The organism is Bradyrhizobium shewense (genome assembly GCF_900094605.1).
GTDB lineage: Bacteria > Pseudomonadota > Alphaproteobacteria > Rhizobiales > Xanthobacteraceae > Bradyrhizobium > Bradyrhizobium shewense.
In genome coordinates, this window is the sequence record NZ_FMAI01000041.1 from 1 (window position 1) to 42643 (window position 42643).

29 protein-coding genes and 4 pseudogenes are annotated in these 42643 nt (G+C 58.1%); 17 read left to right on the forward strand and 16 right to left on the reverse strand.

Going from position 1 to position 42643, the window contains the following annotated elements; all coding sequences use genetic code 11:
• Positions 1-576: 576 nt before the first annotated feature.
• Positions 577-903: a hypothetical protein gene (locus tag GA0061098_RS45745; RefSeq protein WP_208610730.1), complete on the forward strand. Its 327-nt coding sequence runs from the start codon at positions 577-579 to the stop codon at positions 901-903.
• A 468-nt stretch (positions 904-1371) separates the two neighbouring features.
• Here GA0061098_RS45745 and GA0061098_RS39530 read toward each other — a convergent pair whose 3' ends face one another.
• The 9 genes from GA0061098_RS39530 to GA0061098_RS39570 form a co-directional block, all read right to left on the reverse strand.
• A complete protein-coding gene (locus tag GA0061098_RS39530) occupies positions 1372-2193 on the reverse strand; it encodes an enoyl-CoA hydratase-related protein (protein WP_091966953.1) in 822 nt (273 codons plus the stop codon).
• 109 nt (positions 2194-2302) lie between these two features.
• On the reverse strand, positions 2303-3073 hold the full coding sequence (locus GA0061098_RS39535) for a cupin domain-containing protein (protein WP_165637908.1): 771 nt from the start codon (positions 3071-3073) through the stop codon (positions 2303-2305).
• Positions 3074-3331: 258 nt separating this feature from the next.
• Positions 3332-4465, reverse strand: a complete 1134-nt coding sequence (locus GA0061098_RS39540; protein WP_129591066.1) for an ABC transporter substrate-binding protein — start codon at positions 4463-4465, stop codon at positions 3332-3334.
• 192 nt (positions 4466-4657) lie between these two features.
• Positions 4658-6205, reverse strand: coding sequence for an acetolactate synthase large subunit (locus GA0061098_RS39545; RefSeq protein WP_091966958.1), 1548 nt, complete (start codon positions 6203-6205; stop codon positions 4658-4660).
• A gap of 154 nt (positions 6206-6359) precedes the next feature.
• Positions 6360-7445, reverse strand: coding sequence for an ABC transporter ATP-binding protein (locus tag GA0061098_RS39550; RefSeq protein WP_245323908.1), 1086 nt, complete (start codon positions 7443-7445; stop codon positions 6360-6362).
• A 61-nt stretch (positions 7446-7506) separates the two neighbouring features.
• Positions 7507-9261: an ABC transporter permease subunit gene (locus GA0061098_RS39555; protein WP_091966960.1), complete on the reverse strand. Its 1755-nt coding sequence runs from the start codon at positions 9259-9261 to the stop codon at positions 7507-7509.
• On the reverse strand, positions 9246-10373 hold the full coding sequence (locus tag GA0061098_RS39560) for an ABC transporter substrate-binding protein (RefSeq protein ID WP_165637909.1): 1128 nt from the start codon (positions 10371-10373) through the stop codon (positions 9246-9248). Before GA0061098_RS39560 ends, GA0061098_RS39555 begins: the two co-directional genes overlap by 16 nt.
• A gap of 477 nt (positions 10374-10850) precedes the next feature.
• On the reverse strand, positions 10851-12248 hold the full coding sequence (locus GA0061098_RS39565; RefSeq protein WP_091966964.1) for an aminotransferase: 1398 nt from the start codon (positions 12246-12248) through the stop codon (positions 10851-10853).
• 10 nt (positions 12249-12258) lie between these two features.
• Entirely contained in the window at positions 12259-13773 is a 1515-nt protein-coding gene (locus GA0061098_RS39570; protein WP_091966996.1) for an NAD-dependent succinate-semialdehyde dehydrogenase, read from the reverse strand.
• A 151-nt stretch (positions 13774-13924) separates the two neighbouring features.
• On the opposite strand from GA0061098_RS39570, the gene GA0061098_RS39575 reads away from it, so the two are divergent.
• From GA0061098_RS39575 to GA0061098_RS39635, 13 genes and pseudogenes are all read left to right on the forward strand, one after another.
• Positions 13925-14401: an Lrp/AsnC family transcriptional regulator gene (locus GA0061098_RS39575; RefSeq protein WP_091966966.1), complete on the forward strand. Its 477-nt coding sequence runs from the start codon at positions 13925-13927 to the stop codon at positions 14399-14401.
• 470 nt (positions 14402-14871) lie between these two features.
• A complete protein-coding gene (locus GA0061098_RS39580; protein WP_091966968.1) occupies positions 14872-16524 on the forward strand; it encodes an MFS transporter in 1653 nt (550 codons plus the stop codon).
• Between the two features lie 7 nt (positions 16525-16531).
• A pseudogene (locus GA0061098_RS46610) lies at positions 16532-16744 on the forward strand (NUDIX hydrolase); the annotation flags it as partial.
• Positions 16745-17147: 403 nt separating this feature from the next.
• Entirely contained in the window at positions 17148-17624 is a 477-nt protein-coding gene (locus tag GA0061098_RS39590; protein WP_091966972.1) for an Lrp/AsnC family transcriptional regulator, read from the forward strand.
• 565 nt (positions 17625-18189) lie between these two features.
• Positions 18190-19683: pseudogene (locus GA0061098_RS39595) on the forward strand (NAD-dependent succinate-semialdehyde dehydrogenase).
• An 809-nt stretch (positions 19684-20492) separates the two neighbouring features.
• A complete protein-coding gene (locus GA0061098_RS39600) occupies positions 20493-21428 on the forward strand; it encodes a cyclase family protein (RefSeq protein WP_091966974.1) in 936 nt (311 codons plus the stop codon).
• A 455-nt stretch (positions 21429-21883) separates the two neighbouring features.
• On the forward strand, positions 21884-23152 hold the full coding sequence (locus GA0061098_RS39605) for an MFS transporter (protein ID WP_091966976.1): 1269 nt from the start codon (positions 21884-21886) through the stop codon (positions 23150-23152).
• A 194-nt stretch (positions 23153-23346) separates the two neighbouring features.
• Positions 23347-23857, forward strand: a pseudogene (locus tag GA0061098_RS39610) (IS66 family transposase); the annotation flags it as partial.
• Between the two features lie 236 nt (positions 23858-24093).
• Positions 24094-24300 (forward strand): hypothetical protein, encoded by a 207-nt coding sequence (locus GA0061098_RS46615; protein ID WP_245323912.1) that lies wholly within the window; start codon positions 24094-24096, stop codon positions 24298-24300.
• 45 nt (positions 24301-24345) lie between these two features.
• Complete coding sequence (tnpB, locus tag GA0061098_RS39620; protein WP_091966978.1) at positions 24346-24699, forward strand: IS66 family insertion sequence element accessory protein TnpB; 354 nt, start codon at positions 24346-24348, stop codon at positions 24697-24699.
• Between the two features lie 69 nt (positions 24700-24768).
• On the forward strand, positions 24769-25053 hold the full coding sequence (locus GA0061098_RS39625) for an IS66 family transposase (protein ID WP_245323911.1): 285 nt from the start codon (positions 24769-24771) through the stop codon (positions 25051-25053).
• Positions 25010-25312: pseudogene (locus GA0061098_RS39630) on the forward strand (transposase domain-containing protein); the annotation flags it as partial. The gene GA0061098_RS39625 and the pseudogene GA0061098_RS39630, both read left to right, overlap by 44 nt.
• A gap of 643 nt (positions 25313-25955) precedes the next feature.
• Positions 25956-27119, forward strand: a complete 1164-nt coding sequence (locus tag GA0061098_RS39635; protein ID WP_091966980.1) for a TlpA disulfide reductase family protein — start codon at positions 25956-25958, stop codon at positions 27117-27119.
• A gap of 913 nt (positions 27120-28032) precedes the next feature.
• On the opposite strand, the gene pimD is transcribed toward GA0061098_RS39635, so the two are convergent.
• From pimD to GA0061098_RS44410, 7 genes are all read right to left on the reverse strand, one after another.
• Positions 28033-29175, reverse strand: a complete 1143-nt coding sequence (gene pimD / locus GA0061098_RS39640; RefSeq protein WP_091966982.1) for a pimeloyl-CoA dehydrogenase small subunit — start codon at positions 29173-29175, stop codon at positions 28033-28035.
• A gap of 68 nt (positions 29176-29243) precedes the next feature.
• Positions 29244-30431, reverse strand: a complete 1188-nt coding sequence (gene pimC, locus GA0061098_RS39645) for a pimeloyl-CoA dehydrogenase large subunit (RefSeq protein WP_091966984.1) — start codon at positions 30429-30431, stop codon at positions 29244-29246.
• Positions 30432-31506: 1075 nt separating this feature from the next.
• On the reverse strand, positions 31507-32640 hold the full coding sequence (locus GA0061098_RS39650) for a mandelate racemase/muconate lactonizing enzyme family protein (protein ID WP_091966986.1): 1134 nt from the start codon (positions 32638-32640) through the stop codon (positions 31507-31509).
• Positions 32641-33374: 734 nt separating this feature from the next.
• Complete coding sequence (locus tag GA0061098_RS39655; protein WP_165637911.1) at positions 33375-34223, reverse strand: acyl-CoA thioesterase; 849 nt, start codon at positions 34221-34223, stop codon at positions 33375-33377.
• Positions 34224-34844: 621 nt separating this feature from the next.
• Positions 34845-35015, reverse strand: a complete 171-nt coding sequence (locus GA0061098_RS45465) for a hypothetical protein (protein ID WP_165637910.1) — start codon at positions 35013-35015, stop codon at positions 34845-34847.
• A gap of 1804 nt (positions 35016-36819) precedes the next feature.
• Positions 36820-38613: an ABC transporter ATP-binding protein gene (locus tag GA0061098_RS39660; RefSeq protein WP_091966990.1), complete on the reverse strand. Its 1794-nt coding sequence runs from the start codon at positions 38611-38613 to the stop codon at positions 36820-36822.
• Positions 38610-39041, reverse strand: a complete 432-nt coding sequence (locus tag GA0061098_RS44410; RefSeq protein ID WP_129591067.1) for a hypothetical protein — start codon at positions 39039-39041, stop codon at positions 38610-38612. Before GA0061098_RS44410 ends, GA0061098_RS39660 begins: the two co-directional genes overlap by 4 nt.
• Positions 39042-40056: 1015 nt before the next feature.
• Between GA0061098_RS44410 and GA0061098_RS39665 the strand changes: the two genes are divergently transcribed.
• The 3 genes from GA0061098_RS39665 to GA0061098_RS39670 all read left to right on the forward strand — a co-directional run.
• Positions 40057-41451: an FAD-binding oxidoreductase gene (locus GA0061098_RS39665; protein WP_091966992.1), complete on the forward strand. Its 1395-nt coding sequence runs from the start codon at positions 40057-40059 to the stop codon at positions 41449-41451.
• Positions 41452-41588: 137 nt separating this feature from the next.
• The gene (locus GA0061098_RS44415) at positions 41589-41954 is read left to right on the forward strand and encodes a hypothetical protein (protein WP_129591068.1); all 366 of its coding nucleotides are present in this window, start codon (positions 41589-41591) and stop codon (positions 41952-41954) included.
• 468 nt (positions 41955-42422) lie between these two features.
• The coding region (locus tag GA0061098_RS39670) for a transposase (protein ID WP_129591069.1) at positions 42423-42643 on the forward strand (221 nt) is incomplete at its 3' end.

A 42643-nucleotide genomic window follows, 5' to 3' on the forward strand; every position in this document is an offset into this window, starting at 1 on the left:
TCATTCACAACGCCCACCGCATCGAGCTTAAGGGCGACAGCCTGCGTCGTCGGGCCGACGATAGGACAGCAGCGTGACCACCGCGCGCCCGATCGCCCCACCGGCCCACAGGTCCCTCCCGCGCGCGCCGCTGCGCCGCTCGTGGGGGCACTCCGCGCCGCGCGCGGGGCCCTCCCATGGACCGCTGGACCGATCTCCGAACCCTCCCGCCCGTCTTGACCAGGAAGACCATTTCCAGCAGACATAAACACGTCAGTCGTGTTCGCCTCTGCAAGTGATCACCATCGTCTGGAATGAGTGATCGCGATCGCCTGGAACGACTGATCACCATCCGTGGAATACGCACTGACTCAAAGATGTGGGTAATCGTAAGCCTCCAGTCAGCACCCAACGAAAGACATTGGATTGCCCTTGCTATCCTGGACTTCGATCCGGTGGAGACCTTTGACCGCGACCTCGTCCATTATCGTTGCAACGGTATGATCGCCATCGCCTGCGAGGCGATTGACACAGGTCCTAACCAAGAAATGCGTAATTTGACGGCCGTCAGTCCAAGCGGCAGACCATCAAGCTCGAGTGATCAGGCTGCCGCAAACCGTGTGCTTCTTCTTTCTGTTCTTTGTCGCTCCTCTTTCATCAGCGTGGATCACTGTCAAAGTCAAAGCTGGATACCGCGCCCGGGATGAGCGCGTGGCGCCGAAGAACAGAAAGAAAATCGAGTGGAAGCTGATTACAGATCTGCCTTTTGGCTCCCGCACCGACGCCATTGAGAAGCTCGAATGGTATGCTTTGAGATCGAAGATCGAGGTATTCCACAAGATCCTCAAACCAGGCTGCAAAGCTGAGGAGTCGAAGCTTAGGCCCCCGCGTCTGACCAGTCTGATCTCGCTCTTTGGATCCTGAGTTGGGTGCTTAACCGTTCCGTTCCAGACGCGCTGGCGACCCTCTCGTTGACCGCGACCGAAATCGGCGTGCTCGATCGCCTCGTCAACGACAAACCCAAAGCGAGACAGAAGACGCTTTCACACTATGTCATCAAGATCGCCCGGCTCGGCGGATATCTCGCCCGTGCCAGCGATCCTCCTTCCGGCAATACGGTCAGGCGCGGGCTGTCTCACCGACATCGCGTTAGGCGCCTTGGTCGGAGCAGAATCTGTGGACAATTGAAAGCTTCGCCGGATGCTTACGTGATTGCCCACGCCAACTTACAACAGCGTCGGCTCGCACATGCAGGGCGGAAAAAGCGACTGACGGGCCCTCCGACTCGACTAAGCACTCCCCTGAAGTCGACGCCTATCCTCTCTTCGGGCATCGATCGCTTCGGAAAGCCGAACGAAATAGGTCCTGTGTGCACTCAGAGCAAAGGCGCTTTCATGTGCTGTTGAAATTCGGCTTCCGCTTTTCCGCGAGAGCACAAACGCCCTCTTGATGATCTGCAGACAACTCTGTTCTAATCAGGTTTTTTGCTTCGAAGTCCATCGATTCCTGAAATTTTGCCGTTAGGGCGTGATCTAGGTTGTCCTTCATGAGCCCGTACGCAAACGTCGGCCCCTCCGCAAGCAAGGCGGCAAGCGCAAGGGAATTGTCCTGCAACTCTCCGGCAGGCACAACACGATTGACTAGCCCAATCTTCTCCGCCCGCTGCATGTCTATGCGCTCTGAAAGAAACATGAGCTCACACGCGCGGGATATGCCGACAAGGCGCGTCAGGAGCCACGCGATTCCGCAATCCCCAGAAAGAGCGACCCGCGCATAAGCCGTTATGAAAACAGCGGACCCCGCCGCGATCCGAAGATCGCATGCTAGGGCGAGCGCCAGGCCCGCTCCGGCTGCTGCACCCGGAATGGCTGCTATGGTAGGCTTACGCACGGCGATTAAAGCGCCCCAGACCATTTGTTGACTTGCGCGCAAATCGGCCACGCGGTCCTCGAAAGTCAGATCCGCCATGGCGGTCTTGGCCATATTCTTGACGTCGCCGCCAGCGCAGAACGCACCACCTGCGCCGGTAAGAAGAATCGAGCCAATTTCCGGATCTTTGTCGAACTGTCTTAGCAACTTTCCCAATGCGGAGCTCAAGTTCTTTGACAGAGCATTGCGGGACTCTGGCCTGTTGAGCGTGAGCACAGCAACACGGCCACGCGTCTCGGCTAACAATTCATCGGTACCAGAGTCAACTTTCGTTTTCTGAGGCATATGGTCCCGTCCTGACATAAAGAAGATCGCACCAGGTGACGCTGGCCGGCGTGAGCGTTTGGCGCAACCCTTCATGTGCATGGTTGATATTTCGGGTTGCTGGAGGTGCCTATCGGACCGATGCCGGCCAATAGGACGGCCGGGGCCTTTGGCTTCGTGAACGCCAATTGATCGGATAAGGGGCGCAAAAGTTGATTGCTCGATCCCCTTGATATTTCAGCTTAGTGCCCTCCGGCAGCCAGATAATATCGCCGAGCTTTGCCTCTAATACCTTGTTATAGTTTTCGCCCGTAACAACCCTCATGTTGCCACCGAGGGCGACAGAAGCCTGATCATATTTTGTTGTCCAATCCACAGAGGCGCCATCGAAAGTCGCAACAGTAGCGCCAAGTGTCTTGCTGATGGCTGGACCGATCAAGCTACATGTAGATGAATAACCGCCCTCGTGAACTCGCATTTGGTAATAAACCATGTCTCCCGCCACAAAGTGCATCACTTCAGTTGACGGTGACTCATCAGTCACAGGCCCGCGCGTCTCCCAGTCGACAGGGTATCTTCCGTAAAACACCTTCGCTTTTTCACCCTCGTACTTTAAACTTGTGCCTTTCGGTAGCCAAATTACGTCGCCGAAGCTCGCTTCGATCACGCGGCTATAATTCTCCTCGGTTCGAATTCGGAACAATCCGTCCAGCACGACAACGACTTCATCGTAGTTGATCTTTCGCTCAATAGAACAACCTTCGTAGGTAGCGATTCCCGCGCAAATCGACTTGCTAATCTCTGGTCCAATAACTTGACATTGAGATGCATACCCACCTGCCTCGGGATGAATTTGTGAAAAGACCATATCCTTGCTTTTTATTACGAGCGGTTCGGCCATCATCTTTCTCCTTTCGTGATCTGCTTTCGAAGCAGCCTTCTCATGCGGTCTTTGACTGATTGCGGATAGATGTTTGATTTTTATCGCGAGATGATTGTTGAACGAAGCCGGAGCTCAGAGATGCCGCTAACGATTCTCTGCCCCAAACCTTTGACAATTCACCTGAAGCAGGGCGGCAGTTGTGCGTGGACCACGTCTGGACCTGACGGATGGCGGAGTTCCGCCAGGAATCAGCCCGGCCGCTAATCGCTATGGAATTCATGCTGCGCGCCATGCCAGCCAACGCTCCTGGACGTGCTCTGCATTGGTCTTTCCGTCCGAGCGCTTCTGGACCAGCCAATCCGTATCCTCGGGAATGATCTTGGCAGCATTCTCCGGATTAATGCTGAGGAGCGGAATCAACCCGGCTGGCAAATGCTTGAGCTGATTTGTATTGGGCCCCGGATAACCGGTACCCTGCGTCCAGCCGGCGGCAATTTCCGCGCGATTCAAGAAGGCGAAGAACTTTTGCGCATTCGTTGTGTTCGCCCCCCCCTTCAAAATCACGGCGTAGCTACGGGTCAGCCAAGCCCCATCCCAAATACCTTTGATCGGCGCGCCTCCTCGGATCGCGGCGGTCAGACGGCCGTCGAAGGTGCTGGTCATCGCGTATTCACCATTGATCAGGAGTTGAGGCGCCTCCCCACCGGCCGTCCACCACTTCACAACGTGCGGTTTGATTTCATTAAGCTTTTCAAATGCGCGATCGATCTTTTCGTCGGTGAGCGGCCACACATCTTTGTGTGCTATGCCCGTAGAGAGGAGCGCATGCGGGATAGTATGCTTACCGAGGGGAGCCTCGAGTCCGCGCGGGCCCGGGAACTTTTTGTGGTCCCAGAAGTCCACCCAGTTTTGCGGGCCGCCCTTGGGAAATGCACGTTCATCGTAAGCAAGTACTCCAGCGGTTTGATGAATCACAACTGCGTCCTCAAGACGAGCGTGCTGGGGAGTGCCCTCGAGCGACTCTTGATCCCAGAGACTATAATCGATTGGCACGAACATCCCAGCTTCGTGCATTGCTGGATAGCTCTGCGGCACCAGATAGCCAATGTCCCAATCAACGCGACCCGCCTGGTGCATCGCCCTGATCTGGGGCTCGGCGAAATCGGCAACCACATCTACGACTCTGATTCCTGTTGCCTTTGTGAAAGGCTCATAGACATATCGCCGAACGCTTTCGGTGAAAGAGCCACCATAGCTGTAAACAACGACTTCGCCACTGCCAGCCAGCTTTTCGTCCGCCCAAGCCTTAGTGGCCTTGGCGACAAATGGGACGCTTAAGCCCATCGTGGTGGACTGAAGTAGCGAGCGGCGGCTCAGGCCGCGAAATGAATATGTATCCTGTTTGGTCACGACGTTCTCCCTCCTTATGTCATTTATTCCGCCAGCGACGGCGGCTGCGATCAACCTCTGGGCGGCGAGGGCTGCGAAACACTTTTGCTGTTGTGCAGCAGCTTACTCTTGCTCGCCATCGAATTGATCTCTCACATTCAAAGAACTTCGTTTGAACCCGACTGATCCTCACCTGGCATTACCCAGATTCGCTTAAGCGATCTGTACCTCGACCAAATAAGGTCCGGGCGTCGCAAGTCCGCGCGCCACCTCGATATTGAAGTCATCCATCGTGGTCACCCGGGCCGCCGCCACACCCATACTTTTTGCCAATCCGGTAAAATCGATGTCAGGTCGGCTGAGATCGAGCATATCCAAAGCCTTGCGCCCGACATTTTGCGCGCCCACCTTGGTCAGTTCATCTCTGAGGCAAGCGTATGATCTGTTATTGAACAACACCGTCGTAATGTTGAGGCCCTCACGCACCTGGGTCCACAATGATTGGATGGCGTACATCGCGCTGCCATCCGCCTGCAGGTTGAGCACAGGTCTATTCGGGCAGGCAATCGCAGCGCCTGTGGCCATGGGCATGCCAAGTCCAATCGATCCGCCCATGTTCTGGAGCCAAGTATGTGGCTGCGAATTCCAGGTCGCAGCGAAAAAGCCCGCGCCAGTCGAGATCGATTCATCGACCACGATCGCGTTTTCGGGAATCAACGCGCCGAGTGACTGCGAGAGGCTGGCGCCGGTAATTGCCCCAATGGCTAACGACGGCGGCACCAGGTTCGCGGCCTGACTCGGAACTGATTGAGCATCCAATTCGTCCGCAAGTTTCTCGAGCGCATCCAATGCGTCTTCTTCACCACGCGCAAGCGTCAAAAAGTCGGTGTCCTCGGAAGCCATCAAGCTTGGCTTGTCGGGGTAGGCAAAGAAGGCCACCGGGATGCGGCTACCCACCAGGACAAGATGCTTAAGTCCCGCAAGTGTCGCACGCGCCTGGTCGACTGGGTACGGAAGGCGATCGACCGGAACGCGGCCGGCGCCACGCTCAATCCGGCCAACAAATGTTTGCGCCATGATTTTCGCGCCTGTTTTGGCACATATGCGCCCTGCCAGATCAAGGCCGCGCTGCCGGAGCGCAAGTCCCCCCAGCAGGACCATCGCGGGCTCGCCGGAATGGAGTGCCTTGGCAACATCCTTGATGCGATCCTGCGAAACCCGTACTCTTTTGGGTACTTCGGCCACAGCAGCGGGGCCACCGCCTTCATTCCAGGCGGTATCGGCCGGAAGAATGAGGGTTGCGACCTGACCGGGTGCGGTGCGCGCCGCCGCGATGGCCGCGGCGCCATCAGCCGCAACACGCGTTGCATTAGGAGAGGTACGGACCCAGCCAGAAAACGGCTTCGCTGCACCTTCAATATCTGACGTGAGCGGTGCATCATAGTTGAGATGGTAGGTTGCGTGATCTCCCACGATATTTACGATCGGGCTGGACGCCTTGGTGGCGTTATGCAGATTGGCGAGGCCATTCGCCAAGCCTGGGCCAAGGTGTAAAAGAGTGGCGGCCGGCTTTTCGGCCATACGTGCATAACCGTCCGCAGCGCCGGTAGCTATTCCCTCGAAGAGCACGAGCACGCAGCGCATACCATCGACGCGGTCGAGGGCCGCTACAAAGTGCATCTCGGAGGTGCCTGGATTTGCAAAGCAGGTATCCACGCCTCCGGCAACGAGCGTACGAACCAGACTTTCAGCGCCGTTCATTGGATAGGTTCCTCGTGTTACTTACATCGCGCCGCCGCGAATCACATCGTTAGATCGCGGGCAGAGCGATAAAAAGAGACGGCTGCGAAAGCCCCGCGGGGCGGGCGCCAGATTGCAAACCAGGACCAAGGTTCGATGCGGCTAATCGGGCGAGTTAATCTGTCAGGATTGTTGCGTCGTTCGCAACCCAAGAGGCTACGCAGGGATCGCCCACCTCCATGGAATGGTCCGATACGTTCAGCACCTTCGATAGCAGTTGCAATCCCGTTTCGCTCCGGAATTCCAGGATCGTCGCATCGCCAACGAACGTCATGCCGCTGATGCGCCCCTGAATTCCGCCGGATGAACCAGCGCTCGCTTCCAGACGCAAATGTTCTGGGCGCACGCACAGAGTCGCATCCCTATCCGCATCCTGCCACGGCGGAGAGGGCAGGCTTTCGCCCGCAGGACCGTGCACGATGCCGGACTTGAGCTTAACAGGGATGAGATTGACCTCACCAACGAAGCCCGCCACGAACAAATCGGCCGGCCTGCGATAAATGTCCTTCGGCGCCGAGACTTGGCGGATCCGGCCCTCGTGCATCACCGCGACACGGTCGGACATAGCAAGCGCCTCATCCTGGTCGTGCGTGACGTAGATCATCGTCTTGCCGACCTCCTTGTGTAACGTCTTGATCTCGTTCCTGAGATGCTCGCGCAGCTTCTTGTCTAGCGCGCCCAAGGGTTCGTCGAGCAGAAGAACTGGCGGATCGAAAACCAGTGCCCGCGCGATCGCCACTCGCTGCTGCTGACCGCCGGACATTTGGTGGGGGTAGCGGGAGGCCAAGGCACCGAGATGCACCTGATCGAGGATGCGATGCACCCTGGTTTCGATCTCCGCCTTTGCCATACGCCGCATCCGAAGCGGATACGCAACGTTCTCCGCGACTGTCATGTGCGGAAAGAGTGCATAGTTCTGGAATATCACGCCAAGTTCTCGACGATGAGGCGGCAGACGCGTGATATCCTTCTCGCCCAACAGAACCCGACCGCTGTCCGGCATCTCGAAGCCGGCGATCATCATCAGGGTCGTTGTCTTTCCCGATCCGCTGGGCCCCAACAAGGAGATGAACTCTCCAGGGGATACGGAAAGACTGACATCGTCAACGGCCATCGCGCTGCCGTAACGCTTCTGCAAGTTATGCAGCGTAATGCCTGCGGTTGTCACGTCAGTTCCGTTCACGGTCGCTTTCATCAACATTTCAGCTCCCTAGGGAATTCGTCATTGGTTTTCGTTTGACCTTCCGACCCAGCCAGGGCCGTCAGGTCTTTTTTTGCCGTCTCAGCAGGGTACCGACGACGATCACGATCGTCGCAAACAGCATCTGCAGCGTGGCTACGGCAGCAATGGTGGGACTGATGTCCTGCCGGATTCCTTCCCACATGCGCATCGGCAAGGTCGTGATCTTTCCGATGCCAAGGAACAGCACGTAGACAACGTCGTCGAACGAGGCCAGGAACGCAAAGAAACTAGCAACAATGAGCGCCGGTAGGACTAGCGGCGCGACGATTGTGCGCATGGTGGCCCAGGGCCCGGCACCAAGGCTGCGGGCCGCACGTTCGTAGCTCGGATTAAGGTCGCGCAAATTGGCAACCACAATCACCACCACGTAGGGGATGGCGTGAACCGCGTGACCAAGTGCCAGGCCGAACTCGGTGCCCTGCAGACCCCACCGCGCCAGCAAGAAATAGGTCGCGACGGCCACGATAACAGTCGGCATAATAATCGGTGACAGCAAGAGAGCGATCATAGCTCCACGACCTGGCATGGCGCCGCGCGACAGACCGAAGGCAAGCATGGCGCCCAGCGCAGTTGCCATGGCAACCGCCATCAACGCAATGCGGATGCTAGTGAAGGTCGCGCGCACCCACAGCGTGTCGAAAAGAAAGGCTTCGTAGTTGCGCAGCGAGTAACCTGGCAACGGAAAGACAAAGTAGGACGAGGCGCTGAACGACAAATACGCAACGATCAGTACCGGCAGCAGGAGAAGTACAGCCAGACAGCTTGCCAGGATCGGGACACTTCGACCTCTCATCGAAGGAAGCCAGCGATCAAGAGCGTTTGCCGCGGAGCCGATCCGCATTAACATTTTGGCGCCCAACTGGCGGCGAGTAACGCTTAACCCAAGCTTGCCGTCGGAGAATCCCAGCAGCTGCTCAATGGGGAAGAAGCGCGAGCCAATCCACAATAAGCTCAGGACGGCGAGCAGGAGGACAACGGAAAGCGCAGCGCCGAAATTCCAATTGAGTTGCTCCAGGATCTGCGAGCTGATCGCCATGGTGATCATGACGTCTGACAGCCCACCCATCAACGCAGGTGTGATGTAGAAACCGAGACAATAGATGAAGACGAGCAGAATCCCGGCAATCAGGCCCGGTAGGCTGAGCGGTAGAAAGATGGTGAGGAAGGCGGCGAGCGGGCTCGCTCCATTCGCCTTCGCAGCGCGCATAAGTTTTGGATCAATGCTAGACATGACCGTGTACATCGGCAGGATCATCATCGGCATCACAATGTGGGTCATGCCGAGGATCACACCGAATCGGTTGTAGAGCAGCGGGATGGGTTGGGACACCCAGCCGAGCTCCAGCAGGAACTGGTTAACGACGCCATTGCGCCCAAGAAGAACAATCCAGGCGAAGGTCCGTGCCAAAGTGCTGGTGAAATAGGGCAGCACGACCCCGATGAGCAAAAAGGTGCGCAACACCATTCCGCCCGTCGTGAGCGCGTAGGCGATGGGATAGCTAAGCACGAAGGCGAGCGCAGTCACTGTCACGCTGATCTCCAGCGTGTTACGCATCACGGTCAGATAGACAGGGGTGTCGCCGATGCGCGAAAAATTCGCGAGAGTCCAATTTGGCATCCCGAACGCAAGCAACAGAAGCCCCGTGAGCGGCACGACAAAGAGCACCACGAGGAAGACGCTTCCAGGCAGCAATAGCCAGGCCCAGGGCGTGGGCCAAGGTCGCGAGGATTGCGCTCGACCTTTGATTGCCATTGAACTCATTGTGCCCGCCATGCCAGCCAGCGCTCCTGGAGATAATCTACATTGGTCTTGCCGTCAGGGCGCTTGGCGGCGAGCCAAGCATCATCCTGAGCCACGAGCTGGGATGCATTGTCCTCGGTAATGCTGAGAAGCGGAACGAGATCTGCCGGCAGATGTTGGAGCTGATTCACATTGGGCCCTGTAAGGTTTGTGCCCATCGTGAATGCTGCGGCATTCTGAGCCCGGTTCAGGAATGCAACCAGCTTTTGTGCGTTTCCGCTGTTAGGAGCCCCTTTGAGCACGGTCCAATAGACATAGACCAGATTTCCACCGCTCCACACCATGCGGATAGGCGCTCCCTGGCGAATGGCCGATACCGCACGACCATCGTAGCAGCTCGTCATCACGAACTCCCGATTGATCAACGCTTGAACAGGCTCGCCTCCCGCCGTCCACCATTTCGCGACATTCGGCTTGATTTCCGAGAGCTTCTTAAGAGCCCTCTCGACCTTGTCATCGGTCAGTGGCCAACGATCCGAATTTGGCACACCGTCAGCTGCGAGTGCCAAGACCATATGCCTAGCGACACTGCTGAGGCCGCGCGGCCCCGGGAAAGCCTTGACGTTCCAAAAATCGGCCCAGTTTTGCGGCCCTCCCTTCGGGAAGGAACGTTCATCATAAGCGAGCAACGTCGTCGAACGGAATGCAACCACCGCGTCGCTGAGGCGAGCACTTTGCGGTGCCCCCTTGAGTGCTTCATCATCCCACAAACCGTAGTCAATGGGCTGAAACAAACCAGCATCATGCATCGTCGGGTAATTCTGCCCGTCAATCAAGGCGACATCCCAATCGACGCGCCCGGCGCGGGTCATCGCCCTCACTTGAGGTTCGGCAATGTCAGCGGTCACGTCGACCACAGCAATGCCCGTCGCCTTTGTGAAGGGCTCATAAACGTACTTTCTCACCGCCTGCGTGTAGGATCCGCCGTAGCTGAAGACGACAACTTCCCCGCTGCCAGCAAGCCTTTCCTGCGCCCAGGCTGCAGTAGCCCTCGCAACGAACGGCACGCTCAGTAAAGCCGCAGCCGACTCGACGAATGAGCGCCGGGTCAGGCCACGATGTAAACCGCCAACACGATCCTTCATTATCATGGCACTCCTACTCTAACTGACACAGCCCTACATCGTTTGCCGAAACCATTTACACCGTCAAAGGCCATAATGACGCGCAAAAACGGCAAGTAAGCGTCGCATCGCGAGGAAAAACCGCAACTAGCGGCTTTACCTGTCTACAATTTCACCATCCAATGGGATACTATCGTAGAGCCCTACATGCACTCCACGCCCGTCTCTTAACCAAGACGTTTGCGATGCTGCTGTTAGGCGGCAACTCCGCTATCAGGCGACGCCGGCGCAGCCGCAAACCGCGGTACGCGATGATCGCTCCCCAAAAACCCGGCAAGCACGACCATCACGATGCCGAAGCTACCCGGGGCGTACTATTGAGCGGTTCGGCAGCCCGTCCTTCGCGACGTCAGCCCTCTCCTTCCAGCTGTAACAAACCTGACGAAGATCAGCGAATTGGAGCGACGGTCGATTTGAGATCGGAATACAGGAACCGGTTTAAATTGCCGATTCCTTCGTAAGCTCGTCCATCACCTGCTTTGTCGCGCGATAGGCGAGTTCAACGATTTCATCCACCTCGTGTTCGGAAACGACGAGAGGCGGAGCAAAACCTAGAATGTCGCCATGCGGCATTGCTCGCGCGATAAGTCCCCTATCGCGCGCCGCCTTGGAGATGCGGGCGCCCACCTTGAGCTGCGGATCAAAACGTCGTTTCGTCTGGCGATCAGCGACGAACTCTACGGCACCGAGTAGGCCTACGCCTCTTACTTCCCCGACAATCTCCAGCTGTGCAAACCGCTCCTTGAGCCGCTTCAAGAAATGCGCGCCCACGGTTCTCGCCCGTTCACTTAGTTGCTCCTTCTCCACAATATCGAGGACCGCGTTAGCAGCTGCGGCCGCGATCGGATGGCCGGAATAAGTATAGCCGTGGGAGAATGCGCCGACACGATCCGCCGCTTCTTCCATGACTGCATAGACCCTCTCGCCAACGATTGCCGCCGAGAGTGGCATGTAACCGGAGGTCAGCCCCTTGGCCACTGTTACAAGGTCGGGCTCCATTCCATAAAGAGTGCTGCCGAACTTAGCGCCGGTGCGACCGAATCCACAAATCACTTCATCTGCGATCAAAAGAACGTCGTAGCGTCGCAGCACCGCTTGAATTTCACGCCAATAACCGTCGGGCGGCGGCGTGATCCCTCCTGTACCCAGCACCGGCTCAGCAATAAAGGCGCCGATCGTTTCCGGCCCCTCACGCACGATCATCTCTTCTAGCTCAGCCGCACGTCGACGAGAGAAAGCCTCTTCCGTTTCACCTAGCTCGGCACCCCAGTAGTGGTGGGGTGCGCCTGTGTGCAAGATACCCGGAAAGGGCAGGTCCATATGATCATGGTAGAACGACATACCGGTCATCGAGCCGGAAACGACTGAGCAGCCATGGTAACCGCGCTCGCGCGAGATAATCTTCTTCTTTTTGGGCTGACCGCGCAAGTTATTGTAATACCAGACAAGCTTAGCCTGGGTCTCGTTGGCATCTGATCCGGATAGCCCGTAGAAGACTTTGCTTGGTTTGCCAGGCGCCATTCGCACGAGGCGATCCGACAGAATAGCCAGCTCGTCGGTCGTGTGGGCAGCATATGTATGGTAGTAGGCCAATTTGTAGGCCTGCCGCGCAATCGCCTCGGCCACCTCGGTCCGGCCGTACCCAATATTGACGCAGTAAAGACCAGCAAAGCCATCGATGTAGCTATGTCCCTTGGCGTCTTCGATGCGAATACCCTTCCCGCCGGTGACGATTGTCGGATCACCAATTTTGCCGGCGGCAAACTCCTTAAGCTGGGTGAAGGGGTGCAGAACAGTCGCGCGATCTTTTTCGGCGATCGTCTTGATATCGTTCATACCATTTCTCCTAATCCACCAGATCGCCGAAGCAAACGTATTTCAGTTCCATGTATTCCTGAATGCCATGTCGCGAACCTTCGCGACCGAGGCCGGATTGCTTCCAACCTCCAAACGGAATTGGCGGCCCAGTGAATGACGCCGTATTGATGCCGACCATTCCGTACTCGATGTTCTCGGAAAGTCGTAGCGCTCGTCGCAAGCTGTCGGTGTAGACGTAGGCGGCCAAGCCCATTTCACTGCAATTGGCTCGGGCCAGGACCTCCTCCTCGGTGTCGAACGGAAGTACTGCAGCCACCGGGCCGAATGTCTCCTCGCTCGAAATGAGCATGTCGTCAGTGACATCGCTCAGCAATGCTGGACAGACGAAGTTCTGCCCGAAGGCGTGGTCTTGCTTCCCGGAAATAACCCGCGCCCCTTTTGCCACCGCGTCATTGATGTGAGCCCTGCACTTTTCGGCCACGGACGATTTCGTCATCGGACCGATATCAGTCGCAGTCTCAAGGCCATGACCAACTCTGAGCCGCGTGATTGCCGCAGAAAACTTCTCGACAAAGGCATTATAAATGCCCCTCTGTACGTAGATTCGATTAGCCGCCAAGCAGTCCTGCCCCGACGTGGCAAACTTTGCGGCCATCGTACCTTTGACGGCCTTATCGAGATCGACATCATCAAAGATAATAAAGGGGGCATGCCCTCCGAGCTCGAGAGAGACCTTCTTTACCGTCTGCGCCGCTCCCTCCAGTAGCAAACGACCAACTTCTGTAGACCCCGTGAACGAAAGGGCTCGCACCCTTGCATCCCGCAACAGCGGCTTTGAGAGCTCGATTGGATTGCCGACGAGCACTTGAAACACACCGGGCGGAACTCCAGCCTCTTCAGCCAACCTCGCCAGGGCAAGTGCCGAGAGCGGCGTCTCGGGCGCAGGCTTCACGATAACCGGGCAGCCAGCCGCCATGGCGGCCCCGGCCTTTCGCGTAATCATGGCGACAGGAAAATTCCAAGGAGTGATTGCCGCCGCAACACCAACGGGCTGCATTCTTACCTGAAGCACACTTCCAGGCTTGTGGCTTGGGATCGTCTCACCATAAGCGCGCTCTCCCTCTGCGGCAAACCACTGGAAAAATCCCGCACCATATCCAATTTCAGACCTTGCTTCCGCGAGCGGCTTACCCTGCTCGCAAGTTAGGAGGACGGCAAGTTCCTCCGCATGGGCGAGCATTAACGAGGCCCAAGTCCTCAGAATTTCGCCCCGCCCCTCTGGCAGCAGCTCTCGCCATTGAGCAAAAGATCGCTGCGCTGCGTCGATCGCAAGATTCATATCTGCGGCGCTGCAACGAGCAACTTCGGCGATCACTTCGCCAGTTGCCGGATCGACGACAACGTCTTTTTGGTCACCCCCAATCCAGCGCCCATCGATCAGAGCTGTCCCCGCGACAAAATCTCGACGGCGCAGACTTTCGAGATGCCCTTTAGCTAGTCCGACTAGAGGCGGACTTTTGGGCCGGGCAGCTTGGAAAACCATTTCGAAGTCCTTGGCGGTCATCTTGTTGAAATTCTGCTGACAATCAGGATACTAATGTCAGAGACAGATTTGCGTCGCTTTTAACCGTCGCCTGGACGCTTTCCTGCAGGACCTTGCCACTTTGCAGCGGAATTCACCTGGAGCCCGACTTATGCAATACGACCGAACAGACGCCCGCATCCTGGAGATTGTGCAGAAGAACAATCGCCTGACATCTGAGATCATCGGCGAACTTGCTGGGCTTTCTGCTACTGCATGCCAACGACGCTTGAAGAGGCTCCGCTGTGACGGCATCATCGAGGCCGACGTCTCGATTGTGTCGGCAAAGGCGGTGGGAAGGCCTATTCAGATGCTCGTACTCGTAAGTCTCGAGCGTGAGCGCGCAGACATCATCGACAGGTTCAAGAAGGCGATTAAGTCGTCGGCTGAGGTCGTCAACGGATTCTACGTCACTGGGGACGCTGACTTCGTCCTTTATCTTACGGCGCGGACCATGGAAGACTACGAACAGTTCACCCGACGTTTCTTCTACGAGAATCCTGACATCAAAGGGTTCAAGACAATGGTCGTCATGGATCGCGTAAAGGCTGGTTTTGCGATCCCGGTAGAGGCCCCTCACGAGGATTGAAGTTGCTATCTTTGCACCGTTGTTCTAAGGCTTTGCGCTTTTTTTCATCGCTCATCCGGGCATAACGCGAGAAACGAGCACAAGCGCTCTTGTAAGATCTGGTGATGCTAATTCGCCCTGAGGTAGAGGAGCGTCGTTGCTCCAACACCGGCATTGCAGCCCAGTGAACCGATGCCGCGGACGTTTGAGAGCAAACGCGAAGTCGTGATGACAGGATCGAATATGAGTGCATTGCGGGAGCAATGTTCAAGCTGTCAGAGATTTCCAATCAGAGCGCGACAAATTATTCCTAGATCTGGATATTATGCTTATGGGTTGGGACAGAAGCAGCGAACTCAAAAACGGAATGGGCACGCAACACGAGTTTCGGATGTTGAGGGCGGGCCAGAACCGCTCGTCCAATCTGACTTCAGCGTTCCGCGGCAAATACTCAGCTCTGTCAGGTTGCTGCGCACGGTCTGTGAATCCAAATGACGACTCCTTCCGATCTCCAGACTCCCAGCGCCGATGGAATTACTGCGCCGCTGCGTTACCCCACTTTCCGGCGGATTTGGCTGGCGAGCCTGCTATCGAACCTCGGTATACTTATCCAAGGCGTCGGCGCGGCTTGGGCCATGACAGAGATGACGTCGTCAGCCGATAAAGTCGCGCTGGTGCAGACAGCCTTGTTGCTTCCTGTCATGTTGATCGCTATGCCGGCCGGCGCCATCGCCGACATGTATGATCGTCGAATTGTGACACTGATTGCGCTCTCGATCACGCTCTGCGGCGCGACAGCGTTGACTGCTCTCGATTGGTCGGGCCTTACCACACCGAATCTGCTGCTAGTGCTTTGCTTTGTGGTCGGCGGCGGCATGGCATTGATGGGACCAGCCTGGAGTTCCTCGGTCAGCGAGCAGGTTCCGGCGAAGATGCTGCCAGCGGCGATTGCCTTGAATGGCATTAGCTACAACATCGCGCGTAGCTTCGGGCCCGCGGTCGGAGGAATTGTTGTTGCGACAGCAGGCGCGGGCGCGGCCTTTGCAATCAACGCATTCCTCTATCTACCTCTGACAGTGGCGCTGTTCCTCTGGAAACGTGTCGCGGAGCCGTCGCGGCTGCCGCGCGAAAACCTGAGCCGCGCCATTGTCTCAGGCGTGCGCTACATCGCCAATTCGCCTTCGATCAAGATCGTGGTAGCTCGCACCATGATAACCGGCCTCGTCGGAAGCGGACTCCAAGCGTTAATGCCGATCGTCGCTCGCGACCTGTTGCACGGGGGCGCTCAAATTTACGGCGTCATGCTAGGTGCTTTCGGGTTGGGCGCAGTAGTCGGGGCTCTTAACATCAGCGAGATGCGCAGGCGTATGAGCGGCGAGGCTGCAGTTCGTGCTTGCACACTGTCGATGAGCGGCGCGATCGCGGCGGTCGCGCTCAGTCACAATGCGATCTTGACAGCCGCCGCGCTGGTTTTGGCGGGCGCCGTATGGACGATAGTGTGGACGCTGTTCAACATTGGCGTGCAGCTCTCCGCCCCGCGCTGGGTTGCGGGCCGCTCGCTTGCGGCTTGGCAAGCTTCGTTCTCCGGAGGCCTTGCAATTGGCAGTTGGGGCTGGGGCCGTCTCACCGATGTTGTCGGTGTCGATATCACACTGCTCATCTCGGCCGCACTGATGCTGCTTTTACCGCTTCTTGGGCGCTGGCTGTGCATGCCGCCTATCACCGAGCGCGGAGAGGACGCCGAGATGCTTGCCGATCCCAAGGTGCGACTTCCGTTGACCTACCGCAGCGGCCCACTGGTGGTTGAGCTCGAATATCGCGTGGCCTCGGAAAATGCGCGAGCCTTCCACAACGTCATGCAGGATGTGCAACTCTACCGGCAACGCAACGGCGCCTATGGTTGGTCAATCGCCCGTGATATCGCCGACCCCGAGCTATGGACCGAGCGCTATCACTGCCCGACATGGCTCGATTATTTGCGCCAACGCAACCGCTGGACTCAGTCGGAGCGTGCGTTAGATGAGCAGGCGACGGCTTTCCATATCGGGCCGGAGCCCGTTCGTATTCGACGCATGCTGGAGCGCCCGTTCGGATCGGTACGCTGGAAGGAGGATGTGCCCGATCGCGCCGCGAGCGCGCTCTAGCTGCTGCCCGCAGGAGGTCACGTCCATCCACGACATTGCGCTTCATACGATTGAGCGGGAGGACGCTTTCCACTTCGTCGCCATTCCCGAGCGACGCATGATCCGCTTTCCTTATCGGGGGAGCCTGATCCACGCGCCGACAGCTGCCCTAGTCTATCAATTCTTGCGGCGCGTAACTCGCACCCGCGATTTGGCACAACCAGTCGTCGCTTGGAAGTAAACGGTGCTTTAAGCTGTCATCTGGCATGCCAGCTCTATCCGAACGTGCCGCGCTAAGAGGCTCCCTTAAGCTTGCCGAGGGCCAAACCGTCGAGGCATGTGGCGAAGACCCCGGAGGCGGTGAAGGTGTTGCTCGTAGGCGCTCGATTTTCTCGAGAGCAACGTGATCGAGCTGCGAGCGGGGGGCCGCCCACTGAGAGCCCCGACGCACGAACGCAATCGCAAGGAGTGAACCGGTCTCATCTATTACATCGCGCCGGCATTAGTTGAGGTCGCCAACGGCTCATCGCGATCACGTTCCCGTCACTTGTTGAAAGCATCCCTGAATCTGGATAGTCTCGGGCTATTTCCTGCGCTGCGAAGCGTTTTCGCGGTGAAATTCACCTCAAGGTTGGGGTCCGGTTATGCAGTACGATCGGATAGATGCCCGCATCCTCGAGATCGTGCAGAAAAACAACCGAGTAACTTCCGAGGAGGTCGGCGAACTGGCCGGCCTTTCTGCCACCGCGTGTCAGCGCCGACTGAAGAGGCTTCGTTCTGAAGGCATCATCGAGGCCGACATTTCGATCGTTTCGCCGAAGGCGGTAGGCAGACGTATTCAAATGCTTGTGCTTGTGAGCCTGGAGCGAGAGCGCGCAGATATAATCGACAAATTCAAGAAGGCCGTTAAATCATCAGTTGAAGTCGTCAACGGTTTCTACGTCACCGGCGATGCGGACTTTGTCCTTTACGTTACCGCTCGCACCATGGAGGATTACGAGGAGTTCACCAGGAGATTCTTCTACGTGAACCCCGATATAAAGGGATTCAAGACGATGGTCGTGTTAGATCGGATAAAGGCGGGCTTTGCCGTACCGATCGAGTCTCCCTCCGAGGACTGACAGAGGTTTCAGGTTTTAGCAAAGCGAGCCGCCTCACGATCGTGGTTGCTACCGCGATTACCCATATAGACTTCCGCTGAATGTGTTGTCCGCTAGATCGCCGAGCCAGATGTTTCTCTGCCGCCCGTTGACGAGGCGCTGACCATTTTCGATTGATTTCGAAATCCTGAAGCCGACTCGGCAAGGGGGGACACGCGAACAGAGCGAGCGGTGTGCTCGATGTACCTCGATAAACAGCACACAAGTTCAAACAATCTCGCGAGAAAAGCTTCAAAGTCGCAGTTGCTGCGAGTTTGGCGAGATTCTCGCATAAAAACTGCAGGATACGCTGGCGAACGCCGCCAATCCTCAAGCAAAAATGAGTATGCGATGTTTGCTTGCACGAGTTGACGACGTTTCGTGCAGGATTGGGGTTGCCATCGAGTTCATCTACTCACAGCGCTCCTATTGGTGCCCTTCGGGGCGTTTCCTCCCTGACTCGGCCGCGCGGTGTCTCGCGCGGCCCTTTTCCGCTATCGGCGGAAGTCCGGGTCGCTCGGATTCGATAGCCGCCAGGAGTAACGGGATGACCCCGACCGCCGCCGCACGAGCTAAGCAAGGTCCCTCCATGCTGCCCGACCGTCTGAAGGACCCGGCGCTTCTGCGGGAGGCCTGCTACATTGACGGCGCCTGGGTCGGCCCGCCCAGCTTTTCGGTGAATAATCCGGCGACCGGCATGGAGCTCGCCAAGGTGCCGCAGCTCTCCGCCGACGACTGCACGAGAGCCGTGGAAGCTGCTGAACGTGCGTTCCCCACATGGGCTAAGCACACAGCCAAGCAACGCTCCAACATTCTGCGCAAATGGTACGAACTGATCGTCGCCAATCGCGAGGATCTCGCGCTAATCCTGACCTCGGAGCAGGGCAAGCCGCTCTCCGAGGCGCTTGGCGAGGTCGATATCGGTGGCGCCTATGTCGAGTTCTTTGCCGAAGAGGCGCGCCGCATCTATGGCGAAACGATACCCTCGCCGCGCCTGGATGCAAGATTGCTTGCGATAAAACAGCCGATTGGCGTCTGCGGCGCAATCACGCCGTGGAATTTTCCCAACTCGATGATCACCCGCAAGGTCTCGCCGGCGCTCGCCGCAGGCTGCACCGTGGTGCTAAAGCCGGCCAGCGAAACGCCACTCTCGACACTGGCGCTTGTCGGGCTCGCTGAGAAGGCCGGTGTGCCCAAGGGTGTCTTCAACGTCATCACCGGAGATTCGCGGTCGATCGGCAAGGTCTTCTGCGAACACCCGGCCGTGCGTTTCGTCGGCTTCACCGGGTCGACCGAGGTCGGAAAAATTCTCTATCGCCAAGCCTCCGTCGGCGTGAAGAAGCTCGGCCTCGAACTCGGCGGAAACGCGCCTTTCGTGGTGTTTGACGACGCTGACATCGAGGCCGCGGTCGAAGGCGCCATGGTCTCGAAATACCGCAACATGGGCCAGACCTGCGTCTGCGCTAACCGCATCTACGCACAGGCAGGAATCTACGACGAATTCGTGCAGAAGCTGTCCAAGGAGGTTGCGGCGATGAAGATCGGCGACGGGACAGAACAAGGCGTGGTACAGGGGGCCGCTGATCAACATGGAGGCGGTCGACAAGATCGAGCGGCATATCGCGGACGCTGTTAAGCGCGGCGCCAAGGTCGTGACCGGCGGCAAGCGACATGCGCTGGGACGCTCGTTTTTCGAGCCGACCGTGCTCGCCGACGTCACGCCGGACTCGTTGGTGTCACAGGAGGAGACATTCGGTCCGCTTGCGCCGGTAATCCGCTTCAAGGACGAGGCCGACGTGATCGCGATGTGCAACGCTTCGCCCTTCGGTCTCGCCTCCTATTTGTACTCCCGCATCTGGGCCGCGTCTGGCGCGTGGCGGAGGCACTGGAGTCGGGCATGGTCGGCGTCAACACCGGCCTGATCACCACCGAAGTCGCGCCATTCGGCGGCGTCAAGGAAAGCGGCCTTGGCCGCGAAGGTTCCCGCCACGGCATGGAAGAATATGTCGAGATCAAATATGTGATGATGGCGGGGCTTTGACCGAAGGGATCTATCGGCGGTCGAGCCCGAGCCTTGCGATGACCATGTTTGGGCTTTCGGGGTCAGAGTTCCTGACGGCCTCCTTTAAATGGGAATTCCCGGAAGCCTTACCTACTTTCTCCTGGTGAACGGGTCCGCTTTGTCGGCCATACCACCTAGGATCTTTGCGTGTCTCTCACGAGTTTCTCCTCCTCTCCCCGCTGTCATGAATATCGTCAGAACCAATCATCGGGAACGAGCGAGGATGTCACGTTGGTGCCGGCAATATGATATCGTCGATCAGCCGAGTTGAGCCGGCTAAGCAGCGACGCAGAGTGCGGCCGTAGTCCGCAAAGGGCTTTCACAGGTTCAAGGTTCGCGTAAATTGACCAGGTCCAGTACTTCAGATGATCGACAGCTGCCAAATGCTGCTTTGCGATCGGGAGCAACTGGCCTACATCTCGCTTTCCTGAGTGACACTGTTCAGCTGCAGCGAATGGGCAGCGGCTGACGGCGAGAGCCCGCTGACGCTGTTGCGTTTCCATGTCCTAAACGGCGCGCACCCGATCGATCAATTGCTGAGCACATGATGAGGCGGGGTACACTTGTGGAAAGCTGCGCATCGACGCGATCGGGCGCAGAAATTCGTCAGGACGCCGGTCGATTTAAGCGGCCAGAATTGCTCGCGAATCGGTAACTTTCTCATGCAGAAGAAGCGCTTCGCGACGACACAATAGTTTGGCCAACCAAGAATGCCAAGCCAGCGAAGAGGCATCCATCGAACAGGGCCGAGGCGGCCCAACATTTTGCGACTAAACAAGGAGCCGGCCATGCGGCCCGTCAATTTTGACTATCTTGCCGACAAGCTGCGCAACTGGGGACGATGGGGCGAAGCCGATCAGCGCGGCACGCTTAACCACATCGGGCCAGAAACACTGAAGAACGCAGCCGCCGAGGTGCTCGTTGGCAAGCTCTTTAATCTCGGTTTGCGGTTCGACCGGAACGGGCCTCAGCTGGCACGCAAGCGGTTCAACCCGATGGTCTACGCGACCGACCTTTTCACCCCGATGAGTCCCGCCGCGCCGGACGTCTGCTACTCCGATGACGTCATCCACATGCCCTTGCAATGTTCAACGCAATGGGACGCGCTCGGCCATGTTCACTATGACGGCCATCTTTATAATGGCTGCAACGCGCGCGAATGCCTCACCGAAAACGGCGCGCTAAAGATGGGCATCAACCATCTGGCGGCCCCTGGCATTGTTTCGCGCGGGGTGCTCCTAGACATCGCACGGCTAAAGGGTGTCGAGCGGCTGCCGCTCGACTACGCGATCACGGTCGACGATCTGAACGCCGCCTGCCAGAAGGAGAGCGTGAGCGTCGGAGCCGGTGACATTCTTTTGGTGCGCACTGGCCATATGCTGTGGTTCACCGCAGACGGAGACCGCGACACCTTTATGGGAATGCAGCCAGGCTTAAGCTATACCTGCGCCGAGTGGGCTCACGACAAATCGCTGGCCGCCGTCGCCGCCGACAACATGGCTGTCGAGATCCTGGATCCAGAGGGGCTGGCATCGGAGATGCCCCTCGCCTTCCACATGCTGGCGCTGCGAGACATGGGCATGCCGCTGGGCGAGATGTTCAATCTAGAGGCGCTGGCCACCGACTGCGCCGCCGACGGACGGTACAGCTTCCTGCTTGCAGCTCCACCTCTGGAGGTTACCGGCGGCTTTGGCTCGCCCGTGAACCCGCACGCGCTGAAATAGGCTGCCCTTAAGAGTGATGGTTACGCGTCGGCTTTCGAAGATGCACCGCTTAGACATTCGCGTTCGAAACACGACTTTAATCGCACCTTTGTAGGCAGCACCTCATGGCTCGTCGTTTCGCGCGCGCCATGTTGCAAATTTTGCAGGACCGCAATGCAGAACAAAGAAGTAATCAAGTGAGATTCTACCGAAAAAAATAGCAGTGATTAGAAGGTAAGCATGGGCAATGGGCACCGGTACCGTGGAATGTAGCGTTGCCGATCTGCGGCAAGAAGACTTTCACCTGAATTTACGTTCAAGACGCCGAAGTTCGGCAAGCACGGACGATCAACACGAAATTTCGGCCGCGGAACTCGCATAAGCTGCGTTTCGATGGCTTGCTTTCCCTTTTGACAGACGTGGGACGCCGGCCGGACAAATACTTTCGCAACAAGCGGGGTTAGCAAGAACGCCACATGTCTGATAAGCCCAGGCTTTCGCGCCGCGCCTTCGCTATCATCTTCTGTCTTTCGATAACTACCGCGATTGGCAACACTGGCTTGCAGTCAGTGCTTCCGTCGATCGGCCGCTCGATTGGCATCGCGGACTGGATGGTGGCGGCCATTTTCTCGCTCTCCTCCCTATTGTGGGCTGTGACCTCACCGTTCTGGGCTCGTCAATCTGATCTGCGTGGTCGTAAGCCCCTCATGATCATCGGCCTTGCTGGATTTGCGGTTTCCATGGTGCTCTGCGGCCTGGTGGTAAGCGCCGGCCTGGCCCACTTGACAACTCCCACGATCGTCTTCGGATTTTTCCTCGTCTGTCGCGCGATCTATGGGCTCTTCGGCTCGGCCACCGGCCCAGCGAATCAAACCTATATCGCGGAGCGCACCTGCCCTGCCGACCGCACGCGTTGGATATCCAGCATCGCTGGGGCTTCTAGCCTTGGCACCGTGGTTGGCCCAGTGCTGGCGCCACTTTTCATCATCGAAAGCTTTGGATACGCAGGGCCGCTGTACGCGTTTGCCCTGATCGCCACGACAATGCTGATTATTGTCGCCCGCTATTTAGATGAGGCCCCGATCTTGGCGACGAAGCCACCGCTCCGGAGTGATAAGACGGCGCGTGGACCGCCGTGGCTCCGCTCCAACTTTGTCCCCTTCATCGCTTACGGCTTCCTGCTGTTCGTTTGCCAGAATGCGCTGGCACAGACGTTGGGTTTTCTTATCATCGACAAAACGAGCAAAGAGCGACCTGAGCTCCCATCCCCGGACTTGCTGCGCATGGCGCAAGGCCATATCGAGATTGCGATGGTCTGCGGGGCTCTCGCCAGTTTGCTTGCGCTCTGGGCCCTCATCCCCATTTTCCGCATGACACCGAAAACCCTGCTGCGGTGGGGTGCCGGACTGGCCTCTCTCGGCAGCGTCTCGGTCGCCCTCTCGCCAGATTATGCCATCGCCATCCTGGGCTATGCCTTGGCGAGCCTCGGCTTCTCCTTGGCCCGACCGGGCTTCATCGTCGGCGCGTCCCTTTCCGTTCCGATGAAAGAGCAGGCTCGTGTGGCCGGAGCTATTGGGGCGATCAGTGGTGTTAATGTGCTCTTCGCGCCGTTCGCGGTGAGCCTTTATGAGGTTTTCCCTCCCGGTCCGTTTCTCCTCGAATCCGTTGTGCTGGCCGGCCTGCTTGCCTATGCTTGTCTCAGTCCAGCGCTACGCAACGTGGGAAGCCGCGTCAGCGCCGAGTAGATCAACGACAAACCTGCGCTCTAGCACCGCGCCTTTTTGAGCTTTCACGACCCGGTAGGCGATGGCTGCAAGGGCGCCGCTGCAGTTCGTTCCTCTTCGCGTTCGGTGCCTCGGAAAGCTCGTTGTTTGCGCGCGAGCCATAGACGACCACAATCGGATACTGGCGATCGCTAGCACTTCGATTGAATAGCAAGGGCGAACTGCACCGGATCGGCGAGGATAAAAGCGAGCGGCTCGACTGGTGTTGGCGCAGTTCCGCGTTGTCGTCACTCGGCGTCCCAAATATGCCTGCCGAGCTTGTGAGGTCGTCATGCAGGCGGAGGCTCCGGCCGGCTGATCGAGGGCGGCCTGCCGACCGAAGCCGTCGCCCAGGTTCTGGTGTCGAAATATGCCGATCATCTGCCGCTGTACCGGCAGGCCCAGATCTATGCCCGCCAAGGCATCCATCTCGACCGGTCAACGCTCGCGGACTGGGTCGGGCACGAGGCCTTCAATCTGCGCCCGCTGCATGAGCGCCTTCTCGCGGCGCTTCGCGCAAGGTCCAAGCTGTTTGCTGACGAGACGACGGTGCCGGTGCTCGATCCCGGTCGAGGGCGCACCAAGACCGGCCAGCTCTGGGCCTATGCAGCCGATGACAGGCCCTGGGGCGGTCTCGATCCACCCGGAATCCCCTACGTCTACGTACCCGACCGCAAAGCCGAGCGGCTGTTTGTAAGCGCTTAGCCGGAACCCTTGCTTCGGGATCTGGAAGCTGTGCGAAGAAGCCTACGACTTGGACGGAGGTTTGAGATGGGATCGGACAGCAAAAAGGACGTCCATTTAGACGGCCCATCGGCGGGGTCGGTGAGCCGGTTGGAAGTTCTTGAAGGACGTCGGGGCGCCGTGTGCGTTCGGAAGCTGAGAGAGCTCGGATCGTCGAGAGTCTGTTGCCAGGTGCTCAGGTGGCCGAGGGGGCGCGCAAGCACGGAGCGACGCGCTGGCAGATCTACGATTGGCGACGGCGGTTTCGACAACGAGGCGTGTTGCCGCGGTGCGAGGCGGTTTCGCGCCGCTGGTCGTGGAAGGTGCGTTGGAGGAGCGTCACGTTCCGGCGATCAAGCTTGAGATCGCGATCGGTGATGTCCTACTGCGGACGGATACGGCCATAGATGGCGAGCAGCTGTCCGGGTAATCCGTGCGGTGCGAGCGTCACGATGATCGCGGCCGGTGCAGATCTGAAGATTTACGTTGCAACGCGGCCGATCGAATTCCGCTGTGGCCACGATGGGCTTGCGGCGAAGGTGCAGGAGATGCTTCGTCTCGATCCGTTCAGCGGGGCCGCCTTCGTGTTCCGATCGAAACGAGCGGCCCGGATCAAGATTTTGGTGTGGGACCGAACGGGTCTGGTGTTGGTTCACAAGCACCTCGAAGGTTGCAAGTTCGTTTGGCCAACGATCGCGGACGGCGTGGTGCGGATGTCGCCAGCGATGTTCGCGGCCTTGTTCGAGGGGCTGGATTGGAGGTTGGTCCGGCCGGAAGAAGCACGGCGCCCGCAGGTCGCTGGATAACTGCGGCAGAATGACTCGGCAGCTATTTTGAGCGTGGCACGCGCGGCGGCGATGTGCTCGAAATAGCACATGAGCATCGCGGCGCTGCGCGACGAAAACGAACCGCAAACGCAGGCGGCCTTGAGCGAGCATCAGGGGGCGCTGGCCGCGTCGGAGGAAGCGCGGCGTCGGCTGGAGATCATTCTTGGCGAATTGCGACGCGAGAAGTTCGGCGCGAAGTCCGAGAAGCTGCGGCCAGATCAGTATCACTTGCCCCCGGAAGACTTGGAGATCGCGCAAGGCATCCTGGACGCGGCGCAGGAAGCTCAATCATTGGCAGGGGCTGACCCGCTTCCTCGAAGACGGACGTCTTGAGCTCGACACCAACCCGGTCGAGAACTCCATCCGGCCAGTCTGCTTGACAAGGAAAAATGCTCTCTCCGCCGGTCATGAAATCGGGGCAGAAAACTGGGCCTTGCTGGCGTCGATCGTCGCTACCTGCAAGCTCAACGGCGTCAACCCGGCTGCCTACATCACTGAAACACTCGAGGCGATCATCGACGGCCATCCCCATAGCAGGATCGAAGACCTCATGCCGTGGCGATTCCGCAAAACGTCAAGCCAGCCTCAATAGGGCCCCGGCTGAGCGCGTACGGCTGTTTAGCCACCTAGCCGGCTTCAAGGGCGTCCTGCAGTGCCCCGCGAATGGTTCCATCGTCATCGACCAGAACTGCTGTCCCGGGTCCACGAGCTTCGACTCATTGAGTCCGACTAAATCGCCGCTCGCCTCTATCCTGTCCGCTAGGGGACAAAGATTACCAAGTTTCCGTTCGGCGGCTCACAAGATCAAATCAGTTTTCCGGCGGCGCGAAGTGCGCAATTCTTGTTCAAATTCCGACAACGGCACAAAGCCCGTCGGGCTCAAAACACTGGTCGCCGTGCCGGTGAGCTATTCATGCGCAATTTGGCACTTAGTGCACGCAGACGGTGCTGGCACGGACGTTGCTATTCGGGTCAGCAACTGAAAGTGCTGAGCGCACCAAACGCGAGACCAGCGATGCTCTCCTTCCTTGAACCGATGTGGCCCGCTTGTGAGAGGAAGAGCTTTTTGCTTGTGACTTTTGTGTCGTCGCCCTTAGCGCCGCGACACCGACATTCGCTGCGGATCTCGCTCCCGGCAGCGCGTCTACACCAAGGCAGCCCCACTCGCGGTCGCGATCAGAGATCAGCTAACGCGAAACGTCGCGCAGCCTCTGACGATAACTTTGGAGAGTAACATGGCGCTGGGCTTAGAGTCCCCTGCTCCTCCGATCACGGTGGAGAACTGGCTGCGTGGCGAGCCCCTCACGAGCTTCCAGCCGGGAAAAGTGTACATCGTCGAATTTTGGGCAACTTGGTGCAGACCCTGTGTCGCAGCCATGCCCCATCTGATGGAGCTGCAAGATAAATATAAAGACAGCGGAGTTGAGGTCGTCGGAGTCGCAGCTTGTGAACAAGCTCGAACGACGGACGAGGCCCGAACCAACTTGGACGCATGGTTGACCGAAAAGTTTCCGAACCTCAACTACCGGGTCGGATTCGACTACACAGGGAAAATGAACAAGCTTTGGATGGATCCCAGCCTTTCTGTCGGGATTCCCACCTCGTTCGTCGTCGACCGTGACGGCCACATCGCCTTTATCGGTTTTCCGACGCAACTCGATGGCGTTCTGCCGAAAATTCTTAACGGCGGCTGGCGCACCAGCGATGAAGCTAGAAACGCCGAAAAAGAGCGGATCGCCGAAGGCGAAAAAGAGGCGCGCAAGCGAGCGTTGACCGAGCCGATCTTCGCCAAACTTAAGCCAGCGATGAAGGCGCAGGACTGGGCGAAGGCGCTTTCGGCGCTCGAAGAGGCCGTCGCGGTGATGCCGGACGACGTCAACTTCCGCGTGCTCCGTGCGGATCTGTTGCTTCACAAAGTGCACGACTTGCAGACCGGCTTGCCGGTCATGAGCCAATTGGTTCGCGATGCAATAGACAAGAAATCCGAGCTGTGGATGGCCGGGGCGATGCGCCAGCTCTTCGATCCGGCGAATGACAACTCGCACTTCCCGCCTGCCGAGCGCTTTGCAATGGGTAAGGAGTTGTCCGAACACATCCTGGCACTGAATCCTCCGCAACGCGGCCAGGCCCCTAAGTTCCTGTCCTATCCGGCGGTCGCTCAGTACTATTACGAGAGCGGCAACAAGGATCGTGCGATCGAGTTGGTCGAGGTGGCGCTGAAGTCGCTGGACGGTCCTGAGCCTATCCCCAACGAACTGAAACAGCACGTTATGTCGCTGTTGGTCCAAGCGCTCGCCAACTACAAGGGTGAGAAGGCTTGCTACGGAGCTCTTTGTGCGACTCCGCAACCCGGAGTTCCGCAAACTACCAAAGTGCAAGCGCCGGAGGAGAAAAGATGAAAAAGAGAGTGACCCCGATCCCGCCCGGGCGAGGTGTGTGGGTTCCAGGATGACCGTCCCGTCAAAACAAAACACCCACATCCAAAAATGTGGGTACTCTCTCTCAGACTCTCCTCGGCCACCCTAATGTCCAGGCCCACGATGCGGCGAGATCAACAACAATGGTCGCTGCAAGGAAGTGTTTACCGCTGGCGAAGCTGAGTAGGGAGGAGAACGAACCCCGCAGTGAACACGCCGACGGCAAGATACGCCACTGCGTCCAATAAACCGAAAGTAACTATTAAGCGCAACGAGGATGGCATAAGCGGCAACTGCGAGAGCAAAATCAGGCATACCGCCAAATGTCGGCCTGGGGGCGAGGTGGCCAGCTTTGCTAGTCCAAAGGCGGCCACTGAAGTTAGCGGCGTGTGGTAGGGACAGTGCTTTCTGATGGGGCCTTCCAGCCCGTCGGATTTGGGCGATGTTGGGGCGATCTTGTTGAGCCGGCAGGATCGCTTTTTGAAACTCAGCCCTGCTGCGTGCACAAACGTTCCCACCGCCCGCAGATCTGTCTTGATCCCGCGCGTCACCAACTCCCGCGTCAGCTTTTGCAGGTTGATGGCCCCAAGCGAACACGCTGGCGCAGTCAGTTGGCATTGGCACCGGACAGAACCGCCTTCTTGGTGACCACCGATCTAGACGGACAGACCGCGTCTCGTCTCCCGCCTCAAATTCTTTCACTTCGTTACATAGGAGGGGCTGATCCGAAGCGCCTCTGCAATCGAACGAAGTGTCTCCCCTGCGTCAGTCAGTGTCTGAGCGCGTTCACGAGTGTCTTACGAATAGGGTCGCATCATCCATGATGGCCCTCATTCTCCAGAATGGAGTTCGAAGTGGAATCGGTGACATGCCCTAGCTTCCAAAGTGCCACAAATCATGCCAACACGCCCGTCTCACTCACCCGACGAAGGTGGTAATCAGCATCACCAAACGTGTGCTCGATCATGGTCAGCCTCTTAAAATAGTGGCCAATCTTAGCCGCCATAGTCATCCCGATCCCGCCATGAAGCTGGATCGACTGCTGACCGATGAATTTTCCGCTCCTGCCGATCTGCACTTTAGCCGCGGCGACGGCTTTTGCACGCTCGGCAGCATTATCGATATCCGCGGCCATGGTGGCGTACATCGACATGGAGCGCGCCTGTTCGAGCACCACAAACATGTCGGCGGCGCGGTGCTGCAGACTCTGGAACGAGCCGATTGGCACTCCAAACTGCTTTCGCGTCTTCATATAATCGACTGTCGCCTTCAGCGATTCGTCCATCAGGCCGACCGCTTCCGCGCAAAGCGCGGCGCGGGCATCGTCAGCCACCCGCTCGACCAGCGGCAACGCGTTCTCGGGATCGCCGATCGCAGCTGCTCTGGCCACCTCGACACTTGTGAAGCTCACGTCGGCGGCATGCAGCCCATCTTGGGTCAGGTAGCTCTTTTTGGAGATGCCTCGCGCGTCGGCAGGCACCAGAAGCACCGCGATACCGCTGCTATCGCGTTGAGCACCTTTGGTGCGCACGGTGACAATCAAGGTGTCGGCGTTCTCGCCATTGAGAACAACAAATTTTTCGCCGTCAATCACCCATCCATCGCCGCTCTTCTTCGCGAAGGTAGTCACGTCATTCAGATCATAGCGAGAGTTCTTTTCAAGTTGCGCGAATCCAAAGGTCTTGCTGCCGTCAATGATCCCAGGCAGGTGAGCTGCCTTCTGCACGTTCGAACCGCCATGGCGCAGGAAGCCGCCGCCGATCACAACGGTGGCGAGATAAGGCTCGACCACAAGCGCTCGGCCGAACGCTTCCATCAAGATCATAGTCTCCACGCCGCCGCCACCAAACCCGCCGTCGGCTTCGGCAAAAGGGAGTCCGAGCAGACCCTGCTGGGCAAAGCGGCTCCAGACCACTCTGCTCCAGCCGCCCTTTTCCTTCAAATATTTCTTGCGCTGGTCGAACGCGTAGACATCGGTCAAGAGCCCATCGACGCTTTCCTTGAGGAGCCGCTGCTCCTCAGACAAATTGAAGTCCATATTTTAAGCTTCTCCAGGCGACAGATGTGGACCTCCTGCTGGTCCCATTTGCTGGTGTAAAAGAAGGGTTAGAGCCCAAGCACCGCCTTGGCAATGATGTTGCGCTGGATTTCGTCGGAGCCGCCGTAGATTGAGACTTTGCGATTATTGAAGTAGCTCGGCGCCATCTGCACGATCCAGTCCATCGCTTCATCCGGCGAATCTGGATGTTCGTTATAGGGCGCAGCGAAGGGCCCGATCATCTCCATCAAGAGTTCAGTCGCGGTCTGCTGGCTTTGTGAGCCCTTAATCTTCAGCATGGAGGACGCAGGATTTGACTTGCCCTTACCGTACTTGCCTTCGTCGGCGACAATGCGCAGTTGCGTGAGCTCGAGTGCCTTCAGCTCGATCTCAGAGATGGCGAGCTTCTCCCGGAACATGGGATCCTCGATCATAGGCCGGCCGCCACTTTCGAAGGTTGCGGCCAGCTCCCTAATGCGCCGGATTCGCTCCTTGGAGACGCCAACCCGCGCAATGCCGGTGCGTTCGTTGCCTAGCAGAAACTTTGCGTAGTCCCAGCCTTTGTTCTCCTCGCCGATGAGGTTTTCGTAGGACACCTCGACGTCGTCGAAGAAGACCTCATTGACCTCATGTCCGCCATCGATGGTCTGAATCGGACGCACCGTCACGCCCTTGGAATCCAAGCAGAACACGATGAAGGAAATGCCCATCTGCTTCTTAGCGCTAGAATCTGTGCGGCAGAGGCAGAAGATCATGTCGGCATGCTGCGCGAGCGTCGTCCAGGTCTTCTGGCCGTTGATGATCCACTTGTCGCCCCTGCGTTCGGCCTTGGTCGTGAGCGAGGCGAGATCCGAGCCAGCGCCGGGTTCCGAAAAACCCTGGCACCACCAATCATCCACGTTTGCGATGCGCGGTAGGTAGTATTGCTTTTGCGCTTCATTACCGAAGGTATAGATGACAGGGCCGACCATGCCGACGCCAAAGGCGAGCGGCGTCGGCGCCGGATACATCTGCAGCTCCTCCCTGAAGATGTAATGCTGAACCGAACTCCAGCCTGTGCCTCCGTATTCCTTCGGCCAAGGACTAACGTTCCACCCCTTCTTGTTGAGGATGCGCCACCATGTCACCATTTCCTCCTTCGACACATGGCGGCCTTCGATCATCTTGCGCTGCACCTGCGGCGATACATTGTCGCGCAGAAACTGCCGCACTTGATGTCGGAATGCTTGTTCTTTCTCGGTGAATACAAGATCCATCGAATTCTCCTGCACCCGAATAAGCGGGGCCGTTAGGATGGCGACTTCTTCTCCATGCATGCCAATTGGAAGAGGCCTCGAGGAGACGTGGGGCTGAACGCGAAGTGTATCGAGAGGGCTGACGAGGGCACAGCATCCGCCTGTTATCAGCGCCCTTGCGTGGCGATACCAACGATTTCCCTTTTCTGGCTCCTGCGAACCCGTTAGACGATGGTGCCTCATGTCCGCGATTCGACTTCTCGTTTTTCAGTTTGTCGCAAAGTGTGACGACTAGAGGCGTCTTGCTTCCCATCAAGCGAGCGTGAAACATTGCTTAGCTATTTCCGCATTCTATCTCCGCCAGGAATAGGCATCCTCAATTTCGGGAGCGAGAACATCGCCAATCCTGCACTCCTAAATGCATTCAGCCGCCCCTTCAAAGGGGGGCCGCCGCTCTGCACCAACGTCCATAGCAACGGTCGTGCCAGTTGAAGACAATCTGTAATTCGCGAACAATCACCGGCGTTATAAACCGAACAGACATCGTACGCTGTGCGAGATCGGACAAGCATTAGGCGACCGTCGTTTCCATAGCCGCGCGACCGGCTGGTCCAAATTTGCTAGCGTTCATTATCTCTCAGCTCGATGCGAATAGATGTGGGCTAACGTCCGCCTGCCGTCCGAGTGCTGTGGGCCTGCGGACGGTCGAATGCAGAAGGCTCGGGGTTGCGCTAGCAAGACGCGCAGCTGAGGCGTTTTCGAAACGACGGCTCACGAGCGAGGAGGTCCCAATACGGCTTCCAACACTCGCGCAGTCCTTGATGCTGCCATCGTCGACTTGCCAGTTCGTTCGACGAGCAGCGTACCGCAATAACCGGTCCTAAGCAGACCACCGGCGTCATGATCTAGCTCGACGGTTCTTCGATCAGCCTTCGCTTGAACAATGCTGATTCGAGACCTGGGATCATCGTGAACGTAAACGTGAGCGAAGATGGTCGCCGTCTGCCCGGATCATCAGATGCGTGGCAGGGGTCGCGAGAGTTGAGTGACTAGCGCAATGCCAATCAGCAATGCTGCGAACGCGCGCTGCGGCTGATCACCGCCTAGCAAATCGGGCCAGCGCCTTGCGATCGATCTCGATGCCCAATCCCGACCCGTTAGGCACGGGGACGATACCGCGAGTGTGCTCGATGGGCTCCCTGACAATCGCCTGCCGGAGCGGGTTTTCGGTTCGGTCGAGCTCCAGCAAGGGCGCCACTGATATCGGCGAGGATCGCGTGTGCGGCGGCAGAACGGCGAGCAGATGCAGCGACGCGGCAATTGCAATCCCGGTGCCCCAAACATGCGGAGTATAACGGACGCCGAACACCTCTGCCATATCGGCGATCTTCTTGCATTCGGAGAATCCGCCGGCCGCGCAAATGTCGGGCTGCGCGATATCAAGCGCGCCCGAGACGAACAGGTTGCGGAACCCGAAGCGGGTGAACTCACATTCTCCGCCTGCGATCGGGATCGAGATTGCCGCCTTTACCGCGCAATAGCCGGCAAGATCCTCTGGCGGCACCGGCTCCTCAAACCAGCTGACATCGTATTTCTCGATCATGCGGCCCAAGCGGATCGCGGCGACGCTGTCAAAGGCGTGGTTCGCATCCACCATCAGCGACACAGTGGGCCCGATCGCCTCTCGCACGACGCGTGTCGCGACCACATCCTCCTCCACACCGAAGCCGACCTTGAGCTTCACCGCCGAGAATCCCTCCGCGACGTAGCGCGCTGCCTCCTCGGCCAGATACCGGACCGGATCTTCAGCTTGGCGTCGCTGGAGGCCAGTCGCGTAGGCGACGATGTGAGTCCGCAGCGCGCCGCCGAGCAGCTGATGCACCGGAACGCCAAAATGCTTGCCCTTGATGTCCCAGAGCGCGATATCGATACCGCTCAAGCCCTCTATCACGACACCCTTCTGGCCATGATCGCGCAGGCGCGCATAGATCATTTGCCAGAGATACTCTGTGCGCAGCGGATCCCCGCCAATTAGCCATGGCGCGACGCTCTCGACCACGGCGGCCGTTATCCCCGCCGGTCCATAGCATTCGCCCCACCCGACAACACCCTGGTCGGTCTCGATTTCGACCAGCATCGCTGTACGCGTATCGTACCAGCCACGCGCGGAGGCGAGAGGCTCCGATAGCGTGGCTTGAAGGACATGAGTGCGAACGTTCGTGATCTTCATCGGCTTTGTCTTGTTACAGTGCTGCTACGTTCCTCACTCGGGGTAGTCGCTTCGAAATAGGTAACGGCGCGAGGCGGCGTCTAAACGCATTAAGCGTCTGCTTAGGGAATATTCGCAGATAGGAAACGATAATCGATGCATTGAAGATCATTTTAGAGCTGTCAGAAACGGGTCGAAGGCGTGCACGAAGAGCGCCAGTAGTCACCATGGTGGGGCAATGGTTGTCGCCCAGGCAGCGCCATGGGAGCCGCGCAGCACGGCCTCTCGCTGTGCATCCCCGGACAGCACAACTCCTGGTCGCCAGGCCGACGGCGAGTCGGTGAAGGGCGTCCCCCACCCGGGATCGGATTTTTGTTTATCGTCCATTCTTTTTCGCAGCTAAGCCCCCCAACTTCTATCGTACCTGGGTTAGTTGACATTGATTTAGCCAAAATGAGGAAGCCATTTAAACTCCTGCCGCGCCTACCGTGTCCACCATCTTCCAACGATGCTTAACCTTTCCCAGCAATGACCATGCCACCAGACGCCTATACTTGAAGAGATACGAAATCGATGTCCTCATCCCACACCGGAAACAAAGTTGCGCTTGCTGTCAGACTGTCAACATAGACTTCAACCTGACACAGCCGAGCACCACAATGCACCTGGAAGAGGTTTACCCCCTCCTGCCAGAGGATCGACGGCACAGGATATTCGAAAACTTGCATCGCGTTTATACGCACATGCCAGAAGGCTCAGCGTCCCTCGCGCACCGAACCTTCCTGGACGACAGACGCGACCAGCGTGCCGTCTGGCTTGAAGATTAAGCCGCGCACGAGACCGCGTCCGCCTTGCGCGCTCGGAGACTCTTTGGCGTAAAGTAGCCACTCGTCGGCCCGAAAGGGGCGGTGGAACCACATTGCGTGGTCGAGACTTGCAATCATGATCCGCCTGTCGAACAATGGACGCTCATAGCGCGCCGTCACCGCATCGAGCAGCGAGTAATCGGAGGCATAGGCCAGCGCGCACATATGAAGCGCTGGATCGTCGCGCAACCTCCCTGCGGCCTTGATCCAGATATGAACGCGACCGTCATCAATTTTCTGCCCCACATAACGACCGATCTCGACCGGGCGCAACTCTATCGCGTAATAGCGCCGGATGAATTCCGTCGTTTCACAATACAGCGGCTGCTTAGGCAATTCCTCCTCTACGAGCTTTTCCGGCAGCGGCACGCGAGGCATCTTGTTCTGGTGATCAAAGACGCACTCCTCGCCGGCATGGAACGACACTGTGATGGAGAAGATTGCATTGCCGCGCTGGATTGCCGTGACGCGGCGCGTCGAATAGCTCTTGCCCTCACGCACCCGTTCGACCTGGTAAATGATCGGCACCTGGGGGTCACCGGGCCGGATGAAATGGCCGTGCAGCGAGTTCGGTAGCCGACCTTCGACCGTACGGCATGCCCCGACCATCGCTTGCCCGATTACCTGGCCGCCAAACACCCGTTGAGCGTTGGTGTTCGGACTCTTGCCACGAAATAGGTTCGTTTCGATCTGTTCCACGTCGACGATAGCGAGCAGGTCGATCAGGCTTTGGGACATTGACTTGGTTTCTGTTTCTTCGGCGTCATTTCCGGGCATGGCACAGGCACGAACCTAAAACTTTCGAGATTTCGTGGCGTTTCTTCGAATCGCTTTCTGCAACCGCAAATGTGCGGAACGGCACGCGACAGTGCTGCTGTCTATGGGAGCGATTTGAGGAAATCGAGCCCTTCGCATGAACTCCTGGACGTTGGCATTTCGCAACAATGCTCTATGGTCGCTGCAGCAATCGGTGTGCCAAAAGACGCTGTGAATGCTGGGGAGATGCAATTCATCTACTCGTGTCGCGCCGACGAAATATTTTGCCCTGGCGGCGCGTTCCAAACACAGAGGGTTGAAACCGGACACGGCAGAGCCCGACTACGACGCGCGAAGGAAAACCGCCGCCTCTGGTGCCCAACGTTTGGCGATGACGCTCGTCCGCGCTGTCATAGGCAGAAATAGGCCGACAGCGCCCACTAATTTCGTAAGCGCCTGCTACCCCTGCGTCTCCGAGGCATGCCGGGGGCAGCTTTGAGCTCGATCGTTGCAACGGATCGCCTCCCGTGCGGCTCCTCCGCTGGACGAGCTGCGGCCCGCGCGCTCCCCAGACACAGACGGAAGCAAAAGTCGGAACCACCTTTAGCGGCTTGGGTGTTGCAAATACCTCTTGACAAACTGCAGCTCCTTCTCGTTAAGAGCATCGCAGTCCATGCCGATGCCTAGCGCACAAAGCATCACCTCGCGATCACGCCACGAATAGGGAACGGCTTCGGTCTTGAGACCGAGAATGGCGGAGTAGTCGATCAGCATCGGGCCGCTCCTTTGTTGTCGTTACCCTTGGCCTCAGGCCACCTTATAGCGGCAGTGGAGGTCCACGTTCGATCAAATTTTGTGGACATGCGGTGAGCGCTGGCCGTTGACGGCCATGCCCAAAGTTGGCGCGAGGTTTCGATGACGCAACGTCAGCAAGAAGCGACCGCTTAGCAACGGCAATGCCAGCGCGGTGAACGCACGCTAAACGTCTGATGGCGCTCTAAACCTCAACAAAGACTCCGGTATTCTGAACCTGACGGGGGATTGGGACTGTCAGAAATTGGACACGAACCTCGCGCTTGGTCCGTCCCAGCTTAAGGCTTAGCGAAGGGACTTACGCCTTCTATATCCTGCCGTTCTCACAGGGCACTTTTCCAATCATCCTAGCCAGATTGAGCTTAGCTGCCGAGATGCCAAAGCTCGCCATTTGGCCTTGATGCAGCTATATGTACTAAATTTCCTATCTGGCAGCAGCAAGCTGGCGACCGCTCGAATCGCATCGTCCGCGGATCGCACCCATACTCCTAAAGCTATGAAGGCATTCTTCCATGTGCCGCAAAACTTGGAGTGATGCTCCCTCACGCTGTTAGCATGCGCACGTTGATGGATGCTGATTGACAATCGGACAACCTGATCGCGGCCGGAATGTTGTTACTCGGCTTTGAGGAAACCCGAACGTATCGTAGGCGCGGCAAACGGACGCGAATGAGCAACGCGGATAGTCGCAGATACAGCCCAGGGAAGTTGCATCACTCTGCTCAGATCACCTAAGCGGACAAACATGTTCGACTTCCGAATAAAGCACATGAATGAGACGGAGGCACGGAACGGGATGATGCTCAACATTGCTATTGGACCAAATCTCAGCTCTCATACGTCCTTATGATGTCGAGCCGGATCAGGTGGTGCCAACTCGATCAGCGATTTGGTGAAATAGGCTCGCCGAACCGGTCCCGCCGATCAGAGTTCGGATGGCAATGGCCTGCAGCTTCCGCACGGCCGCGTGATAGGCGAGCCACCGATGGCATCGAGGCCGACAAGTCGATGCTGTCGCGCTTCTTTTCCGCTGGTGAATCAGCGTCTAGAAAATGCCAGGTGCGCCAGCGAATAGGATTGCCGCCGAAGTTTCTGAGCGCGCTGGGAATCGTGTTCTTGCCGCAGAAGAGGCTCGGCGGCGCGCTGATTTTCCTCGACACACCTGGCCGGCGACGGCAATGAGCTGCTGATCGGCCTGGAAGTTCGTGCACACGCTTTCGTGCGATGCGCCAAACGGCTTGGAAGGCCGATGTTTCTTGCGCGCCTGACCCGCGAGGAATCGAATGCCCTTTGCGCGCGACGGGCTGATGCCAACTATTTCTTCCGATGCCGAGCACATTCTCGTTCCCATGCTGCGCAATGGTAATCCTCGACAGTTGTCAACCATAGGAACGACGAGGAGGCGCGCCTCATCGCCGCCAACGCGCGCCTCCTGTTCTTGCCGCTATAGGCCAATCCCAATCCACCAAAATGGCCTTCGTGAAACTCAAGGAACACTGCGACAGGCCCTAGACGCTAACGCCCTTTGCGATTTCAAGGCCGCTTCACTTCCGACGAATGCGCCAACTAGCCCCGCCGATATAGTCCATGTCTGATCGCAACGTGCTTTAGAGCTTGCGTGGAAGCAGGAACGTCCCTCGGAACGACCATCTGGATAGCGCCACTCCAAAGATGATCGTGCTCGAGTTGACACACCATGCAGCCGTCACCTGAAGGCCTCCGATGGTCGGATTTCGATGCACCGCTTAGGTCCGGAATTGACTGGCTAACTCCTCGCCGAGGCCCTACCGGTGGCCTGCCGTTCAAACAGCCGTCGATAGATGCCGCCGGCCCGAGCCAGGGAGTCGTGGGTGCCCTGCTCGACGAGCTCACCGCGATCGAACACCAAAATGCGATCGAGGTTGCGTACCGCCGAGAGCCGGTGCGCGATCACGATCGAAGTGCGCCCCCTCATTAATCGCTCCATCGCCTGCTGAATTAGCGCCTCCGATTCCGAATCGAGGCTCGAGGTCGCCTCGTCCAGAACCAATACCGGCGCGTCAGCGAGGAACGCCCGCGCCAGCGCGACCCGCTGCCGCTCCCCCCCCGACAGCTTTACACCGCGCTCGCCGACCAGCGTACCATAACCCTTCGGCAGCCGCAGGATGAAGTCGTGCGCATTGGCGAGCCGCGCTGCCTGCTCGATCGCCGTCACGTTGGCTCCAGGCCGGCCGTAGGCGATATTCTCCGCCAGCGAGCGGTGGAACAGGATCGGCTCCTGCTGCACGATCGCGATCTGACTGCGCAGCGATTGCTGTGTCGCTTTGGCAATATCTTGGCCGTCAATCAGGATCCTCCCGCCCGAGGGATCATAGAGCCGCTGCACCAACTTGACAAACGTGGTCTTGCCCGAGCCAGATCGGCCGACCAGCCCAACGCGTTCGCCGGCGCGGATGTCGATCGACAAGCCGTCGTAAAGCGGCGCGCGGTGCCCCCCGTAGTGAAAGGTCACATCCTCGAATGTTATCCTTCCGCCCTGGATATCGATCGGCTTGGCCCCCGGACTATCGATGATGTCGATCGGCTCACCGCTAATCGTAACAAGCTCCACCATGTCGTTCACCGAACGCTGCAGATTGTTGATGTGCATGCCGACCTCACGCAAATAGGCGTGAATGAGGTAATAGCTCGTCAACACATAGGTAACGTCGCCCGGGGAAGCGCGCCCCGCTATCCACAGCAAGATAGCGCCGCCGATTACCGAACCGCGCAAGCACAAGATCATCAAATATTGCAACAAACCGCTTGCGTTGCTACGCAGCCAGGTGCGCGATACCCGTGCCTGCCACCGGTTGATGACAATGTCGAGCCGCGCGTCCTCGCGTGCCTCCGCGCCGAATGATTTCACCACGGCATTGCAGGTGAGCGCATCCGCCAGCGTGGCGCCGATCTTGGTATCCCAAGCATTGGATATTCGTGCACTTGGCGCGATATAGCTACTCGTCATCGCTATCGCGATCGCCACATAGATTACCGCGCCGACCGCGATCACGCCGCCGAACGCGGGCCAGTGCAGGCCAAGCAGGATCATCGCCCCCACAAGCACGGCGAGCGAAGGCGACAATGCCATTAGAACGGTATTATTGAGCAGCTCGAGCGCCCACATGCCACGCGTGATCTTGCGCACGGTCGAGCCGGCGAACGAATTGGCGTGCCAATCGGTCGAGGAGCGCTGCACCCGCATGAAGGCTTCGCGCACCACATCGGACATCGTCTTGAGCGTGAATGGTACAATGGCCTGCAGGCCAATAACCCGCAGGATGAGCGAGACGAGCCCCAGCGCGACGATGCCGCCGAACGCAACAAGCGCCGCATGCCGTGCGGCCAGATCGTGCGTACCCGCCGTTAATGCATCGACCAGATGGCCCGAATAGATTGGCATGAACAGGTCGGCGACGGATGCACCTAAAAAGCCGACGAACACGATCGTGAGGCGGACAGGCTGCTTCAGCCAGTGCTGGAACACGAACGGGATCACCTCGCGGAAAGCGGCGGGTCGTTTGCCGTCCGAAACAATCATGGCGCAATCCCGCCGCACTCACAGCGCGGGCCGTCTCCGTCTAAATTGACGCATGGCAGCACAAGGCACGACAGGAGTGTCATTGGAAAACGGTGCGTTGTTCGCTGCTTCGGGAGAGCGGGACGTCGGCCCCGATCAACGTAGGCGGTCAACGGCCCGACCGAAAATCCTGCAAGAACAGCTGAACTAAGCGCGCGATCGTTGAATAAGACCTGATCACGGAAATCCTCGCCGGCTCGAGTACCGCCGCCGCGGCGGTGGGATCGTTTGTAGCCGATCTGGTCATCTTGCAAGAACACAGGGGTATCGATAATGCTGCGGTAGATTGATTGACCGTGGTCACTGAAGGATTTTCGGTCATCGTCGCTGCCGAATAGCACGCCAATAGATTCTCCGGTCCAGCTCCACAGTCCCTGCAGGATCTTCACTGCTTGCCCGAGATCCGCTGAATTGGCAGTACTGCTTGCAACGACCGTAACCGTCGTGGAACGCCAAAGAGGAGCTTCAGATCGCATCATAAACTTTCATAACGCGTATTCCCGATTGCACACGCGTCCTTCGATGAGCAAGTGCGACGTCCCTGCTCCAGGCTTGTCGCGTCAGCGCACGCATACGACGCTCCGTCTTGCGGCCGCAGGATTTGGGAGCCCGAAAGCGATCCGCATTGCCTCTGTTCTTTCCTCAACGACGGGGAGTTCGAGAACTGTTTGGGGACGTCGAGATAAGTCGCGAGTTTCCTTTCAAGTAGAAGGTCGTTGTGCATGCGCGGGTTGATTCTGCCGGCAACCAACAGATTTGCTCGGTCTGGCCGTTGCACCGTCTCTTGCTCCAGCATCTATGCAACAGTGCGGCCGAACTGGCATTGTCGGTATGCCGGCGGCAGCGAGCGACACTTGCCTCCAATAGCGAATATCCATTAGTCGAACACCGCCTAGAAAGAGCACCGCTCGTCCTGCGCCGCTATCGCGGCCTTGAGTAGCAACAACCGTGCCGACACCTTGCAAACGTGTGAAGCTGTTGTTTGGGATTAGAAAAGCCATAGGTCGGCAGGTGACGCTTGGTTGTTTAACGCCACGGCCGTCGTACGGTCGTCAGAAACCGAACAGGAGCAGCGGTCGTTTGCGCCGGGAAGAACGCCTTGCGGCGAGCGTCGTGCACGGCTGAGCTGACCCTAGCGGCAGACCCAATTGAAGCTAGGCGCGCATCAAATTGCACGAGTGGCACGCCGATTGCTAGTTGGGAAGACAGCGCAGCCCGAGAGCAGTGGGTTCTTCCGGGGGTGTCGATGAAGATTGCTAGATCGGCACAAATGCGCGGAGAAGATTGATGGTTCCCGACGAACATCAAGAACGGTTGCTGAGAACCTAGCCCGGCAAGGCAACGAGAACGCTGCAGCGTTCTAACAAGGGGCCATGCCATCATGATTAGATCGAGTGAGGGGAGATGACCGACAACTTCATCGACCGACTATGCGAGGCGGTCCGCAAGGGTTCGGTGCTGACTGGCAAGGACATTGACTCTCGCTATTACCATGATTTGGCCGGTAGACCGGTCGCGCAGCCGCGAGCGGTCGTCCGTCCTAGGACGACGGAAGATGTCTCGGCGTTGCTTCGGTGCTGTCACCGCGAAAAAGTGCCAGTGACGACGCAGGGCGGCATGACCGGGTTGGTGCGCGGCGCCCTGCCCAATCCGGATGAAATCGTGCTATCGATGGAACTTATGAATGCGGTCGAGGAGGTGGACACCTCCTCAGGCGCAGCCGTGGCGCAGGCCGGCACGCCTCTGCAAAAGATACAGGAACGGGTCGAGCAGGAAGGTTACATGTTCCCGCTCGATCTCGGCGCGCGCGGTAGCTGTACTATCGGCGGCAACATCTCGACAAATGCCGGCGGCAATCGCGTGGTTCGGTACGGCATGACGCGTGACTTGATCCTTGGCCTCGAAGTCGTTACCGCCGATGGCATGGTGCTGCAGGGCTTGCGCAAATACATCAAGAACAACACTGGCATCGACCTGAAGCAGCTTTTCATCGGCAGCGAGGGGATTCTCGGCGTGGTGACGCGAGCAGCCTTGCGCATCCTTCCTGCGCCTAAGGAGCGGCAAGTGGCGCTTTGCGCCCTGCCCTCCTTTGCACTGGTCATCTCGATCTTGGGGATGGCGCGAAAACTTCTGGGTGCAGAACTGACGGCATTTGAGGTGATGTGGAACGAGTACTACCGCCTCGTGCTCGAGCGTGTGAACGGTGTGGTTCGGCCGCTGTCGGTCGACTATCCCTTCTATGTCTTGATCGAGGCCTCTGGTGACGATGCCGATCGTATCCATGCCGATCTCGACAAGCTGCTCGACACCGCAATGCGCGCGAACATGATCCTTGACGCGACGCTATCGACGTCGAATGCTTCTGCAGAAGCGATATGGCGTATCCGCGATTGCAGCTTAGAACTTGCCCGGACGTTTCCTTATGCCGCACGTATCGCTCTCGACGTCAGCATTGCCATCGACCGGATGGATCAGTATGTGAAGACGATTGTCGCGCGTACTAAGGAGATCGACCCCGGCGCTTTCACAATCGTCTTCGGTCACGCCGGCGATGGTAACCTGCATATCGAGCTACATCACGAGCACACGCCCGACAGAAGGCACGAATTAGAGAGGCTTGCTTATCAGATCACCGGTGAATTCGGCGGATCGATCTCAGCGGAACACGGCATCGGCATAGTTAAGCGACCGTATCTGAAGATAAGTAGGACATCCGAGGAAATCGAAGCGATGCGTACGCTCAAGCGAGCGCTCGATCCGAACAACATCTTGAACCCGGGACGAATTTTCACGATGTGAGAGGATGCGAGGACGGCGCAGGCCATCTCGGTCGTAACGGTCGAACGCGCGTGAGCCTTTCGGCAAGTGGAGGCCTAATCCGTCATTGCCCAGCCGTCGCGGTTTACAGGTTACACCGGCCCCATGAGATCGCCGAGATGCAAGCCCTCGAACTGGTCGCGCTACCAATGCGGTACGAAGCCCCTCTCACCATTTGGCGCGAAAAAGAGTTAGCCCCGATCGAAGGAGGTAACGCGCAAACAATTCAGGATTTTGAAACTGCTAACCTTGCCTTTCGCCCCCCTTTGCAGCCTTGCGCGATGTCGCGGCTGCTCGCCACGGCCACAGCAAATTTCCAGTTGCTGTTCAAGATGGCGTGGAGCTGCGGCTCGCGAGCACGGCCCATTCAAGATCATCGACTGATCCTGCAAGCACTGCGATCGCGCGACGCCGATCAGGCTTGTAACCCTCGCGCGCCACATTCAACCGATCGGGCGGCCAACCTCCCGACGGGAATTTGGTGATTTCCCTTGCATGCCTTGAGGCCATCTAGGCGTCGAGCAACCTCTTGCGACGCAAGGCGCAAGGCGCAGGCACCAACCACGACCATAGGCAGAGGCCGTTTAAATAGAGCTTCGATCCAGCCGCCTCCGACTCGGGAGCGCACGTTTGTTTAACAGACGACGTTACGCCGCTTCGATGACAAGGGGCGCCCGATAGGATGCGCAGGGTTTCGTTATGTGACCGAACCGATCCTCCCCGGCGGTAGACTTCTGCTTAGCCGTCGGGCCATGCCAGGGCCCACCCGGCACTAAACTTGGTCGGATCTGCCACGTCGCAGCGAGAGCCGGAGCCGCTATGGACCCCAATGCCGGGAATGGAGCAAAGAAACTCGCCATCGGATTTATCCTGAGAGCCTGACCGAAAAAGGGTGAGCGGTTTTGGCGGGCTTGTGATTCCTTCGGATTTGCAAAGATTCGAGGGAGGACACCATGCCGTGGACCAAAGCCGCTCGTCTCCAGTATCAGCGCGTTGGACTGCGTTACGCAAGCGATCTGACCGATGCCGAGTGGGCGCTGATCGCTCGGAAGATGCCGCCGCGACACCGATTGGGTCGGCCGCGGGAGGTCGATCTGCGCGAGATCGTCGAGGCGATCTTCTATGTCCTGTGGAGTGGCTGCCAATGGCGAGCCTTGCCGACGGATTTTCCCCC

What these genes read in the sequence shown, in the direction of transcription:
- GA0061098_RS39530 (WP_091966953.1), bottom strand. Translation starts at nt 2,193, where the DNA reads ATGCCTCAGAAAACGAAAGTTGACTCTGGTACCGATGAATTGTTAGCC.
- GA0061098_RS39535 (WP_165637908.1), bottom strand. Translation starts at nt 3,073, where the DNA reads ATGGCCGAACCGCTCGTAATAAAAAGCAAGGATATGGTCTTTTCACAA.
- GA0061098_RS39545 (WP_091966958.1), bottom strand. Translation starts at nt 6,205, where the DNA reads ATGAACGGCGCTGAAAGTCTGGTTCGTACGCTCGTTGCCGGAGGCGTG.
- GA0061098_RS39550 (WP_245323908.1), bottom strand. Translation starts at nt 7,445, where the DNA reads ATGTTGATGAAAGCGACCGTGAACGGAACTGACGTGACAACCGCAGGC.
- GA0061098_RS39555 (WP_091966960.1), bottom strand. Translation starts at nt 9,261, where the DNA reads ATGGCGGGCACAATGAGTTCAATGGCAATCAAAGGTCGAGCGCAATCC.
- GA0061098_RS39560 (WP_165637909.1), bottom strand. Translation starts at nt 10,373, where the DNA reads ATGAAGGATCGTGTTGGCGGTTTACATCGTGGCCTGACCCGGCGCTCA.
- GA0061098_RS39565 (WP_091966964.1), bottom strand. Translation starts at nt 12,248, where the DNA reads ATGAACGATATCAAGACGATCGCCGAAAAAGATCGCGCGACTGTTCTG.
- GA0061098_RS39570 (WP_091966996.1), bottom strand. Translation starts at nt 13,773, where the DNA reads ATGGTTTTCCAAGCTGCCCGGCCCAAAAGTCCGCCTCTAGTCGGACTA.
- GA0061098_RS39575 (WP_091966966.1), top strand. Translation starts at nt 13,925, where the DNA reads ATGCAATACGACCGAACAGACGCCCGCATCCTGGAGATTGTGCAGAAG.
- GA0061098_RS39580 (WP_091966968.1), top strand. Translation starts at nt 14,872, where the DNA reads ATGACGACTCCTTCCGATCTCCAGACTCCCAGCGCCGATGGAATTACT.
- GA0061098_RS39590 (WP_091966972.1), top strand. Translation starts at nt 17,148, where the DNA reads ATGCAGTACGATCGGATAGATGCCCGCATCCTCGAGATCGTGCAGAAA.
- GA0061098_RS39600 (WP_091966974.1), top strand. Translation starts at nt 20,493, where the DNA reads ATGCGGCCCGTCAATTTTGACTATCTTGCCGACAAGCTGCGCAACTGG.
- GA0061098_RS39605 (WP_091966976.1), top strand. Translation starts at nt 21,884, where the DNA reads ATGTCTGATAAGCCCAGGCTTTCGCGCCGCGCCTTCGCTATCATCTTC.
- tnpB (WP_091966978.1), top strand. Translation starts at nt 24,346, where the DNA reads ATGATCGCGGCCGGTGCAGATCTGAAGATTTACGTTGCAACGCGGCCG.
- GA0061098_RS39625 (WP_245323911.1), top strand. Translation starts at nt 24,769, where the DNA reads ATGAGCATCGCGGCGCTGCGCGACGAAAACGAACCGCAAACGCAGGCG.
- GA0061098_RS39635 (WP_091966980.1), top strand. Translation starts at nt 25,956, where the DNA reads ATGGCGCTGGGCTTAGAGTCCCCTGCTCCTCCGATCACGGTGGAGAAC.
- pimD (WP_091966982.1), bottom strand. Translation starts at nt 29,175, where the DNA reads ATGGACTTCAATTTGTCTGAGGAGCAGCGGCTCCTCAAGGAAAGCGTC.
- pimC (WP_091966984.1), bottom strand. Translation starts at nt 30,431, where the DNA reads ATGGATCTTGTATTCACCGAGAAAGAACAAGCATTCCGACATCAAGTG.
- GA0061098_RS39650 (WP_091966986.1), bottom strand. Translation starts at nt 32,640, where the DNA reads ATGAAGATCACGAACGTTCGCACTCATGTCCTTCAAGCCACGCTATCG.
- GA0061098_RS39655 (WP_165637911.1), bottom strand. Translation starts at nt 34,223, where the DNA reads ATGTCCCAAAGCCTGATCGACCTGCTCGCTATCGTCGACGTGGAACAG.
- GA0061098_RS45465 (WP_165637910.1), bottom strand. Translation starts at nt 35,015, where the DNA reads ATGCTGATCGACTACTCCGCCATTCTCGGTCTCAAGACCGAAGCCGTT.
- GA0061098_RS39660 (WP_091966990.1), bottom strand. Translation starts at nt 38,613, where the DNA reads ATGATTGTTTCGGACGGCAAACGACCCGCCGCTTTCCGCGAGGTGATC.
- GA0061098_RS39665 (WP_091966992.1), top strand. Translation starts at nt 40,057, where the DNA reads ATGACCGACAACTTCATCGACCGACTATGCGAGGCGGTCCGCAAGGGT.
- GA0061098_RS44415 (WP_129591068.1), top strand. Translation starts at nt 41,589, where the DNA reads ATGCAAGCCCTCGAACTGGTCGCGCTACCAATGCGGTACGAAGCCCCT.